The 57671-nt window shown below is 63.7% G+C and carries 47 protein-coding genes and 1 tRNA gene (1 of these 48 running past the window's edge); 25 read left to right on the top strand and 23 right to left on the bottom strand.

The features are described 5' to 3' along the window. The 5 genes from C8C93_RS00250 to C8C93_RS00230 form a co-directional block, all read right to left on the bottom strand. Positions 1 to 369, bottom strand: partial view of a dihydroorotase gene (locus C8C93_RS00250; RefSeq protein WP_121505517.1) — the beginning only. The gene continues 927 nt to the left of window position 1, outside the view; the window shows 369 of its 1296 coding nt (coding positions 1-369); it begins with the start codon at positions 367 to 369; the stop codon falls past the left edge of the window. A 79-nt stretch (positions 370 to 448) separates the two neighbouring features. Then, positions 449 to 1411 (bottom strand): aspartate carbamoyltransferase catalytic subunit, encoded by a 963-nt coding sequence (locus tag C8C93_RS00245; RefSeq protein WP_008903259.1) that lies wholly within the window; start codon positions 1409 to 1411, stop codon positions 449 to 451. A gap of 2 nt (positions 1412 to 1413) precedes the next feature. Beyond that, on the bottom strand, positions 1414 to 1935 hold the full coding sequence (gene pyrR, locus C8C93_RS00240) for a bifunctional pyr operon transcriptional regulator/uracil phosphoribosyltransferase PyrR (protein ID WP_055393349.1): 522 nt from the start codon (positions 1933 to 1935) through the stop codon (positions 1414 to 1416). Further along, positions 1932 to 2351: a Holliday junction resolvase RuvX gene (gene ruvX, locus C8C93_RS00235; RefSeq protein ID WP_121505516.1), complete on the bottom strand. Its 420-nt coding sequence runs from the start codon at positions 2349 to 2351 to the stop codon at positions 1932 to 1934. Before ruvX ends, pyrR begins: the two co-directional genes overlap by 4 nt. After that, positions 2348 to 2947 (bottom strand): YqgE/AlgH family protein, encoded by a 600-nt coding sequence (locus C8C93_RS00230; protein ID WP_055393353.1) that lies wholly within the window; start codon positions 2945 to 2947, stop codon positions 2348 to 2350. The genes ruvX and C8C93_RS00230 overlap by 4 nt, the downstream gene beginning before the upstream one ends. A gap of 21 nt (positions 2948 to 2968) precedes the next feature. Here C8C93_RS00230 and C8C93_RS00225 point away from each other — a divergent pair, with 21 nt between their 5' ends. Then, entirely contained in the window at positions 2969 to 4453 is a 1485-nt protein-coding gene (locus C8C93_RS00225) for a deoxyribodipyrimidine photo-lyase (RefSeq protein WP_199726959.1), read from the top strand. 9 nt (positions 4454 to 4462) lie between these two features. Here the strand turns inward: C8C93_RS00225 and C8C93_RS00220 are convergent, their stop codons facing one another. From C8C93_RS00220 to C8C93_RS00190, 7 genes are all read right to left on the bottom strand, one after another. Next, positions 4463 to 5641: a PilT/PilU family type 4a pilus ATPase gene (locus C8C93_RS00220; protein WP_121505514.1), complete on the bottom strand. Its 1179-nt coding sequence runs from the start codon at positions 5639 to 5641 to the stop codon at positions 4463 to 4465. A gap of 112 nt (positions 5642 to 5753) precedes the next feature. Then, on the bottom strand, positions 5754 to 11930 hold the full coding sequence (locus C8C93_RS00215; protein WP_121505513.1) for an Hpt domain-containing protein: 6177 nt from the start codon (positions 11928 to 11930) through the stop codon (positions 5754 to 5756). A 47-nt stretch (positions 11931 to 11977) separates the two neighbouring features. Beyond that, on the bottom strand, positions 11978 to 14266 hold the full coding sequence (locus C8C93_RS00210) for a methyl-accepting chemotaxis protein (protein ID WP_055393361.1): 2289 nt from the start codon (positions 14264 to 14266) through the stop codon (positions 11978 to 11980). A gap of 21 nt (positions 14267 to 14287) precedes the next feature. Further along, positions 14288 to 14815: a chemotaxis protein CheW gene (locus C8C93_RS00205; RefSeq protein WP_055393363.1), complete on the bottom strand. Its 528-nt coding sequence runs from the start codon at positions 14813 to 14815 to the stop codon at positions 14288 to 14290. Positions 14816 to 14830: 15 nt separating this feature from the next. Further along, the gene (locus C8C93_RS00200) at positions 14831 to 15196 is read right to left on the bottom strand and encodes a PleD family two-component system response regulator (protein ID WP_010459520.1); all 366 of its coding nucleotides are present in this window, start codon (positions 15194 to 15196) and stop codon (positions 14831 to 14833) included. Then, positions 15196 to 15594, bottom strand: a complete 399-nt coding sequence (locus tag C8C93_RS00195; RefSeq protein WP_034692846.1) for a PleD family two-component system response regulator — start codon at positions 15592 to 15594, stop codon at positions 15196 to 15198. The genes C8C93_RS00200 and C8C93_RS00195 overlap by 1 nt, the downstream gene beginning before the upstream one ends. Before the next feature lie 58 nt (positions 15595 to 15652). Then, positions 15653 to 15826 carry a rubredoxin gene (locus C8C93_RS00190; RefSeq protein WP_008903269.1) on the bottom strand — a complete coding sequence of 58 codons (174 nt, stop codon included), beginning with the start codon at positions 15824 to 15826 and terminating at the stop codon, positions 15653 to 15655. 94 nt (positions 15827 to 15920) lie between these two features. Here C8C93_RS00190 and C8C93_RS00185 point away from each other — a divergent pair, with 94 nt between their 5' ends. From C8C93_RS00185 to C8C93_RS00175, 3 genes are all read left to right on the top strand, one after another. Then, the gene (locus C8C93_RS00185) at positions 15921 to 16880 is read left to right on the top strand and encodes a bifunctional hydroxymethylpyrimidine kinase/phosphomethylpyrimidine kinase (RefSeq protein WP_055393365.1); all 960 of its coding nucleotides are present in this window, start codon (positions 15921 to 15923) and stop codon (positions 16878 to 16880) included. Continuing rightward, complete coding sequence (gene hemL, locus C8C93_RS00180; protein WP_121505512.1) at positions 16864 to 18174, top strand: glutamate-1-semialdehyde 2,1-aminomutase; 1311 nt, start codon at positions 16864 to 16866, stop codon at positions 18172 to 18174. The genes C8C93_RS00185 and hemL overlap by 17 nt, the downstream gene beginning before the upstream one ends. Positions 18175 to 18316: 142 nt before the next feature. Then, entirely contained in the window at positions 18317 to 20068 is a 1752-nt protein-coding gene (locus C8C93_RS00175; RefSeq protein ID WP_121505511.1) for an alkaline phosphatase, read from the top strand. Between the two features lie 8 nt (positions 20069 to 20076). Here the strand turns inward: C8C93_RS00175 and C8C93_RS00170 are convergent, their stop codons facing one another. After that, complete coding sequence (locus tag C8C93_RS00170) at positions 20077 to 20856, bottom strand: IclR family transcriptional regulator C-terminal domain-containing protein (protein ID WP_121505510.1); 780 nt, start codon at positions 20854 to 20856, stop codon at positions 20077 to 20079. 201 nt (positions 20857 to 21057) lie between these two features. On the opposite strand from C8C93_RS00170, the gene pobA reads away from it, so the two are divergent. After that, a complete protein-coding gene (pobA, locus tag C8C93_RS00165; RefSeq protein WP_121505509.1) occupies positions 21058 to 22242 on the top strand; it encodes a 4-hydroxybenzoate 3-monooxygenase in 1185 nt (394 codons plus the stop codon). Positions 22243 to 22322: 80 nt separating this feature from the next. On the opposite strand, the gene purH is transcribed toward pobA, so the two are convergent. The 4 genes from purH to C8C93_RS00145 form a co-directional block, all read right to left on the bottom strand. Next, entirely contained in the window at positions 22323 to 23924 is a 1602-nt protein-coding gene (gene purH / locus C8C93_RS00160) for a bifunctional phosphoribosylaminoimidazolecarboxamide formyltransferase/IMP cyclohydrolase (protein WP_121505508.1), read from the bottom strand. Positions 23925 to 24019: 95 nt separating this feature from the next. Next, complete coding sequence (locus tag C8C93_RS00155) at positions 24020 to 24253, bottom strand: Fis family transcriptional regulator (RefSeq protein WP_015015597.1); 234 nt, start codon at positions 24251 to 24253, stop codon at positions 24020 to 24022. Further along, positions 24250 to 25296 carry a tRNA dihydrouridine synthase DusB gene (gene dusB / locus C8C93_RS00150; RefSeq protein ID WP_121505507.1) on the bottom strand — a complete coding sequence of 349 codons (1047 nt, stop codon included), beginning with the start codon at positions 25294 to 25296 and terminating at the stop codon, positions 24250 to 24252. Before dusB ends, C8C93_RS00155 begins: the two co-directional genes overlap by 4 nt. 161 nt (positions 25297 to 25457) lie before the next feature. Beyond that, on the bottom strand, positions 25458 to 26021 hold the full coding sequence (locus C8C93_RS00145) for a M15 family metallopeptidase (RefSeq protein WP_121505506.1): 564 nt from the start codon (positions 26019 to 26021) through the stop codon (positions 25458 to 25460). A gap of 165 nt (positions 26022 to 26186) precedes the next feature. On the opposite strand from C8C93_RS00145, the gene C8C93_RS00140 reads away from it, so the two are divergent. Continuing rightward, on the top strand, positions 26187 to 26657 hold the full coding sequence (locus tag C8C93_RS00140; RefSeq protein ID WP_176886973.1) for a YqaA family protein: 471 nt from the start codon (positions 26187 to 26189) through the stop codon (positions 26655 to 26657). Between the two features lie 22 nt (positions 26658 to 26679). On the opposite strand, the gene C8C93_RS00135 is transcribed toward C8C93_RS00140, so the two are convergent. The 5 genes from C8C93_RS00135 to C8C93_RS00115 form a co-directional block, all read right to left on the bottom strand. Beyond that, positions 26680 to 28317 (bottom strand): bifunctional aminoglycoside phosphotransferase/ATP-binding protein, encoded by a 1638-nt coding sequence (locus C8C93_RS00135; RefSeq protein ID WP_121508600.1) that lies wholly within the window; start codon positions 28315 to 28317, stop codon positions 26680 to 26682. A gap of 140 nt (positions 28318 to 28457) precedes the next feature. Continuing rightward, entirely contained in the window at positions 28458 to 29699 is a 1242-nt protein-coding gene (locus tag C8C93_RS00130; protein ID WP_055393383.1) for a diguanylate cyclase, read from the bottom strand. 247 nt (positions 29700 to 29946) lie between these two features. Then, the gene (gene rarD, locus C8C93_RS00125; RefSeq protein WP_121505505.1) at positions 29947 to 30825 is read right to left on the bottom strand and encodes an EamA family transporter RarD; all 879 of its coding nucleotides are present in this window, start codon (positions 30823 to 30825) and stop codon (positions 29947 to 29949) included. A gap of 127 nt (positions 30826 to 30952) precedes the next feature. Continuing rightward, positions 30953 to 32047: a redox-regulated ATPase YchF gene (gene ychF / locus C8C93_RS00120; RefSeq protein WP_121421105.1), complete on the bottom strand. Its 1095-nt coding sequence runs from the start codon at positions 32045 to 32047 to the stop codon at positions 30953 to 30955. Between the two features lie 83 nt (positions 32048 to 32130). Then, a complete protein-coding gene (locus C8C93_RS00115) occupies positions 32131 to 33000 on the bottom strand; it encodes an MOSC domain-containing protein (RefSeq protein ID WP_121505504.1) in 870 nt (289 codons plus the stop codon). Positions 33001 to 33090: 90 nt separating this feature from the next. Between C8C93_RS00115 and C8C93_RS00110 the strand changes: the two genes are divergently transcribed. The 13 genes from C8C93_RS00110 (at position 33091) to C8C93_RS00040 (ending at position 48446) form a co-directional block, all read left to right on the top strand. Next, entirely contained in the window at positions 33091 to 34224 is a 1134-nt protein-coding gene (locus C8C93_RS00110; protein ID WP_121508599.1) for an FAD-dependent monooxygenase, read from the top strand. A 53-nt stretch (positions 34225 to 34277) separates the two neighbouring features. Next, positions 34278 to 35006, top strand: a complete 729-nt coding sequence (locus C8C93_RS00105; RefSeq protein WP_055393390.1) for a DsbC family protein — start codon at positions 34278 to 34280, stop codon at positions 35004 to 35006. Positions 35007 to 35084: 78 nt separating this feature from the next. Continuing rightward, positions 35085 to 36890 (top strand): M61 family metallopeptidase, encoded by a 1806-nt coding sequence (locus tag C8C93_RS00100; RefSeq protein WP_121505503.1) that lies wholly within the window; start codon positions 35085 to 35087, stop codon positions 36888 to 36890. Between the two features lie 115 nt (positions 36891 to 37005). After that, positions 37006 to 37785, top strand: coding sequence for an enoyl-CoA hydratase (locus C8C93_RS00095; RefSeq protein ID WP_121505502.1), 780 nt, complete (start codon positions 37006 to 37008; stop codon positions 37783 to 37785). A 25-nt stretch (positions 37786 to 37810) separates the two neighbouring features. Continuing rightward, positions 37811 to 37887 (top strand) — tRNA-Met (locus C8C93_RS00090). 206 nt (positions 37888 to 38093) lie between these two features. After that, positions 38094 to 38546 (top strand): hypothetical protein, encoded by a 453-nt coding sequence (locus C8C93_RS00080; RefSeq protein WP_233559212.1) that lies wholly within the window; start codon positions 38094 to 38096, stop codon positions 38544 to 38546. A 106-nt stretch (positions 38547 to 38652) separates the two neighbouring features. Then, positions 38653 to 39996 (top strand): tRNA (N6-isopentenyl adenosine(37)-C2)-methylthiotransferase MiaB, encoded by a 1344-nt coding sequence (gene miaB / locus C8C93_RS00075; RefSeq protein ID WP_121505499.1) that lies wholly within the window; start codon positions 38653 to 38655, stop codon positions 39994 to 39996. Between the two features lie 22 nt (positions 39997 to 40018). After that, positions 40019 to 41482 (top strand): ATP-binding protein, encoded by a 1464-nt coding sequence (locus C8C93_RS00070; RefSeq protein ID WP_121505498.1) that lies wholly within the window; start codon positions 40019 to 40021, stop codon positions 41480 to 41482. A 25-nt stretch (positions 41483 to 41507) separates the two neighbouring features. After that, positions 41508 to 42158 carry a hypothetical protein gene (locus tag C8C93_RS00065; protein ID WP_233559211.1) on the top strand — a complete coding sequence of 217 codons (651 nt, stop codon included), beginning with the start codon at positions 41508 to 41510 and terminating at the stop codon, positions 42156 to 42158. 30 nt (positions 42159 to 42188) lie between these two features. Beyond that, positions 42189 to 43604 carry a sigma 54-interacting transcriptional regulator gene (locus C8C93_RS00060; RefSeq protein ID WP_121505497.1) on the top strand — a complete coding sequence of 472 codons (1416 nt, stop codon included), beginning with the start codon at positions 42189 to 42191 and terminating at the stop codon, positions 43602 to 43604. Between the two features lie 181 nt (positions 43605 to 43785). Continuing rightward, complete coding sequence (locus tag C8C93_RS00055; protein WP_233559210.1) at positions 43786 to 45357, top strand: glucan biosynthesis protein G; 1572 nt, start codon at positions 43786 to 43788, stop codon at positions 45355 to 45357. Beyond that, complete coding sequence (gene mdoH / locus C8C93_RS00050; RefSeq protein ID WP_121505496.1) at positions 45330 to 47339, top strand: glucans biosynthesis glucosyltransferase MdoH; 2010 nt, start codon at positions 45330 to 45332, stop codon at positions 47337 to 47339. The genes C8C93_RS00055 and mdoH overlap by 28 nt, the downstream gene beginning before the upstream one ends. A 444-nt stretch (positions 47340 to 47783) precedes the next feature. Next, a complete protein-coding gene (locus C8C93_RS00040) occupies positions 47784 to 48446 on the top strand; it encodes a C13 family peptidase (RefSeq protein ID WP_121505494.1) in 663 nt (220 codons plus the stop codon). Positions 48447 to 48536: 90 nt separating this feature from the next. On the opposite strand, the gene ffh is transcribed toward C8C93_RS00040, so the two are convergent. Continuing rightward, entirely contained in the window at positions 48537 to 49916 is a 1380-nt protein-coding gene (ffh, locus tag C8C93_RS00035; protein ID WP_055395017.1) for a signal recognition particle protein, read from the bottom strand. 69 nt (positions 49917 to 49985) lie between these two features. Between ffh and C8C93_RS00030 the strand changes: the two genes are divergently transcribed. The 6 genes from C8C93_RS00030 to C8C93_RS00005 form a co-directional block, all read left to right on the top strand. Then, positions 49986 to 50783 carry an inner membrane protein YpjD gene (locus C8C93_RS00030; protein ID WP_055395019.1) on the top strand — a complete coding sequence of 266 codons (798 nt, stop codon included), beginning with the start codon at positions 49986 to 49988 and terminating at the stop codon, positions 50781 to 50783. Continuing rightward, on the top strand, positions 50780 to 51007 hold the full coding sequence (locus C8C93_RS00025) for a PP0621 family protein (protein WP_121505493.1): 228 nt from the start codon (positions 50780 to 50782) through the stop codon (positions 51005 to 51007). Before C8C93_RS00030 ends, C8C93_RS00025 begins: the two co-directional genes overlap by 4 nt. A gap of 8 nt (positions 51008 to 51015) precedes the next feature. Then, positions 51016 to 52719: a nitrogen regulation protein NR(II) gene (locus C8C93_RS00020; RefSeq protein ID WP_121505492.1), complete on the top strand. Its 1704-nt coding sequence runs from the start codon at positions 51016 to 51018 to the stop codon at positions 52717 to 52719. 11 nt (positions 52720 to 52730) lie between these two features. After that, a complete protein-coding gene (locus C8C93_RS00015) occupies positions 52731 to 54248 on the top strand; it encodes a sigma-54 dependent transcriptional regulator (RefSeq protein WP_121421117.1) in 1518 nt (505 codons plus the stop codon). Continuing rightward, on the top strand, positions 54232 to 54861 hold the full coding sequence (gene ampD / locus C8C93_RS00010) for a 1,6-anhydro-N-acetylmuramyl-L-alanine amidase AmpD (RefSeq protein WP_121505491.1): 630 nt from the start codon (positions 54232 to 54234) through the stop codon (positions 54859 to 54861). Before C8C93_RS00015 ends, ampD begins: the two co-directional genes overlap by 17 nt. Before the next feature lie 369 nt (positions 54862 to 55230). Then, positions 55231 to 57671, top strand: a 2441-nt coding sequence (locus C8C93_RS00005; protein WP_121508597.1) for a ribonucleoside-diphosphate reductase subunit alpha, incomplete at its 3' end; no start/stop codon positions are given.

Raw genomic sequence — 57671 nt, 5'->3', positions numbered from 1 at the left:
AGGGAACAGGCGCGCCTGGTGCAACTTCTCGGCGCGGAACTTGAGCATCTCCACCAAGCCCGGCTCGTCGAGCACGGGGTCGGTGTCGGGCGGGCAGACCAGGCTGGTCACGCCACCGGCCACGGCGGCGGCCATTTCGGATTCGAGCATGCCTTCGTGTTCGTGGCCGGGCTCGCGCAGGCGCGCCGCCAGGTCCACCAGGCCGGGCAACACGATGCAGCCAGCAGCATTGATGGTGCGGTTGGGCGCAAAGTCGGGGGGCACGCGGTTGACGCTCACGATGCGGCCTGCCGCCAGCGCGATGTCGCAGGTCTGGTCAAGCCCCGAAGCGGGATCGATCACACGGCCGTTCTGGATCAGTATCTTCATGATTTCAAGCCAAATTGGCTGCTAGCGCTTATTGGATAAACGCTATCAGCTATGAAAACAGGAGTATTCATTCCAAGCGTCATGCTTCGTTACCAGCAACGATGGACATGACAGCCATACGGACCGCAATACCGAAAGTCACCTGAGGCAGGATCACGCTTTGTTTGCCATCGACCACGGCGGAGTCGATTTCCACACCGCGGTTGATGGGGCCGGGGTGCATGACGATGGCGTCGGGCTTGGCCAGCTGCAGCTTTTCCTGCGTGAGGCCGAAGCTCTTGAAATACTCCTGGCTCGACGGCAAGAGCGCACCGCTCATGCGCTCGTTCTGCAGGCGCAGCATGATGACCACGTCGGCATCCTTGATGCCTTCTTCGAGCGTGTGGCACACGCGCACGCCCATCTGCGCCATGTCGGACGGCACCAGGGTGCGCGGGCCCACCACACGCACTTCGGCGCAGCCCAATGTGGTCAGGCCGTGGATGTCGGAGCGCGCCACGCGCGAGTGCAGCACGTCGCCCACGATGGCCACGGTGAGGTTGCTGAAGTCCTTCTTGTAGTGGCGGATGGTGTACATGTCCAGCAGCCCCTGCGTGGGGTGGGCATGCCGGCCGTCGCCCGCATTGATCACATGCACATGGGGCGCCACATGCTGCGCAATCAGGTAGGGCGCACCGGATTCGCTGTGCCGCACCACGAACAGGTCGGCCGCCATCGCGCTCAGGTTGGCGATGGTGTCGAGCAGCGACTCGCCCTTGCTGGCCGAGCTGCGCGCGATGTCGAGGTTGAGCACGTCGGCCGACAGGCGCTTGGCCGCGATCTCGAACGTGGTGCGGGTGCGCGTGCTGTTCTCGAAGAACAGGTTGAACACGCTCTTGCCACGCAAGAGGGGCACCTTCTTCACTTCGCGGTCGTTCACGCTCACGAAGTTGGCCGCCGTGTCGAGGATGTGCGTGACGATGTCGCGCGGCAGCCCTTCGATGGACAGCAGGTGGATAAGTTCGCCGTTGCCGTTGAGTTGGGGATTGCGCTTGTGCAGCACGGTCAGGCCTCTTTGACTTGGAATTGGAAGATGCCGCTGTCGTCGCGCGCCAGGGCCAGCGACTGGGCGGCAGGCAGGGCCACGCGGGCGGCGGCAAAGTCGGCCTGCACGGGCAGCTCGCGCCCGCCCCGGTCCACCAGCACGGCCAGGCGCACGCTGGCAGGGCGGCCGTAGTCGAACAGCTCGTTGAGCACGGCACGGATGGTGCGGCCGGTGTAGAGCACGTCGTCGAGCACCAGCACGTCGGCACCGTTCACATCGAACGGCAGCGCGGTCTGCGCGCTGGCCGACAGGCCGCGCTGGGCGAAGTCGTCGCGGTGCATCACCGACGAGAGCACACCGGCGGGGCCTTCGAGGCCCAGGTCTTTTTGCAGGCGCTCGGCCAGCCAGGCGCCGCCCGAGGCAATGCCCGCCAGGCGCGTGGTGGGGGTCAGCATGCTGCGCACGCCGCGCAGCAGTTCGCGGTACAGCGCCTCGGCATCAAGCACCAGGCTGCCGGACACTCCGGGGGAGGGGGTGGTCATGGGAGATTCCTCAAAAACTGTTCCAGGATGATGCAGGCCGAAGCGGCGTCGGCATCCTTGGCGCCACCTGCAATGGCTTCGGTGGTGCTGTAACGCTCGTCCACCTCGAACACCTGCAAACCAAAGCGGCCGCGCAGCTGGCGGCCGAACTTGAGCGCGCGTTCAGTGTTCTCATGGCTCGCGCCGTCAGGGTGGTAGGGCACGCCGATCACGAGGGCGTCGGGCTGCCACTCCTTGATGCGCTGCGCCACCTGCACAAAACGGGCATCGCCCTCGGCCTTGATGGTGGCCTGCGGCGTGGCGCTGCGCAACATGCGGTTGCCCGTGGCGACCCCCGTGCGCTTGAGGCCAAAATCGAAAGCAAGAAAGGTCTGGAAATGCGCAGGAACGGCGGGCTGAACGGGCAGGCCGGTCATGCGTGCCCCGCCTCGGGCGACAACATCCAGGCCTTGAGGCCCAGCAGCGAAAGGGCCCGGTCGTAGCGCTCGGGCACAGGGGTGTCGAAGATCACGGACAGATCGGCCGCCACGGTGAGCCAGGCGTTCTCGGCCAGCTCCGATTCAAGCTGGCCCTCACCCCAGGACGAATACCCCAGCGTGATGAGCACGCGGCGCGGGCCTGCGCCCGTGGACAGCGCTTCGAGCACGTCCTTGGAGGTGGTCATCTCCAGCCCGCCGGGGATGGTCATGGTGGAGGCATATGCCGATTCATCGGTTTCTGCCTTGTCCATGAGCATGGGCTCATGCAACACAAAACCGCGCTCGGTCTGCACCGGGCCGCCTTGGAAAACAGGTTCCTGGGTGAGATCTTCGCGCCGCAGGGACAGGTCCACCTTGTCAAAAAGGCCTTTGAGGGTGATGTCAGAAGGCTTGTTGATGATGAGGCCGAGTGCACCGCGTTCGCTGTGCTCGCACAGGTAAACGACGCTGCGCGAGAAAGACTCATCTTCCAGACCGGGCATCGCAATCAGGAAGTGATGCGTCAGGTTGATGGGCGCAGAATCGAAAGACATTCGGCAATTTTAACGGTGAACATGGCCCCCTCCTCCGAGCCCTCGTACCCCAGCGGTCTGGTCTGGTTCCGCCGCGACCTGCGCGCGAACGATCAGGCCGCTCTTTACCGCGCACTGACTCAATGCCAGGAGGTGCACTGCGCCTTTGTTTTTGACCGCGAAATCATCGACGCCCTGCCCCGGGCTGACCGGCGGGTGGAGTTCATCCGCGAGTCGCTCGTGGAGCTGGATGAAACGCTGCGAACGCTTTCCGGGCATGAACAGGGTGGCCTCATCGTGCTGCATGCAGTGGCCAGTGATGCCATTCCAGAACTGGCCAAAGCCCTGGGCGTGCAGGCCGTGTTTGCCAACCACGATGACGAGCCCCAGGCCCTGGAACGCGACCGACTGGTGCGCACACGGTTGGCCGCTGCCGGAAGGGCATTTCACACCTTCAAGGACCACACCATTCTGGAACGCAGCGAGGTGCTGACGCAGACCGGCAATCCGTACAGCGTGTTCACACCGTACAAGAACGCCTGGCTCAAGAAGGTGGATGCGTTTCAACTCACCGGCTACCCCGTGGAGCGCCATGCACACCGGTTGGCACCGCGCCCGCAGGCGCACTGCCAGGCGGTGCCCACCCTGGCACGCCTGGGTTTTGAGGCCACAGCCCTATCGCAGCTCAATCTGCCCACGGGCGCCAGCGGCGCGCAGCGGCTGTTCAACGACTTCCTGGGCCGCATCGAGCGGTACGAGGACACGCGCAACTTTCCAGCTGTCAAAGGGCCCAGCTACCTCAGCGTGCACCTGCGTTTTGGCACCATCTCGCCGCGCCTGCTGGCCCGCACCGCGCACGGGCTGATGCTGCAAGGCAACCCAGGCGCCGCCACCTGGCTCAGCGAGCTGATCTGGCGGGACTTCTACTTTCAGATCCTGCACCACCATCCCCATGTGGTGGGCCACAGTTTCAAGCCCGCGTATGACGCGATCCAGTGGGAATCAGGCCCCGAGGCCAACACCCTGTTTGCCGCCTGGTGTGAGGGGCGCACGGGCTACCCGCTGGTGGATGCGGCCATGGCGCAGATCAACCAGACGGGCTACATGCACAACCGCTTGCGCATGGTGGTGGCGAGCTTCCTGGTCAAGGATCTGGGCATCGACTGGCGCTGGGGCGAAGCCTATTTCGCCACACACCTCAATGACTTCGATCTGGCCGCCAACAACGGTGGCTGGCAGTGGGCCAGCTCCAGCGGGTGCAATGCCCAGCCCTATTTCCGCATCTTCAACCCCGTGAGCCAGAGTGAAAAGTTCGACCCCGAGGGCAAGTTCATCCGCCGCTATCTGCCGCAGCTGGCGAGTTTGCCTACCAAGGCGTTGCACGCGCCCTGGCTGGCGCGCCCGTTGGAGTTGCAGGATGCGGGAGTGCGGCTGGGGGATACCTACCCGCTGCCGGTGGTGGAGCACGACGCAGCGCGGCACCGCACCCTGGAGCGGTATGCGGTCGTAAAGTCTGCTGCGGCCTGATCCCCGCACTCACCGGCGGGTGGCAGGCGGTGGAACGCTGTCGGGCCCAGCGGGCTCATCCGGGCTCATCTGCATGCCCTCACCACCCAGCGGCGCCCCCGCCGCCAGCCGAAGGCGCAGCCGCACATCGGTGCGGTTATCGGCATTGGCAATCGCTTCTTCGGGCGATATGGCACCGGACTCGACCATGGCCAGCAAGGATTGGTCGAAGCTCCACATGCCTTGCTCTGCGCTGCGGGTAATGGCGGTCTTGAGTTCGTCGATCTGCCCCTTCTGGATCAGCTCGGCCACATAGGGCGTGAGCAGCATGATCTCGGTGGCAGGCACCAGGCCACCCGCCAGCCCCGCCACCAGGCGCTGCGCTACGATAGCGCGCAGGTTGAGGGACAGGTCCATGAGCAATTGGCGGTGGGCGTCTTCGGGGAAGAAATTCACAATGCGCTGCACCGCCTGGTTCGCATTGTTGGCATGCAGTGTGGAAACACACAGGTGGCCGGACTCGGCATAGTGCAGCGCGTGCTGCATGGTGGCCCGGTCGCGGATTTCACCAATCATGATCACGTTCGGCGCTTCCCGCATCGCGCGACGCAGGGCCTCGTCATAGGACAGCGTATCGAGCCCCACCTCGCGCTGTGTCACGAGTGACTTCTTGTGGGTGTGAAGGTATTCGATGGGGTCTTCCACCGTCAGGATATGCCCGCCCGTGTGGGCATTGCGGTGGTCCAGCAGCGCGGCCAATGTGGTGGTCTTGCCAGAACCCGCCGACCCTACCGTGAGTACCAGCCCCCCTTTGAGAAACGCCAGTTGCTGGAGCACGGGCGGAAGGCCGAGCGCCGCCAGGCTGGGGATCTGGGCAATAACATGGCGGATCACCATGCCTACCTGCCCACGCTGCCGGTGCACATTCACACGAAACCGCTCGCCCTCCGGGGTCTGCAAGGACAGGTCGCACTCCATGGTGGCATCGAACTCCTGCCGCTGCGTTTCGCGGAGGATGGAATACGCCATCTGCTTGACATCGTCGGCGGACAGCTGCTGCTGCCCCATGGCCACAAACACGCCCTGCCGCTTGAGCGTGGGTGGTGCACCCGCCATGATGAATAGATCAGAGGCCCTTTCCCGCACCACCACAGCCAGACAAGCCAGGAGGCGAGGGTCCGGAGAAGGAACAGTTGCCGTCGGCTCCATCAGAACAGCCTCCAAAGGGAAGCTGCCGTGGCCGTGGCCCGCACCAACAGGAATATTGGCAGGCCACAGGCCCGCCGGTTCAAGGCAGACCTGTGGTGCACATGCATGCTGGCTAGGCCTCTGCGGTTGCCGCGATGCGGGCGTAGTGCTGAATGAGGCTCAGCAGCTCTTCGTCGGAGTAAGGCTTGCCCAGGTAATGGTTAACGCCCAGCTCCATCGCATGCTCGCGGTGCTTTTCAGCGATGCGCGACGTGATCATGATGATGGGCAGGTCGCGCAGGGCACCGTCTGCACGGATGTTCCGCGCCAAGTCGAACCCGTCCATGCGTGGCATTTCGATGTCGGACAGCACAACGGTGGGGCGCTCTTCCTGCAGACGCTCCAGCGCTTGCAAGCCATCGGCCGCGAGCGCCACACGATAGCCTTCGCGCTGCAGCAAACGCTGCGTAACCCGGCGCACCGTGATCGAATCGTCCACCACCAGAACCAGGGGCACCTGGCTGGGGCCCGCCAATTGGGGCGAGACGACCGACTTGCCCGCACCCGAAGAGCCATCGGCCTCCAGCACTGAAGGCAGACCGGCACTGGCGGCACGCACCTGGTCGCCATACACCGTCGCCAGCGCCACGGGGTTGTAGATCAGCACCACAGCACCCGATGCCAGCACCGACATGCCGGCCAAGCCAGGCAAACGGGACAGCTGCGGACCCAGGTTCTTCACCACGACTTCCTGATTGCCCAGAACTTCGTCCACGTGCATGGCGATGCGCTGCGATGCGCTGCGGAAGATCACCACAGGGCGCGTCTTTCCAGCAGGCTCGTTGCTGCGGGAAGAAGCCTGCAGGAGCGCTCCAGCCCAGAAGAAAGGCAGTTGCTCCATGCCGTCATCAAAATGGCCCGTGCGGTATGCGACCTCCAGGTCTGCCGCAGACGTGCGCCGAACGATCTCGACCACGTTGGCCGGCACGCCGATCGCGAGGTCACCCGCGCGCAGCATCACCACCTGCGTCACCGCCGTGGTCAAGGGAAGGACCATGCGGAAGGCCGCGCCCTTGCCAGCTTCTGTCGAGGTCTCGATCCGACCGCCCAGTGCATTGATCTCGGCACGCACCACGTCCATGCCAATACCACGCCCTGCCAAGCCGGTCACCTCGGAAGCCGTGGAGAACCCGGGCATGAAAATCAGGTTGGCAGCTTCGGCATCGCTCAACTCGGTATCGGGCGCCACAATGCCCTGCGCCAACGCCTTTTCACGGATACGGGGCAGGTTCAGTCCGGCACCGTCATCCCGGAACTCCACCGACACGTCGTTGCCTTCGTGGTGCAACTCCACAGTGATCGTGCCCGATGCAGGCTTGCCTGCGGCCGTGCGCACCTGCGGATCTTCAATGCCATGGGCCACGCAGTTGCGCAACAGATGCTCGAACGCGGGGGTCATGCGGTCCAGCACACCACGGTCCATCTCAATGGAGCCGCCGGTGATGTCGAGCTTGATCTGCTTGTTGGTTTCCTTGGAGGCCTGGCGCACCACGGCATACAGACGTTCAGCAATGCCTTCGAACTCCACCATGCGGGTGCGCAGCAAGTCGCGCTGCAGCTCCCGCGCCTGGCGGCCTTGGGCAATCAGGTCGTCTTCTGCACCTTCCATGGCACGCTGCAGGTTGCGCTGCACGGTGGCCACGTCGTTCACCGACTCGGCCATCATGCGTGTGAGCTCCTGCACACGGGTAAAGCGGTCAAACTCCAGCGGATCAAAGCCCGCCGCCGAGTCCTTCGACAGGGCCAGGCGCGACTGCATCTGCGACTCAGCTTGCAGCTCGATGTCCCGCAATTGCTGGCGCAGACGGTCCAAATTGCCCGACAGGTCAGTCAGCGAGCTGCGGAACTGACCCAGCCGCACATCCAGGCGCGAGCGGCTGATCATCACCTCACCCGCCTGATTGACCAACCGGTCCAGCAACTGGGCACGCACCCGCACCGACTGGTTAGCAGCAACACGCAAAGGCGCGAGCTGCGAAGGACCAGGCAGGCGCACCGCTGGAGCAGAGGACACGGCAGACGCGGGCGCTGCTGCTGGCACTGGAGCTGATGGGGCCTCGGAGGCTTCAGGCTGGCTGCGCGGTGTTTCAACGGGCAGAGAAACCACCGTATCGGCGGGCCCCTGGCCAATCGCACGCAGCGCATCAAAGTTCGCCTGGATGCCGTCAAAACTACCCTGCAAAGGCTCGATTTGATCGGATGTCACCGTCTCAGCGTCAAGCTGCTCGATGGCGGATTCCAGCCGGTGGGCCATCTCACCCAGGCGCATGGCACCTGCCAAGCGCGAACTTCCCTTGAGGGTGTGCAACGCACGCAGCACTTCACTGCGGGCACCAAGGTTGTCGGGACGCGAGGCCCATTGGCGCAGCGCACCACCAAGCTGTGGCAACAGCTCGGCAGCCTCTTCCTCAAAGATCGGGAACAGATCCGGGTCGATAACGTCAATCGCATCGATATCGTCGTCCACATCCGAGCCAAGCGCCACAGCATGGGCGATCGCATCATCAATACGCTGATCGTGGTCGTGGATGACGGCCGACAAAGCAGGGGCCACATGCCCTTTGGGGCCCACAACAGCCGCAGGCTCCGGCATGGCTTGCAGGTCCGGCTCGGGTTCGACAAGTGGCAGTGGCTGCGCCACTTCTGCTTCCACCGGAGCAGTCTGATCCTGCACCGACAACAACTCGTCTGCAGCCTCCTCTTCAGGCGGTGACAAGGTGTTGTCCACTTCGGTTTGCAGGATCTGGCGCAGCTGCTCCAGCACCTCCTGACTTGGTTCCTTGAGGAAACCTGCCGCAAACTGGTGCAGCAAACGACGGATGTCTTCCGCCGCTGCCATGAAGGCCTGGGCCTGCTCCTGTGTGCCGCCAGACTGCAGCGTCACGTGCTGAAGCGCGTGTTCGAGCACCCTGGCCATCTCTGACAGGGCATTGAACCCCACCGTGGCCGAGCTGCCCGCCAACGAGTGCGCCAATGCCACGGCCATATCGGGCAGAGGTTCGTGCAGCTCCAGCGACCATTCCTGCAGGCAGGTCACCAATCGGCGCGACCACTCGTCGGCCTCGTTCAGATAAACGTTATAGAGCGGGATGCCAATGCGCAGGGTGTCAATGACCTTCACCGCTTCATCGCTGGCGCTGTCTTCCGGCTCCTGCGGCACGGCTTCGATGGCCTGCGGCACTTCAGAGGCAGTCTCAAAGGCCACGGCCTCTGCGGCTTCTATGACTTCGGCGGGTACATCCTGACCCACAGATTCCGACCCATCGGCACCCGACAGCTGATGCTCGGGCTCTGTCTCGCTCGGCACTTCATGGGATTCGATGTCATCGAGCGACTCGACAGGCAGAACAAAGGCCTCATCCACTGCAGGTTCGTCGGGCACTACGGGTGCCTGCGAAAGAGCCTCCACCTCGGGAGCGGTCGCGACAGGTTCCAGGTCTGGGAGTTCGAGATCCAGAACAAAGTCGACACTGGAGGGGGCGATAGCTTCAGGAGCAGCAGGCGCTTCATTGAGCGCAGCGGCGAACACGGAGAAATCGATCTCCTCGGCCACCTCGGGGGCTGGAGCGATCGCCTCTGCCGGCAGTTCGGGCACATGGTCGAAAATTTCGGTGGCTTCGAAGTCCGGCATCGCCAGCTCTTCTTCCACGACCTTCGGAACTTCTGCAACCGTTGGCGCGGGCACCTCAGGAGGCAGGTCATCCAGCACAGCCACCTCAGGCTCAAGTGCCACTTCAGCCAGGACCGGGGCTTCTCCGTCGGCAGACGGCACCACCAGCGGCAACAGGGTTCCATCCAGGCGCATGGCATCCGCAGATTGCCGGAACGCGTCCGGTTGCCAGCCAGAGGCTTGGCCCGCCGCAATGTCGTCCGCCCAGCGGCTGAAGGCCCGCAACGCGTCGGAAGAAAGCTGCAGCAAACCAGGGTGCATGGGCTTTTGCTCAGCCAGCCAGGCATTGAGCAACTGCTCCATCGACCAGGCGGCCTCACCAAAATCGTTCAGCCCCACCATCCGCGAACTGCCCTTGAGCGTGTGAAAGGCACGCCGCAGTGTCGTCTGCTCACTCAGGTTGCCCGGATCGTCCTTCAGCACCTCGATCGCAGCCAGACCATTGACTACCACCTCGCGCGCCTCTTCCAGGAAGACCTCCAGCAATTCGTCCTCGACCTCAGGCACCTGCACAGGGGCTGGTGCGGGCGCTGCCACAGCCAGGGGCAAGGGCGCCGGCTCGCTGCCCGCCACAGCGGGCAGATCGAACGAAATATCAGGGGCCAGCGAATCCGCCTCTACGGGAGCCAATGGCTCAGCGGTGGTCGCTGCGGGCATGTCCGGCAACGAAGGCAGCGAACCGAAATCGGTCGGCTCGCTGAGTGGTTCCTGCACAGGAAAACGCGGCACCACGTCAGGCAGGGGAACGGCCGACCGCTCCTCCAGCTTGGCAGGAGTCTCTTCCAAAGCATCCGAGGCACGCGGCCGACTCTTGCCCGTGAGAATGCGCAACTCGCCCAGTTCCTCGTCATACACAAACAGCTTGCGCGCCATGGTGCGCTGGTAGCTGAGCATGTCGATCAGGAAGCCCAGGGCGCCCAAGCTGTTGCCCAGTTTCTCGAACACGCCCTGGCGGTCCGACTCGGGGACTTCATTGATGAGCAAACGCTCCACCATGTCGCGCATGCGAACCACGGCGAGCGATGCCTGGTCCAGCCCCAGCACCGACAGCACGCCGCGCATTTGGGCAAGATGCCCCGGTACGGTTGCCAGGACTGCAGTGTCCTGCGGGCTGCGGAAGAACTGGTCCAGCGCCTTTTCCGCCTCGCCGAGCGTGGAGCGCAATTCGTCCACCACACTGCCCATGGTCTGGTTGTCGCTGACCCTGCGGTACAGCTCTTCCATCCACTGCTCGAGAGGTTCTGGCTCAGCGCCCGCCCCCACCGCATCCAGGCGCTCTGCCAGTCGGCCCGCGCGGATTTCCATCTGATTGCCGTCCGCATCCAGCTCTTCAAAGGCTGCTTGCAGATACAAGACCGAGGTGGCTACTTCCATGGCCAGCGCGGCCGAAGGAGGTTCACCCGAGCGGGTGGTGGATTCCAGCGCGCGGGTCAGCGCCTGAGCGAGACTTTCGCTACCGGGGTGCAGCTTGCGCAGCGAGTCGCAGACCAGACTGAATTGGTCCGCCGCTGGCTTGAGCTTGTTGCGGTCGCCGCCCGCCAGGGCAGACCAGGTTTCCGTGGCAGCAGCTATTCGCTTGCGTGCCTGCGCCAGCATGGCAGGATCAAACCTGCCAAAACGGGCTGCTTCATAGTCCACCGGCTTGAACCGATCAAGGGCAAAAGCCTGCCGGACCGCCTGCAAAGACGGAGCAGCACTGTCATTGGATTCGGCTGGCTTGGCCTGCGAACAGAAGAACAGCAGATCCTGAACCAAGCGGTCTGCAATCGTCGTGTCACCCTTGGCAAGGGTGGAGTACTGCATCAGCACGCGGGATGCCACACGCTTGACGTAGACGTCTGCAGGCAAAAGGCCGGAGCCGAAAGCCTCAAAAAAGCCTGCGCATATCTTCCAGAAAGCGCGGGACTGGCGGTCTTGCTGGGATGCCACAAATCCCAGGCAGGTATCCCGCAAACTCAACGAAGCCCTGAGATCGCCGGATTTGACGATTCTTAGAACTGCCGCATCCAGGCGAGCACGCGCCTCAGGCCCGTAGGGCAGCGGCGTGGCTGCAACAGCCCCCTCAGGCTCGCGAAACCTGCGCTCCACGGGCCAGAGATCGGCCGGATGGACACGGTCTGCACCTGCCAGGGCCTGGGCATCGCGATACTGGGGAAACAACGCGACAGGCGACGCTGCCTTGCCAGCCAGAACGGTTTCCAGGTATTCGATCAGCGCAAAGCTCGCACGCTCAATCACTGCGGCAGCATCGTCGCTGCAGGTCTCAGGCCGTTGAACGAACTTCTGGACTGCCGACTCCATGGCGCGCAGGACCAAAGCTGGAGGGCCCATGCCCACCATTTCCAGCGCACCACACGCTTGGTGCAACTGCTGGCGAGCGATGCGCAGTGGGCCTGCGTCCAGCGCTGCAAGATCCGACTCGCGTGCGGCTTCTGCATCTCGCACAAAACGGCGCATGGCCTTGACAGCGCCATCCAGAGATTTGCGCAGTTCGTCAAGCACCCATGCCAAAGGACCCAGGTCCTGATCCCCCTGGGTCCCATCCGCGGCCGGTGCATTGTTGACATCAATAGATGACATGGATTCGTCCCCGGCTGCTATGAGCCAGCTGGTTGATGACTACAGCGTCAGGCAATCTTGAACCGTGCCACCGATTGGCGCAGTTCCTCAGCCATGTGCGACAGCTCGCGCACCTGCTGCGCTGTGGTACGGGTACCTTCACCCGTCTGCTCGGTCACCGCAAAAATGTGCTGGATGTTGTCGGCCACTTCGTTGGCCAAAACGGCTTCCCGCGAAGTTGAAGACGAAATCTGCTCAATCAGTTCGGCGAGGCGACGCGACACGCGGTCAATCTCGGTCAGCGCGGTACCGGCGCTGTCAGACAGGCGGGCCCCTTCCACCACACCCTGCGTGGAGCGCTCCATAGCGGCCACGGCATCCTGGGTGTCGGTCTGAATGGCCTTCACCAGCGCAGAAATCTGGCGCGTCGCATCAGCGGAACGTTCGGCCAGCCGCTGCACTTCTTCCGCCACCACCGAGAAGCCACGACCGGCTTCACCAGCGGATGCAGCCTGAATGGCTGCGTTCAGAGCCAGCACGTTCGTCTGTTCGGTAATGTCAGAGATCAGCTCCGTGATTTCACCGATCTCCTGCGACGATTCGCCCAGTCGCTTGATGCGCTTGGATGTGTCCTGGATCTGGTCACGGATGGAGTTCATACCGCCGATGGCGTTTTGCACGGCCTGCAGACCGGAGTCAGCCGCTTGCAGCGACTGGCGGGCCACCGTGGCGGATTCTTGCGCCTGTGTGGACACCTCGTTAATGCGGGTCGCCATGTCGAGCACCGAGCGGCCGGTTTCGCGAATTTCGCGCAGTTGCTCGGTCGATGCTGCCAGCAGTTCGGTGGAGGTGTTGTCCACCTGAGCCGTCGTTTGTGCCACGCGGGTGGCCGTGTTCTGCACGCTGCCCACCAGTTGGCGCAGCTCTTCCACCGTGTAGTTCACCGAGTCAGCAATGGCGCCCGTGATGTCTTCCGTCACCGTGGCTTCTTGCGTTAAATCACCCTCAGCGACCGATTGCAGTTCGTTCATCAAACGCAAAATGGCAGCCTGGTTGGCGTCGTTGACGCGCTTGGCTTCTTGCTCCTGGCGCTTGGCGTCCTTCTGCTGCATTTCAGCAGCCGCCTGGCGGCCACGGCTGTCGAGCAACTGAACACGAGAGATGCCCACACCGCAAAAGATCACAAACAAACCAGCAAGCGCAAGAGCTGCCAGTTGGCCGCCGCCCACACCCGTCTGGGCCGACAGTTTGGTTTGCAGTCCTTCGAGCTGACGGCGCAGAGGCTCACTGTCAGCAATGATGGCGGACTGCGCTTCACGGGCCGACACCAGACCTTGCAGGTTGCCCAGAATGGCGCTGGCCTGGGTGCGGGTCTGCTCATAGAGCTTCACCAGAGCTTCCAGCTGTTCGCGGGTCTGGGCATCCTTGGTGGCGGCCAGGCGCAGTTCCGGGCTGCCGTCCAGCAGGCCCTGGGCAATTTCCTTGAACGAATTCAAGTCCTTGCCCAGCAGGAACACGGCCTCAGGGCTCACACCTTCCATGGTCTGGAATTCGTTGGCGGACTTGCCGATACGCTGGGTCAACATCACCAGCTGGCCAGCAGCAGAAATTTCAGCGGCCGGGGCGTTCTGCTGCAGCTTCAGGGAAGACACAGTTTCTGCGATTTCGAGCAGGTCCGAGGACTGGCGGTTGATGGTGCGCAGAGCGTCGCCCACCTGGGTCAGGATCTTCTGCTGTCCCATCACCACGCTGGCATTGCGCTCGGCACGTTCCATGAGCGGGTTCACGGCGTCCAGATCGGGCTTGTAGGGCTCGCCCAGGGATTCCACGCCAAGTTCGCCATCACCCGCGTTGAGGGCACGCACATTGCGCGCCAGCACGCCGGAGCTTTCCACCACATCCGGGAAGGCCTGGGGACTACCCACCAGGGCCTGAGATACGGACTTGGCGAGACGCTGTGATTGCATCAGGGATTGGCCGGTAGCCGCAAGCTGCTGAGCTGATCGGTCTGCCTGCTGCAGCACCCAGAAGGCAATCAACGCGAGAACAGCCACACCGATACCAAGGAGCGCGAGCAATCGCCGCTGGTGAGCGGCGGCCGTGGCACGCCCCAGCACCGGCAGCGCGATCAGGTCTTCCTCTGCGTCCGATGCGGCCAGTTCCGGCGAATAACCATCTGGATCGCCCTGCACGCTGTTCATCGCTTCAGCCTGGTAGGTGTCGCGCAGCTGCGCACCATCCAGCGAACCCGTGGCAAGAAGATCCTGCCCGTCGTCGGCGGCGCCGGCAGTCGCGCCGGTTTCCGGCGTGGCAGGTTTCCGGTTGAACAGTTTTCCAAATTGATTGACGACGGACATGGTGCAGCCTTACAGAAAAACTCAAGCACTGATGCTCAGGAAAGCGGGATGTTGGGACAGGATCTGCAAGTTCAGCTCCTGCCAGCGTGTGCCGCTGGAATCGATATAGGTGGTGCCAAAGAACGCGGGCGAATCCTCGGCGGGCGGCTCAGAAGACACAAATGCATCGGTCCCACGCAGGCCTGCAAGGCGATCCACCAGCAACGCTGCATTGACCTCCAGGGCTGCATTGAAGGCCAGCAGGCTGGCTTCGGACAAGGCCTGCTCCGTTCGCGGAGCGGCTGAACCCAGAAGGCCTGCCAGATCCACCACGCCGACCAGCCCGCCGCGCAGGTTGGCCACACCCAGAAACCACCGCTGGGTGTAGGGCACCGCCTGGATCGAGACCCAGGGAAAGATCTCCCCCGACTGACCCAGTGGCAGCAAGTAAAAACTCCCGGCCGACTCGACAGCCAGCCAGGATGAAACAGAGGACCCTTCGGTTCTTGCAGCCTGAAGGCGGCTAGCAAGTCGGGTCTGGAGCTCTCGCAGGGCTTCGCGGTTGGCCATGAACGCGCCGCAGCCTTAGTTCAGAGCGTCAATTTTGGCCTGCAGTTCAGCGGGATCCACGGGCTTGGTGATATAGCCGCGCGCACCCTGCCGCATCCCCCAGACGCGATCCGTTTCCTGGTTCTTGCTGGTGCACATGATGATGGGCACATCGGCGTACAGCGGGTCGCGGGTGATGGCACGTGTGAGCTGGAAGCCGTTTTGGCCGGGCATGACAACGTCCATGAGGATCAAGTCGGGCTTTTCCTCCGCCAGACGGCGGAAAGCCTCATCGGCATTTTCTGCGGTGCGTACCTGCATGCCTTTTTTCTGAAGCAGGTCGGTCAAAAACATCAACTCGGTCTTCGAGTCGTCGACGACCAATACTTTCTGGATGGGCATTACATCGCTCCTTGTTGGGCATTGCCAAATTGCTGCACGGCTTGCAGCAACTGGTCTTTGGTAAACGGTTTGGTGAGATATTCCTGGCAGCCGACCATGCGCCCGCGCGCTTTGTCGAATACACCATCCTTGGAGGACAGCATCACCACCGGAGTATCTGCAAAACGGGCATTGCGCTTGATGATGGCGCAGGTCTGGTACCCGTCGAGCTTGGGCATGAGGATGTCGCAGAAAATCAGCTGAGGCTGGTAATCATTGACTTTGGCCAAAGCATCAAAGCCGTCGTCGGCCAACAAGACTTCGTGCCCCCCCTGCTTGAGAAAAATCTCGGCGCTTCGACGGATGGTGTTGCTGTCATCCACCACGAGCACTTTGAAAGATGCGCCTGTTGTAGTCAATTGTTACTGCTCCTGATGGAGAAAAAAACAACGCAGCAGCACATGATGCTGGTGCGCCTCAAATCTGAACCATCTCGAAGTCTTCCTTGCGGGCCCCACACTCGGGGCAGGTCCAGTTCATCGGAACCTGATCCCATGGTGTATTGGGTGCAATGCCGTGCTCAGGTGAACCCTCTGCTTCGTCATAAATCCAACCGCAAATCAAACACATCCAAGTTTTAGAGTCGATCACAGCTTAAAGGGCCTTCACATAGAATGCAACGATTGTATCTAGTCATCTCCGTGGGCTGCGGCTTCGGTGCCACCCCTCAAGCAGGATCTGGTCCATGACCATCAAAGCATCCCCTCCCCCCCCCGAAAGCATAGATATTGAAGATGACGGTTTGGAGGACGCAAGCCCTGCATGCGTGCTCGTCTTCAATGCCAGCGACCCCAGCGGCGCTGGCGGACTGACAGCCGACATCACCACCATTGCCTCCGTGGGCGGGCATCCGATTGCCGTGGTCACAGGCGCCTATGCCCGCGACACGGCGCAGATTTTCGACCACTTCAGCTTTGACGACGAGGCGGTGGCCGAGCAGGCCCGGGCCGTGCTGGAAGACCTGCCGGTCCAGGCCATCAAGGTCGGTTTCGTGGGCAGTCCGGAGAACATCAGCACCATCGCCGAGATAACCACAGACTATGATGAAGTCCCGGTGATAGCGTACATGCCCAACCTGTCCTGGTGGCGCGACGAGCTGATCGACGAGTACCTGGATGCCTTCCGCGAATTGTTGTTACCGCAGACCTCGGTGTTGGTTGGAAACCACAGCACCTTGTGGCGTTGGCTGCTGCCCGACTGGACCAGCGACCGCAGTCCCACTGCCCGCGACATTGCCCGGGCCGCCTCCGAGATGGGCGTGCCTTACACCCTGGTTACCGGCATTCCGCTGCCCGAGCAGTTTGTCGAGAACGTGCTGGCCTCCCCCCAGACCGTGCTGGGCAGTGGCAAGTTCGAACTGTTCGACGCCACTTTCTCCGGCGCGGGCGATACCTTGTCGGCCGCCCTCACAGCCCTGGTGGCCAGCGGCAACGACCTGGGCGAAGCCACCAGCGAAGCTCTGGGCTACCTCGACCGCTGCCTGGATGCCGGCTTTCGCCCCGGCATGGGGCACATCGTGCCCGACCGCATGTTCTGGGCCCAACCCGACGATGACGAGGCCGATGGTGACGAAGAAGAACCCCCAATTGACGAAGCACAGGCCCTAGAAGGCTTTGTGATGCCCCCCCATGACACGAAGCACTGATCTCAACATCCCCCTGTTCGAACGCGCCAAGGCGCTGATCCCCGGCGGCGTGAATTCGCCCGTGCGGGCCTTCAAGGCCGTGGGCGGCACGCCGCGGTTTGTGAAGCGTGCAAAAGGCGCCTACTTCTGGGACGCCAACGACCAGCGTTTCATCGACTACATCGGCTCCTGGGGCCCGATGATCCTGGGCCACGGCCACCCCGCTGTGCTCGAAGCCGTGCAGAGCGCAGCGCTCGAAGGCTTCAGCTTTGGCGCACCGACCGAACGCGAGGTGGAGCTGGCCGAGGAAATTCTGAGCCTCGTACCGTCGATGGAAATGATCCGCCTCGTCAGCTCGGGTACCGAAGCGGGCATGAGCGCGATCCGCCTGGCCCGTGGCGCCACAGGCCGCAGCAAGTTCATCAAGTTCGAAGGCTGCTACCACGGCCATGCCGATTCGCTGCTGGTCAAGGCCGGATCGGGCCTGGCCACCTTCGGCAATGCCACCAGCGCGGGCGTGCCGCCCGAGGTGGTGCAGCACACCCTGGTGCTCGAGTACAACAATGTCGCTCAGCTCGAAGAGGCCTTTGCCCTGCACGGCAAGGAACTGGCCTGCGTGATGATCGAGCCCATCGCGGGCAATATGAACCTGGTGCGCGCCAGCGTGCCGTTCATGAAGCGCTGCCGCGAGCTGTGCACCGAATACGGCGCGCTGCTGGTGCTGGATGAGGTGATGACGGGCTTCCGTGTGGCCCTGGGCAGCGCGCAGAGCGTCTATGCCAAGAGCATCCCCGGCTTCAAACCCGACATCACGGTGCTGGGCAAGGTCATTGGCGGTGGTATGCCGCTGGCAGCCTTTGGTGGCCCGCGCGCCATCATGGAAAACCTCGCACCGTTGGGCGCCGTGTACCAAGCAGGCACGCTGTCGGGCAACCCTGTGGCCACGGCCTGCGGGCTGGCCACGCTGCGCGAGATCAAGAAGCCGGGCTTCTTCGACGCACTGTCGGCCACCACACGCTCCCTGGTTGATGGCCTCGCCGCTGCGGCGGCGGCTGAAGGCGTGCCCTTCAGCACCGACAGCGAAGGCGGCATGTTCGGCTTCTTCCTGATGCCCGAGCTACCCCAGAACTACGCCCAGGTGCTCAAGACCGACAGCGCGCGTTTCAACCAGCTGTTCCACGGCCTGCTTGATCGCGGTATCTATATTGCACCTGCGCTGTACGAGGCCGGTTTTGTCAGCGCCGCCCACACACCCGAAGACATTGCCGCCACCGTGGCTGCCGCGCGCGCAGTGTTCAAAGAGCTATCAAAATAATAGCTATCAGCGCTTTACCACCAAGCGCTAGAGGCTTTTTTTATTGATATTTTTTTGTAGCAGGGGGCGCAGCGCCCTCGCTTCACGCGGCCGTCATGCAATGCGGGCAGGCTCGGGTGTTTTACCCCACACCACCCGCGCCATGGCACACAAACCCCTCGTCTCTACCTCCCACCCTTTCCGCGACGCTGCGCAGGCCGATGCCGGGCGGCGGCGCTTCGTGCGCCAGCTCGGCATCGCTGCAGCCGCGCTGGGCACCCTGCCGCTGGCGGCCTGCGGCGGCGGCGATGACGATGCGCCTGCCGTGCAGTTTGCACACGGCATCGCCAGCGGCGACCCGCTGGCCGACCGCGTGATGCTGTGGACACGGGTGACCCCACCCGCTGGCCACACCAGCGATATCCCTGTCGAATGGGAACTTGCCACAGACAGCAACTTCACCTCCATCACCGCCCAAGGCAAGACCACGGCGCTGGCCAGCAAGGACTTCACCGTCAAGGTCGATGCCACCGGGCTCAAGGCGGCCACTGCGTACTACTACCGCTTTCGTGCGTACGCTGCCCACACCGCCACCGGCCGCACGCGCACCCTGCCCACCGGCAGCGTGGCGCAGGTCAAGCTGGCCGTGTTTTCGTGCGCCAACTACCCCGCCGGCTACTTCAATGTGTATGCCGACGCGGCCCGCCGCAATGATCTGGATGCCACCGTCCACCTGGGCGACTACGTCTATGAATATGCCCGGGGTGGATATGCGTCAGCCAACGCAGGCGCGTTGGGGCGCCTGTCGCAGCCTGCACACGAGATCCTGAGCCTTGCCGACTACCGCCAGCGCCACGCCCAATACAAAACCGACTCCGACCTGCAGGACCTGCACGCAGCCGCCCCCATGATCGCCGTGTGGGACGACCACGAGATCACCAACGACACCTGGAGCAACGGCGCAGAAAACCACCAGAGCGCCACCGAAGGCAGTTTCAGCGCGCGCAAAGCCGCGGCCATGCAGGCGTACCACGAGTGGATGCCCACCCGCAACGCGCAGCCCGAGCTGATCTACCGCAGCTTTGCTTTTGGCAACCTGGTGGCGCTGCACATGCTCGACACCCGCGTGGTGGCACGTGATCAGCAGCTCGACTACGGCCAGTTTTTCACTGCCACCGGCTTTGACGCCGCCGCATTCACCGCCGCCGTGGGCAGCACCAGTCGCCAGCTGCTGGGCACCACGCAGACACAGTGGCTTCAGCAGCAGATGGCCACATCCAGCGCTACCTGGCAGGTGCTGGGGCAGCAGGTACTGATGGGTCGCATGAACATTCCAGCGCCCATCCTGATGGAAACGCTGCAACCCGGCGCAGGCGTCACCGTCAGCCAGTACGCGGCCCTGGTGGGACGCGCGCAGACAGACCCCGCCAGCCTCACACCGGCCGAGCAGGCCATCCTGGCACAGCCCTCCATTCCCTACAACCTAGACGCCTGGGACGGCTACCAGGTGGCACGCGAGACGGTGCTGGCCACCTCGCGCAGCCTGGGCAAGAACCTGGTGGTGCTGTCGGGCGACACCCACAACGCCTGGGCCAACGAGCTGCGGGACATGAGCGGCAATGCCGTGGGTGTGGAATTTGCCACCTCGTCCGTCACCTCGCCGGGGTTTGAGGAATACCTGCCGAACGAAAACCCCGCCCCACTGGCCGGTGCGCTGCAGCAGCTCATCGCGCCGCTGAAGTACTGCGATACCTCGCGCCGTGGCTACATGGTGTTGACTGCCACCGCCACTGAGTGCCGCGCCGACTGGGTGTACGTGAGCACCATCACCAGTCGCAACTACACGGCCAGCACCGACAAATCTCTGAAGGTGCTGGCGGGCGCGGCGGGCACGGGGCGCATTGTCGCTGCATAAGCTCAGGCTTACAGCAGCCCCCGCAACTCGCGCGCGGCCTCCTGCAGCAGCGGCAGCATGTCGCGCTGCAGGCTGCTTTCATCCACCTGCTTGGGTGACGCCACCACATTGAGCGCCGCCACCGTGTCGCCCTGCAAGTTGCGCAGGGGCACGGCCAGCGCGTGCACGCCCAGTTCGTGCTCTTCCACCGCCAGGCAATAGTCATCGCGCCGCACCTTGGCAACCACCTGCCGCAGCGGGCCGACCTGGGTGATGGTGTGGGGCGTGAGGCGGTGCAGTGAGCAGGCCTTGAGCCACGCAGTGAGCTGCGCAGGAGGCAATGCCGCCAGCAGCACGCGCCCCGTGGACGTGGGGTGCGCCGGCAGCCGCGCCCCCAGGTGCAGGCCATAGGCCAGCACGCGCGACGGCGCGCCGTACACCCCGCTGCGCGCCACGATCACCACCTCGCTGCCATCCAGCACCACGGCCGAAAACGACTGCTGCGTCTGGGCCGCCAGCCGGTTCAGCGTGGGCTGCAGCACACGCGGCAGCCGGGCTGAGGCCAAGTAGCTGCCTGAAAACCGCAGCACCTTGGGCGCCAGCCAGAAGTAGCTGCCATCCGTCTCCAGATACCCCAGGTGCGCCAGCGTCAGCAGGTGCCGCCGCGCTGCCGCGCGCGTGAGACCCGTGCGCTGCGCGGCCAGTGTGGCATTGAGCCGCTGGCGCTCGGTGTCAAAACTCTCCAGCACCGCCATGCCCTTGGCCATGCCTTCGATGAAATCTGCCTTGGCGATGGGAACGGTGGTCATGGTTTGCCTGGGGCGCTTGGGGTCGGTCGCCCGGTCGAAGACTGGAGGTGAGCCGAGGCTATGGAAGATTGCGCGATGATCGCACATCAGATCCATCAATCGCACGATAGCGGCGCGGGCCGGGCTTCAATTGACATGGATCAACCTACGCTTGGCCCTGTTCCTTTACCGCTTTCTAACGCCTTTGTGAGGTTGTCCACCATGCGTACCCAGGTTGCCATCATCGGCGCAGGCCCCGCCGGTCTGCTGCTCGGCCAGTTGCTCTACAAATCCGGCATTGACGCCGTCATCATCGAACAGCGCAGCCCCGACTACGTGCTGGGCCGCATCCGTGCCGGCGTGCTGGAGCAGGTCAGCATGGACCTGCTGGCCCAGGCCGGTGTCGGGGCCCGTGCCCATGCCGAAGGGCTGCCCCACGACGGCATCGAGCTGCTGTTCAAGGGGCAGCGCCACCGCATCGACCTGCATGCGCTGACCGGCGGCAGCCGCGTGACGGTGTATGGCCAGACCGAAGTGACTCGCGACCTGATGGACGCACGCGCTGCAGAAGGCTTGACCACCGTGTACGACGCGCAGAACGTACAAGTGCACGACTTCGAAGGCCAAAGCCCCCGCGTGACCTACCAGAAGGACGGCCAGACGCACGAGCTGGCCTGTGACTTCATCGCAGGCTGCGACGGTTACCACGGCGTGTGTCGCGCCAGCGCCCCGGCCGACCTGCTCAAGACTTACGAACGCGTCTACCCCTTTGGCTGGCTGGGTGTGCTGGCCGATGTGCCGCCGGTCTCGCACGAACTGATTTACGCCAACACCGAGCGCGGCTTTGCGCTGTGCAGCATGCGCAGCGCCACCCGCAGCCGCTACTACGTGCAGGTGCCCAACACCGACAAGATCGAGAACTGGACCATCGACCAGTTCTGGGCCGAGCTGGGCAACCGCCTGGACCCTGAGGCACGTGCCAATCTGGTCACCGGCCCGGCGCTGGAGATGAGCATTGCCCCGCTGCGCAGCTTTGTGGCCGAGCCCATGCGGTTTGGCCGCATGTTCCTGGCGGGCGACGCGGCCCACATCGTGCCGCCCACGGGCGCCAAGGGCCTGAACCTGGCGGCCAGCGACGTGGGTTACCTGTGGACTGCGCTCACCGAGTTCTACACAGAGAAATCCGCCCTGGGCATCGACACCTACTCCGACCGCTGCCTGCGCCGCGTGTGGCGGGCAGAGCGCTTCTCGTGGTGGTTCACCTCGCTGATGCACCGCTTCCCCGAGACCGGCGAGTTCGGTCAGAAGATCCAGGAGGCCGAGCTGGACTACCTGGTGAACTCGCGCGCCGCCTCGGTCTCGCTGGCGGAGAACTATGTGGGGCTGCCGATGAACTTCGGCGCTTGAACCTCGCCTTCATCCTGACAACGGGCATAAAAAAGCGGCTTCCTTGGAAGCCGCTTTTTGTTGGGTGCCCGCCGGTCGAATCAATGGCGGAAATGGCGCACGCCGCTGAAGACCATCGCCACGCCGCGCTCGTTGGCGGCGTCGATCACTTCGTTGTCGCGCATGGAGCCACCGGGCTGGATCACGCAGGTGGCGCCTGCATCCACCACCACGTCGAGGCCGTCGCGGAAGGGGAAGAAAGCGTCGCTCGCCACCACCGTGCCCTGCAGGCTCAGGTTGGCGTGGCCGGCCTTGATGCTGGCGATGCGGGCCGAGTCCAGGCGGCTCATCTGGCCGGCACCCACGCCCATGGTCATGCCGCCCTTGCAGAAGACGATGGCGTTGCTCTTGACGTACTTGGCGACCTTCCAGGCGAACAGCAGGTCTTCCATTTCTTCCAGCGTGGGCTGCTTCTGGGTCACGACCTTGAGGTCGATGAGCGACAGCTCGTGGTTGTCGGCCGTCTGCAGCAGCAGGCCCGAGCCGATGCGCTTGGCATCCATGGCGTTGCGGCCGCGTTCCCAGTCCGTCTTGCCACCGTGTGTTGGCAGTGCGATCTTGAGCAGGCGCACATTGGCCTTGGCCTTGAAGATTTCCAGCGCCTCGGCGGTGAAGTCGGGGGCCATCAGCACTTCGACAAACTGCTTGCTGACCTGGGCTGCGGCCTGCCCGTCCACCACGCGGTTGAAGGCGATGATGCCGCCGAAGGCGCTGGTGGGGTCGGTCTGGAAGGCCTTGCTGTAGGCGCTCAGCGCATCCAGGCCCACGGCCACGCCGCAGGGGTTGGCGTGCTTGACGATCACACAGGCGGCGGCGTCAAAGCTCTTCACACATTCCCAGGCGGCATCGGCATCGGCGATGTTGTTGTAGCTCAGCTCCTTGCCCTGCAGCTGCACGCCGGTGACCAGCGAGCCGGGCGCGGGGTGCAGGTCACGGTACAGCGCGGCCTGCTGGTGGCTGTTTTCACCGTAGCGCAGGTCCTGCACCTTGGTGAAGATGCCGTTGCTCTGGCCCGGGAACTGAGCGCGTGTGGGCACATAGGTTTCCGACAGTTTTTCTTCTTCGAACGTGACGGAGGAGAGGTAGTCGCTGATCGCGCCGTCGTACTGGGCGATGCGGTTGAATGCGGCCACCGACAGTGCAAAGCGCAGCTTGTCGCTCAACTTGCCACCGGCCTTGAGTTCAGCCAGCACAGCGTCGTATTGGTCGGCCGAGGTGATCACGCCCACATCCTTCCAGTTCTTGGCGGCGCTGCGCACCATGGCGGGGCCGCCGATGTCGATGTTCTCGATGGCGTCGGCCAGCGAGCAACCGGCCTTGGCCACGGTGGCTTCAAAGGGGTAGAGGTTGACCACCAGCAGGTCGATGGTGTCGATGCCATGTTCCTTCAGGGCCGCCATGTGAGCAGGCACATCGCGGCGGGCCAGCAGACCGCCATGCACCTTGGGGTGCAGCGTCTTCACGCGGCCGTCGAGCATTTCGGGGAACTGGGTGACCTCGGCCACTTCGGTGACGGGCAGGCCCTTGTCGGCCAGCAGCTTGGCGGTGCCGCCGGTGGACAGCAGCTGGATGCCCAGCGCGTGCAGCGCTTGCGCGAATTCGACGATGCCGGTCTTGTCGGAAACGGAGAGAAGTGCGTTCATGGTGTGGGAAGGGAGAGTTTGAATAAAAACAGGCTCTAGCGCTTATCCATCAAGCGCAATCAGCTACAAATTAAATAGCAAATAACACAATGACGTCAGAGCAGCTTGTGCTCGACGAGCTTTTTGCGCAGCGTGTTGCGGTTCAAGCCCAGCCATTCGGCCGCGCGGGACTGGTTGTTGTCGGCTTGCTGCATCACGACTTCCAGCAGCGGCCTTTCGACCACACGCACCAGCATGTCGTACATGCCATCGGGCGTCTCGCCGCCCAGGTCGCGAAAGTAGCCCTGCAGGCTCTCGCGCACGCATTCTTCTATGTGTTTCTTGCTCATGCAGCCAATCCCTCTTGTTCTTCTGGTTCTGCGTCCAAGCCCGTGGCGGCAGGCAGCCGGTCCATCTGTTGCCCGAGGGCGTCCAGGTGGTCGGCCACGGCCTGCCACTGCGTGGTGCAGTCTTCGATCGTGTTGATGTGTTGCCTGAAGGCCTCGCCGCCCGGCAGCGCGCGCAGGTACCAGGCAATGTGCTTGCGCGCACTGCGCACGCCGGTCAGCTCGCCATACAGGCGGTAGTGGTCTTGCAGGTGGTCCAGCAGCAGACGCCGCACCTCGGCCACCAGCGGTGGTGCCAGGTGTTCGCCCGTGGCCAGAAAGTGGCCGATCTCGCGGAAGATCCATGGTCGGCCCTGTGCGGCGCGGCCGATCATGATCGCGTCGGCCCCGGTGGCGGCCAGCACATCGCGCGCCTTCTCGGGCGAAGTGATGTCGCCATTGGCCACCACGGGCACCTTCACCGCCGCCTTGACGGCTGCGATGGTGTCGTATTCCGCGTGGCCCTTGTAGCCCTGCTCACGCGTTCGGCCATGCACGGTCAGCATCTGGATGCCGACGGCCTCGAACTGCCGCGCGAGTTGCACGGCGTTCTTGTGCTCCTGGCACCAGCCGGTGCGCATCTTCAGCGTGACGGGCACGTTGAAGGGCGCGCAGGCCTCGACCACGGCAGCGGCAATTTCCACCGCGAGTGCTTCGTTCTGCATCAGCGCAGAACCCGCCCATTTGTTGCAGACCTTCTTGGCCGGACAACCCATGTTGATGTCGATGATCTGCGCGCCGCGTTCCACGTTGTAGACCGCAGCCTCAGCCATCATCGGCGCATCGGTGCCGGCGATCTGCACGGCAATGGGGCCCGGCTCCCCTTCATGGTTGGCCCGGCGCGAGGTCTTGAGACTGTTCCACAAGTCCTTGCGCGAGGTCACCATCTCGCTCACCGCATAGCCCGCACCCAGCGCCTTGCACAGCTGGCGGAACGGCCGGTCGGTGACGCCCGCCATCGGGGCGACGAACAACCGGTTCGCCAAAGGAATGTGGCCGATGTGCATGGGCGGGGTGGGATAGGGAGGCAGCAGCAGATGCTGAAAAAGGAGGCAGGATTGTACCTGCTCAAAATTTCAGCAAATGAAATATCTCGACCGCTGAAAATCGGACGGCTTTGTCACCCTCACGCGCAGCCGGGGCGAGTACCACCCCGCAGGGAGCAAGGTCATCGCGCGGCGAGGTCAGCGTCCGCGGTGTGCACCGGTGCAGCGCCGCGCAGCGCAAAGTGCCACCAAGCATCGGGGGTGTTTTCAAACTGGTGGCGGGCCATCGTCGCACGCAGCCAGGCGCGGTTGTGCAACACATCGGGCGAGAAGCCCTGGGCGGCCGACTCTGCACCTGCCAGCGCCGCACCCGCAGGCGTTCCCATGTCCACGTCGTGCCCGTCGGCCAGCGGCCCGCGCACCACCTTGCTGGCCTTCATACCATCCACCACACGCACCTGCACCACCCAGCCGCCACCAGTGGCCGGGCAGGTGGCTTGCAACACCATGCCCTGGGCCTGCAATTCCTGGCCCACCCGCTGCAAGGCGGCACGCGCAGAAGGAGTTTCGCTGCAAGGGCTGGCGACATGCACCTCAGCGGGTTGCAGTTCAGGCACCGCTGCCTGTGGGCTGTGCACACAGGCAGCCATCAGCAGCGCCAGGGCCAGCGGCAGCCAGCGAGAGCCAACAGGCGCGCCAGCCAGAGGGGTGGTGCTGGGGAAGACGTGGGGTTCAAAACGTTGCATGCTGCCTCCTCCTTGGGAATTTTTCGGGGGACGGTGTGGTTACCACGATAAGAAAGGAGCCCCTTGCAAGCCATGCGCAGATGGCGCAGCCCGGCGTAGGACAGCGCCCCCTGGCACCAAAGCACCGGCTGCGCAGCCCTACACTTGGCCCCTATGGAAATCTGGATGCACCAGCTGCTGGAATGGCTTGCGCTGCCGCAGTTCGGCCTGAGCACGGTCTTTGTGGTGGCGTTCATCTCCGCCACGCTGCTGCCTTTAGGCTCGGAGCCTGCGGTGTTCGGCTTGATCAAGATCAACCCTGAACTCTTCTGGCCCGCCATCCTGGTGGCCACGGTTGGCAACACGCTGGGCGGTGGTGTGAGCTGGTGGATGGGCCTGGGCGCTCACAAGGTGGTGGACAAGGCCCGTGGCAATGCCACTGAAGTTCGCGCGCTGAACTGGCTTCGGCGCTTTGGCGCCCCCGCCTGCCTGATGAGCTGGCTGCCCGTGGTGGGCGACCCGCTGTGTGCTGTGGCAGGCTGGCTCAAGCTGCCGTTCTGGCCTTGCCTGGCTTATATGGCTGTGGGGAAATTCTTCCGCTACCTGGTTATGACGAGCGTGTTGCTGTACTTCATGCCAGGGCATCTGGCGATGTAGTGGCCCGCCGAAGCCACCGGGATCAGGGCGGCAATAGACGGTCCCAGTTCACGGGCACCGTGGTGTCCACGTGCAGCGTGATCGCCTCTTCGTGGGACTGCAGCGGGTGGGCGCGGGCCCACCGGGCGTCCAGCACGGCCACGTCCGCCTCTGACGCACCGGCTCCGGCCAGCGCGCGCTGGCGCACACGCTCGCGCAGCACCGGCAAGGGGGCCTCGAACGACAGGATGTGGCAGGGCACTTGCACAGAATCGGCCAGGGCCAGGAAAAGCGCGCGGGCATCGCGGTCCAGCAAGGTGGCATCCACGATCACGGAGTAGCCTGCCACCAGCACCTCGCGTGCCACTTGCGCCAACCGCTGGTGCGTGCGGAATGTAGCCTCGGCGGTGTAGATGCCGCCAGGCACGCCGTCGCTGGAAGCATTAGGCGCCAGGCCGAACAGGCGCTTGCGCTCCACATCCGCCCGCACGCGCACCAATCCACGCTGGCACGCCAGGGTCAGCGCATGGGTGCTCTTGCCCGCCCCCGAAAAGCCATGGGCCAGCCACAACGCAGCAGGGCGCGCCACCGGCCAGCGCGCAGGCCGTTGCCCCGCAAAACCCGCCGCCAGTTCCAGATATTCCTCCAGGGCTTGAACAGCCTGCGCACTGCCATCACCGCAGGTTGGATTCAGCCGCAGGGCAGCAACCCGCGCCCGCACCAACGCGCGGTAGGCTCCGTAGTACCGCAAAACGGACAGGCCCGCGTAGTCTCCCGTGTGCTCCAGCCACCGGTTCAAAAACCGCCAGGCCAGATCGGCCCGGCCATGGGCCGCGAGGTCCATCACCACAAAGGCGATATCGGCCACACAGTCGATCCAGCGCAAGGCGGGGTTGAACTCGATGGCATCGAACAGCTGGGCCTCGCCATCGATGAGTGCAATGTTGGTCAGATGCAAATCGCCATGGCATTCGCGCACCCGACCGGCTGCCCGCCGTGCCTCGAATGTGGTGGCCAGGGTCCGCCCCTGGTGCCGGCACCAGCCGACCACCTGCGCTAGCAGGGGGCCCTGACCGGGCAACGCGCTTGCCACGGGTGCGCGCAGAGCCGCCACACAGTCATCCACTGGCGCTTGCGCCGCTGCCGCCGTGCCCCAGCTGTCGGTGCTTGCAGCGATGGCGGCTGCGTCGTGGAACTGCGCCACATGGCACGCCAGCTGGTCGATCTGCGCAGGCAACACGCGATGCGCATCCAGTGCAGTGGCGAGTAGTGCGTCCTGGGCAAAACGTCGCATCCACACGACGGGTTCGGCGCCTGGCAGAGCGTCTATCCACGGCACGACCTGAAGCGTGGTGGGGGCGCCATCCGCCCCAGCAGTCACCTGACCCACCAAACCGACAAGGCCCAAGTACAGGCCCGGCGCCGTGCGGCGATTGATGCGCAGCTCTTCCTCGCAGGCGGCGTGCCGCAGGGCATGGGTACTGAAGTCCAGAAAGTCCAGCTGCAAGGGTTTCTTGAGCTTGTAGGCAAAGTCACCCGCAAGCAGCACCCAGGAGATGTGGGTCTCGATACATTCCACGCGCTCTACAGGGTGGGGAAAAGCCTGCGGTTGTTGCTGCAGCAGACGCACACGCTGCAGGGCGGTGGCGAATTCGGCCGACAGGTCGGTGGATGAGGGCATGGAACGGACGCGGGGGAAAGGCACCAACGCACAAGCGCGAAAGGCAGCCATGCCACCCAACGTGGGGGATGGAAACAGGCGTTCAGTGTGAACACCGAAGGCCGCTTGTCAACCCGGCCAGCACAAACAACGGCCAGCAGCTACAGGAAAGCGTTGCTGCTGGAGATCGACAAGTCCGACAGCTGCGAATCGCCTTTGGCAACGGGCTCCTCGACCACCACCTGGTTGCGCCCGCCTTCCTTGGCCATGTACATGGCGGTATCGGCCCGCGAGAAGAACTCCAGCACCGACTCGCCCAACACATACTGCGTCACCCCGACCGATACCGTCACCCGGCCCTTGAGCAATCCGGTCCAGGCATGGGTTTCCACCTGCGCGCGAATGCGCTCACAGGTATTGAGCGCAGGCAGCAACGAAGTGCCAGGGAAGATGAGCAGAAACTCTTCACCCCCATACCGGCCAAACACGTCGCCCCCGCGAACGCCCTGCTGCGCGATGCGCGCAAAGGTGCGCAGCACCTCGTCGCCCCCCAGATGCCCCAGCTCATCGTTGATGCGCTTGAAGTGGTCAATGTCCAGCACGGCCAGGCACAACGGGATGCCACTTTCGTCGGCCAGCTGTTTTTGCTCTTCCAGCGCGGCCAACACGTAGCGGCGGTTGAAGCATCCCACCAGCGGATCGCGCTGGGCGTCTTCCTGGATGTTCTTGATCTTGCGGCTTGCATGGTAGAGGCTGCGGTACAGGCGCTGCACGCGGCCCATGAGGGCAATGAAGGCGGGCAAAGAGACCGCCAGAGCCACCCAATGCAATGCCTCCAGACGCAGCAGGGCGTTGTTCTGCTGCTCCAGGTAGTGCAGCCCCACCACCCCGGCATAGAGGCACAACATGCAGGCCGCCAGTGCCAGCAGGGTGGGCCGTGGCACAGTGAAAATGCCATAGGCCACGGCCACAAAGGTGAATGGCGCCAACAGGATTTGCGTAACGGGCGCCAGGTAGACAATGCCGAGCATGCACGCGAGCGCTGTAGCCACCATGGCCAGCTTCAGGTGCCGATGCCGCACATTTTTGTGCAAGCCCGTGTTGAAAATGCCCCAGAAGGTCGCGCAGACCACCGCCACCAGCACGCCCAACACGGCGAGCACCTGAAGGTCCACCATGCCCAGCGCACAAAACCCCAGCATCGCCAGCGCATAGAGCCCCATCAGCCCTGCGGCCAGCAACCATTTTTCGCGCGCACTGCGCCCACTGCGGGGCCCCATTCCATCCAGCGCGCGGCGGGCCGGGCGCACCATGGCTGAAGACGAGTCATCGAACTCCATGACAGCGTCGGACAGGGGAAAGGCGTCCGTCGCCGAAAACGGATTCTTGCGACCAAAAAACATGTGGAGGCAGGCCTGAGCCCGGGTTCGTTCGGGTGATGCTTCACCGAAATGCGCAGGCTGCAGGCACCAACACCCGGCAGACGAGCCCGCGCATCTTACGCAGAACTGACACCGTCGCGCTCCGTGTTTTCCAGTAGCGCCACCAGCGGCGCAGCAAATCTGTGCAATGAATGCGACGCGAGCCCATCGAAAAGACTCCCAGCCCCGGTTCCACGCATGCGGTGCGGGGAGAACACGGCCCTTCTTCTCAGACCACTACAACCCGCCGGCGCGTCCACCAGCCTTCCATGCTGTAGACCAGCAGCGCCGCCCAGATCAAGACAAACCCCACCAGGCGCGCTGGCTCGAACGGTTCATGGAACAACCACACGCCCAGCGCAAACTGCAGGCTGGGCGAGATGTACTGCAGGATGCCCAAGGTGGACATGGGGATCAGGCGCGCACCCGCCGCAAACAGCAGCAGCGGAACTGCCGTCATGGGGCCCGCAAGCAGCAACCAGCCGACGGTGGCGGGCGTGCCCTGCACCAGCGCACCCTGGCCTTGCCACGCCCACCAGCCCAGCACGACGGCGGCCACCGGCGCGAGCACCAGCGTCTCCAGCGCGAGACCCTCCAGTGCGCCCAGCACAGCAACCTTGCGCAACAACCCATAAAAGCCAAAACTCAAGGCCAGCACCAGTGCAATCCAGGGCAGGCGCCCAGCCTGCACCGCCAGCCACAGCACGCCAGCGGCCGCCACGGCCACCGCCATCCATTGGCCCGAGCGAGGCCGCTCACGCAGAAATACAAAGCCCAGCGCGACGTTGACCAGCGGAAGGATGAAATAGCCCAGGCTGGCGTCTACCACGTGCTGGTTTTGCACCGCCCACACATAGGTAAGCCAGTTGCCCGACAGCAGCATCGCAGACAGCACAAATGCCGCCAGCACCTTGGGCTGGCGCAGCACGGTCCCCATCCACGACCATTGCCTGCGCACCATCAGTACGCCAAATACAAACACCAGCGACCACAGTGTGCGGTGCATCACCACTTCGAGCGAGGGCACGTCTGCCACCTGCTTGAAATACAGGGGGAACAGGCCCCAGGCGATGTAAGCCAGGGCGGCGTAGAGGATTCCAGTGTTCATAGAAATCGATGCTCAGGGGGATGCGTGGCCCCCCCTGCCAAACGGTCGTAAAAAATCCCTGCATGCCAGGGGCCCTGCAGGGATTGCGGGCCACCGGGCCATAACCCGATGGCGTTTTCAGTGATTTTTAGACGTTGAACAGGAAGTTCAGCACGTCGCCGTCCTTGACCACGTATTCCTTGCCTTCGGCGCGCATCTTGCCAGCATCCTTGGCGCCCTGCTCACCCTTGTAGGCGATGAAATCGTCAAAGGCAATCGTCTGCGCACGGATGAAGCCGCGCTCGAAGTCACCGTGGATCACGCCGGCCGCCTGAGGTGCCGTGTCACCAATGTGGATGGTCCACGCGCGCACCTCCTTCACACCCGCAGTGAAATAGGTCTGCAGGCCCAGCAGCTTGAAGGCGCCCCGGATCAGGCGCGCGAGGCCGGGTTCGGTCTGGCCCATTTCGGCCAGGAACATGTCACGGTCTTCGTCGCTCATTTCAGCCATCTCGGCTTCCATCTTGGCGCAGATGGCCACCACGGGGGCGTTCTGGCTGGCAGCGTAGTCCTTGAGGCGGTCGAGGAAAGGGTTGTTCTCAAAGCCGTCTTCGCTCACGTTGCCCACGAACATCGCGGGCTTGGCTGTGATCAGGCACAAGGACTTGAGCAGCGGCTGCTCTTCCTTGGTGATCTCGACCGAGCGGGCGGGCTTGCCTTCATTGAGCGCAGCCTGGATGCGCGTGAGCAGCGCCACCAGCTTGGCGGCATCCTTGTCGTTGCCCGACTTGGCAGCCTTGGTGTAGCGATTGAGCGCCTTTTCGACGGTGCCCATGTCGGCCAGGCACAGCTCGGTCTGGATCACCTCGATGTCCGAGATCGGGTCCACACGGCCAGCCACGTGGATCACGTTGTCGTCTTCAAAGCAGCGCACCACGTTCACGATGGCGTCGGTTTCTCGGATGTGGGCCAGGAACTGGTTGCCCAGGCCTTCACCCTGGCTGGCACCGGCCACCAAACCAGCGATGTCCACAAACTCGACAATGGCGGGCACGATGCGCTCGGGCGAGATGATCTGGGCGAGCTGCTGCAGGCGGGGGTCAGGCACTTCCACCACGCCCACGTTGGGCTCAATGGTGCAGAACGGATAGTTTTCGGCGGCGATGCCGGCCTTGGTCAGCGCGTTGAAAAGGGTGGACTTGCCGACGTTGGGCAGGCCCACGATGCCGCATTGGAGGCTCATGGCAGGGCTTTCTGGATTTCGGAGACAAACCGCCGATTTTACGGGCCAGCCAGCTATCACCCTTTCACGCCATGTTCACACCGTCAGTCGAAGCGCAGATTGGCCGCCACCCGCTGACCCACGCGCAGCGTCTGGCCCGCCCCCTGGCGCACGATGGCATTCATTCCGAACGTGATGGCGCCATCGAGCCGTTGGTCCTTCCGATAGGTCCGCAGGGTGTCCCCCACCGATGGGTTGCTTTCGGCTGTCGCGGGGTCGATGTCAGGAATGGGGCACCGCGAACAGGGTTTGACGGGCTGAAGGTGGATTTCACCCTCTTGCGCATCCACACGCACCAGATCCACTCGGTCCTCGTCGTGTGCGTCCACCCCGGCCAGGACCACATTGGGCCGAAATCGCTCGATCCCCGCGGCGGCATGGCCTGCAGCCTGAAGTCGCACGTTCAGCTCATCCATCGATGCCTGGCTGGCGAGCAACAACGGAAAACCATCGGCAAACTGGTTCGGCGCCTCGACACCGCCCGTCCATTCCATGCTGGACAAGCGGCGGTATTCAGGATCAAAACGGACAAGGCGGCAGGGCTGACCGAGGAAGTCCGTAAACCACTGCGCCGCCACGGCACCCATGTCCCATGCGGGCACCGTGTCGCGCCACACGGTCACTGTGGCGGGCGCCTCGACCGCATCGATGGCCACATGCAAGGCCAGCATGCCAGGCGCACGCAGCACCATCTCATCGCCTTTGAGCTGCGGGCGAATCAGCGCCATGCGCGGCAGCGTGCGCTGGGTTACAAACATGCCCTCAGCGTCTACCACCATCCAGGCACGGTCCAGATCGAGCCCCGTATCGGTGAGCAAGGCCTGCTGCACTTCAATGCCGGCACACGACTTGACGGGATAGACAAACAGGCGCGCGATGGTGCCCGACAGATCGGAATCAGGGTAGAAACTCACGCGAAGGTGCTCCTCAAAAATGACCAGTTGGACAGCGAGCCCGATTTTGCACCGCGCCCAAGGGCCCAGGCCCGCTCCTACAATGCCGCCATGGCCCAAACCTTTGATATCTGTATTCGCGGCACCGGCATTGTGGGCAAGACGCTGGCACTGCTGCTGGCCCGCGAAAGGCTGAAAGTGGCCCTGCTACCTGCACCCGGCCCGAAGGCCCCCGCAACCGCCGATGTGCGGGCCTATGCGCTGAACGCAGCATCGCGCAAACTGCTGGATTCGCTTCGCAGCTGGCCCGATGCAGAGCACGCCACAGCCGTGCGATCCATGCAGGTACAGGGAGACCGGGATGGCGCCGTGCATTTTGATGCGGCCACCCAAGGGGTGGAAGCCCTGGCCTGGATCGTTGACGTGCCCGCCCTGGAGGCCCGCCTCGCCGAAGCTCTGCGCTACCAGCCCCAGGTGGAAATGGTCGATGCCCCCGTGCCAGCGGCCCTGACCGTGGTGTGCGAGGGCCGCGCCAGCAGCACGCGCGAAGAGTTTGGTGTGGGTTTTCAGGTAACGCCGTATGGGCAACACGCCATCGCCACCCGATTGCAGTGTGAACGCGCCCACGAACAGGTGGCACGGCAATGGTTTTTGCCCGACGGCATTCTGGCTTTTTTGCCTTTGGGCGGGCCGCAGGGGAACTCCGTGGCGGTTGTCTGGTCCGTCTTGCAGGAACATGTCGCGCCGCTGATGGCCTTGTCCCCTGAAGAATTCGCGCAGAAGCTCCAGATGGCCAGCCGGGAATCCCTGGGGTCGCTGACGCTCAGTGCGGAACGAGCAGCCTGGCCTCTGCAGCTTGCAAAAGCAGACCGCTGGTGTGGCAGCTTGCCATCCACCGGAAAAAACCCGCGCAGCTGGGTGCTGGCTGGTGACGCGGCGCACAACGTGCATCCGCTCGCAGGCCAGGGGTTGAACCTGGGACTGGCAGACGCCCAAGCCCTGGCCAGCGCACTGCATGGGCGCGACTACTGGCGCAGTGTGGCTGATGTACGTTTGCTGCGGGGCTACGAGCGCGAGCGCAAGGCAGCCCTGCTGCCGATGGGATTGGCGACGGATGGCCTGCAACAACTCTTCTCCCGCCAGGAAGGGCCGCTGCAGGCGCTGCGCAACTGGGGAATGAAGGGCTTTGAACTGAGCGGCCCGCTGAAGCACTTCGTGGCCCGCCAGGCCATGGGAAATTACTGACCACACCGGTGGCCGCCCTCTGGAAGCCACCAGACCGTTTTAACGAGAACACCATGAAACTGATTCCCACCCTGCTCGCTGCCGCCGCGCTGGCCTCCGGCTTTGCCGCCACCGCACAAGAAGCGGACATCCGCAAGGCGCTCGCCGAACGCATTCCCCAAATGGACAAGATTGACGAGGTGCGCCCCACCCCCATGAAAGGCCTCTACGAGGTACGCATCGGGACGGACCTTTTCTACACGGACGCCAAGGGCAACTATGTGATCCAGGGTGAACTGATCGATACGAAAGTGCGCCGAAATCTGACCGAAGACCGCATTGCAAAGCTCACAGCCGTCGAGTTCTCGGCACTGCCCCTCAAAGACGCCTTCACCATTGTGCGCGGCGACGGGAAACGCAAGTTGGCCGTGTTTGAGGACCCCAACTGCGGCTACTGCAAGCGTTTTGAACGCGACCTGCAGAACGTGGACAACGTGACGGTGTACCTGTTCCTGTACCCCATCCTCAGCCCCGACTCTGCGGAAAAATCGCGCAACATCTGGTGCTCCAAAGACCAGGTGACGGCCTGGCAGGATCTCATGGTGCGGGACAAGCCTGTGCCTGCAGCGAGCTGCGATACCAGCGCCTTGCAGCGCAACCTGGCATTTGGCCGCAAGCACAAGATCACAGGAACGCCTACGCTGATTTTTGCCAACGGCGCCCGCGTGCCGGGAGCCATCGGTGCCAAGGAAGTGGAAAAGCGCCTGGCCGAGGCCAGCAGCGAAACCCCTGCCGCCAACTAATACGCGTTTTGCATGCGCGCAGGCCCCGCTCCCACGGGCCGCGCCATCTGACCACAAGGCCCGAACCTGCAGTTGCCCATGCCCTCAACCCGCAAGCCAGAATCCGCCGCCATTCACTACCACGTTGAGCCAGCGGACCTGCACGGTCATCTGTTTCGCATTGCACTGACGATTCCCCACCCTTCGGCGCAGCAAGAGGTCTCGCTGCCGATCTGGATTCCGGGGAGCTATCTGGTGCGGGAGTTCTCCAAAAATCTGCAAGAGCTCAAAGCCCACCAGGGCACGCGGGAAGTGAAGCTCACGCAACTGGACAAGCATCGGTGGCAAGCTGAATGCAGCCCCAACAAGCCCCTTGTGCTGTCCTACGCCGTCTGCGCCTACGACACCTCGGTGCGCACGGCCTGGCTGGACGCATCGCGCGGGTTTTTCAACGGCACCAGCCTGTGCCTGCGCGTGCAGGGCCAGGAAACGCAGCGCCACACGCTCGATATTGCCAGCACGCCTGCTACGGCCACCTGGTCAGTGGCCACCGGCTTGTCCCCCGTCAAGACAGACAAGAAGGGTTTTGGTCTCTACGCTGCGGCGAACTACGACGAGCTGGTTGACTGCCCGGTGGAAATGGGCGTGTTCTGGACCGGCCGCTTCACGGCCTGCGGCGTTCCGCACCGCTTTGTGGTGGCCGGTGCAGCGCCCTCTTTTGACGGCAAGCGCCTGCTGGCAGACACCCAGAAGATCTGCGAGACCGCGATCCGCTTCTGGCATGGCGAAGGCAAGGCGCCTTTCAAGAGCTACCTGTTCATGCTCAACGCCGTGGGCGACGGCTACGGAGGGCTGGAGCACCGCAACTCCACCGCGCTCATCTGTGGCCGGCGCGACCTGCCACGGGTCGATGAGGGCCGCACTGGTGATGGATACACCACACTGCTGGGCCTGATCAGCCACGAGTACTTCCACGCGTGGAACGTCAAGCGGCTGCGCCCCGCCGATTTTGCCCAATACGACTACACCCGCGAAAACTACACGGAGCTACTGTGGTTCTTCGAGGGCTTTACCAGTTACTACGACGATTTGCTGCTACGCCGTGCAGGGTTGATTGACGACGCTGCGTACCTAAAGCTCATCACCAAAACCATCAACCAGGTGCTTCAGACACCAGGCAGGGCCGTGCAGACCGTGGCGCAAGCCAGCTTTGACGCCTGGGTCAAGTACTACCGCCAGGACGAAAACACCCCCAACGCGACGGTCAGCTACTACACCAAGGGCTCGCTGGTGGCCCTGTGCCTGGACCTGACCCTGCGCCGCGAAGGCAAGACCAGCCTGGATGAGGTCATGCGCACGCTGTGGCTGCGGTGCCAGGGCGGCCCGATGTCGCAAGACGATTTGCTGGCAGTATTGAAAGAACTGTCCGACCGGCCCTTCGATACAGAACTGGCGCGGTGGGTGCACAGCACCGCAGAACTGCCGCTGGCAGAATTGCTGGAAGCCAACGGCGTTTTGCTCAAGGCGGAGCCCCCCCAATGGGCGCAGCGGCTGGGGCTGCGGGTGGGAGAAAACCACAGCGTGCAAATCAAGACCGTGCTGCGAGGCGGCCCTGCGGAAAAGGCGGGCATGGCGGCTGGCGATGAGTGGCTGGGCATCGATGTGAAAGGCCAGGGGTGGCGCATCAGCAAGCTGGAAGATGTGGCGTTCTATGCTGGCACCGAGACATCCCTGACGGCCCTGGTGGCGCGGGACGGCCGACTGCTGCGATTGCCGCTCGAACTGTCGGCCCGCAGTGCGTCCACGCCCCCCAAGAAGACATCCCGCACCACCGCCGCCACGGTGCCAGATACGGTGAGCCTGTCGATTGCCAACGCTGCCACCCTGGGGCGCTGGTTGAATTGAGCCAGGGACATGACACCGGATTGGTACGGTGTTCTACCTACCAGCGCATAGGTTCGGGCATGCTTGGGTATATTCGTTCGTGCTTTCATAACTACCTATAAACCCAGGAGATTTCATGTCTTACGAAACTATCGAGGTTCGCATCGAGGCGGACAAGGTTGGTATCGTCACGCTCAACCGGCCCAAGCAGCTCAACGCGCTGAACGACCAGCTCATGGATGAGCTGGGCGCGGCACTGAAGGCCTTTGATGCAGACGAAAAAATCGGCTGCATCATCGTCACAGGCAGTGAAAAGGCGTTTGCCGCAGGCGCCGACATTGGCGCCATGGCGAAATACAGCTTCGCAGACACTTACAAGGGCGACTACATCACCCGCAACTGGGAAGTGATCCGCTCCATCCGCAAGCCCGTCATTGCCGCTGTCAGCGGTTTTGCGCTGGGCGGTGGCTGCGAGTTGGCCATGATGTGCGATTTCATCATCGCCGCTGAAAACGCCAAATTCGGCCAACCCGAAATCAAACTGGGCGTGATCCCCGGCGCAGGCGGTACGCAGCGTCTGCCGCGCGCAGTGGGCAAATCCAAGGCGATGGACATGGCCCTGACCGGTCGCATGATGGACGCGGTGGAAGCCGAACGTTCCGGCCTGGTCAGCCGCGTGGTGCCCTACGACAAGCTCATGGACGAAGCACTGGGTGCCGCCATCATCATTGCAGGCTTCTCCCAGATCGCCGTGATGGCGGCCAAGGAGTCGGTCAACCGCGCCTTCGAAGGCAGCTTGTCGGACGGTGTGATGTTCGAGCGCCGCCTCTTCCACGCCCTGTTCTCCACCCAGGACCAAAAGGAAGGCATGGACGCTTTCATGAACAAGCGCACCGCGAACTTCACACACCAATAATTTTTGTTCTATAATCTTGGACTGCGGTCGTATAGCTCAGTTGGTTAGAGCGCAGCATTCATAATGCTGATGTCGGTGGTTCAAGTCCACCTACGACCACCAAATCCAACCCACAGTGCATGCGCACTGTGGGTTTTTTATTGGGCAGCCGCACGCAAAAATCATAGCTGCCGACGCTTGGTACCATTGGTTTTTAATGGGAAACCGCTGGAAATCCTTTAAAACCAAGCGCGAGCAGCTATTATTTTTGAGAACTGCGGGATTGGCCCCGCTTTTAGAATCGCTGTTTCAGCCCCTGGATGTAAACCATGAACCGCTGCACCACGACTTCCTCGCCTGCTTCCTCCCTCACTTCGCCGACGGCACCCGCGCGAAAGCTCATCGCGGCTGTGGCCTGCGCCCTACTCTGCGGCACCCTGCCGGTGTCCGCCCAGGTACAGCCCGGGCTTGGCGGCATGCGGACCTTTCCCGATGCGGCCCAGCGCGGCACCCTGACCCTCAACACAGCATCAGAGGCCACGCTCAATGGCCGCACCATCCGCCTGGCGCCTGGCATGCGCCTGCTAAGCCCTCAGAACACGCTGGTCATGATGCACACGGTGCTGGGGCAGAGCTACAAGGTGAACTACGTGATCGAAAACAGCACCGGCATGCTGATCACCGCCTGGATCCTGACCCAGGGCGAAGCCGAGCAGCCCCGCAAGGGCAGCGACACGGTCGAGCGCAACTACCGCACCGAGTACGACGTCATCCGCAAGTGATGCGTTGACCCATCAGCCGCGCCCTGTGTCCCGGCGCGGCCATTGAATATTTGCGGCGCGCTGCGGTGCTCCGCCCTTTTTCTTTCTGATTGCAAGAGAGCCTGCCATGGCCAAAAAAGTCTTCATCAAAACCTTCGGCTGCCAGATGAACGAGTACGACTCGGACAAGATGGCCGACGTGCTCCACGCTGCCCAGGGCTACGAGCCCACGCAGAACGTGGACGAAGCCGACCTCATCCTCTTCAACACCTGCTCGGTGCGCGAAAAGGCGCAAGAGAAAGTCTTCAGCGACCTGGGCCGCATCAAGCACCTGAAGGCGCGCGGCGTGAAGATTGGCGTGGGTGGCTGCGTGGCCAGCCAGGAAGGCGCAGAGATCATCAAGCGCGCCCCCTATGTGGACGTGGTGTTTGGACCCCAAACCCTGCACCGCCTGCCCGAGATGCTGAACCAGCGCGAGCGCCTGGACAAGCCGCAAGTGGACATCAGCTTTCCTGAGATCGAGAAGTTCGACCACTTGCCGCCCGCGCGCGTGGAGGGCGCCTCGGCCTTTGTGTCGATCATGGAAGGCTGCAGCAAATACTGCAGCTACTGCGTGGTTCCCTACACCCGGGGCGAAGAGGTGAGCCGCCCGTTTGACGACGTGCTGGTGGAAGTGGCAGGGCTGGCCGACCAGGGCGTGAAGGAAATCACCCTTTTGGGCCAGAACGTGAACGCCTACCTGGGCAAGATGGGTGGCACGGCCGAGATTGCCGACTTTGCCCTGCTGCTCGAATACGTGTCCGACATCCCGGGCATCGAGCGCATCCGCTACACCACCAGCCACCCCAATGAGTTCACGCCCCGACTGATCGAGGCCTATGCCAAGCTGCCCAAGCTGGCCAGCCACTTGCACCTGCCTGTGCAGCACGGCAGCGACCGCATCCTGATGGCCATGAAGCGCGGCTACACCGCCATGGAATACAAGAGCACGGTGCGCAAGCTGCGCGCCATCCGACCTGACCTGGCCATGAGCAGCGACTTCATCGTGGGCTTCCCCGGCGAGACCGAAGACGACTTCAACAAGATGATGAAGTTGATTGACGACATCCACTTTGACAACAGCTTCAGCTTCATCTTCAGCCCCCGCCCCGGCACCCCAGCGGCTGGCCTGCACGACGACACGCCGCACGACGCAAAGCTGCGCCGCCTGCAGCACCTGCAAGGCGTCATCAACGCCAACATCAAGTCCATCAGCGAAAGCCGCGTGGGCACGGTACAGCGCATCCTGGTAGAAGGCGCTTCCAAGCGCGATACCACCGAGCTGATGGGCCGTACCGAATGCAACCGCGTGGTGAACTTTGTGGGTCAGTCACGCCTGGTAGGCCAGATGGTGGATGTCACCATCACCGAAGCCAAGGCCTACACGCTGCGCGGCGAAGTGCTCACCCGCGAGGCGGCAGTCGCAGCCTGACGCGCACCCGGCGCCCGTGGCAATGACGGCAGACACCCCGCCAAGCGCGGATCTTCGCAAGTCCGACGGCCCGCTGCACGGCCTCTCGTTCCAGCAGCTTTTGCTGCTGGCCTTTCTGCTCATAGCGGGACTGCTGGGGGTGAGCTCGTTGCGGGCGCTGTACACCCTGGAACAGCTCATGGTGCAAAGTCGGCTTGGTGCCGCCGAGGCCACCACGCTGAGCACAGCGGCCCAGGCATTGAACCAGCGCGGGCAGGCCCTGGAACGCGCGGCACGCCAGTCCCTGGTTCTGCGGGATGCGCCGCTGCGGCGCAGCTTCAACGAAATGTCCGTAGAGGCACAAGCCGTTCTCGACCAGTTGCACCAGGGCGGCCTTCCCGAAGACCAGGCCAGCCAGTGGCGTGAGCATCTTGACGCCGTGAAGGCACTGCTGGATGCACCGCCGGAACGGGCCCTGGAAAACGAGCAACGGGTAGCGGAAGAATTTGTCACGCTTGAAGCGCTGCATACCGCCATCGTGCAATCGGTCCAGGAGATCAATGCACAACGTAACCGCGCGCTGCTAGACCGGGTGGAAGCGAGCCGCCGCAACGTGACGCACCAGGTGGTAGGGGTGATCGTCCTGGCGCTCGTCCTGGCCCTGGCGCTGGGCATCTGGCTTGCCCGTCCTTTCAAGCGGCTGGAAGGCACGATTCGGCGGTTGGGCGAGAACCAGCTTGAAGCGCCCGTGGTGATCTCCGGCCCCGACGACGTACGCCGCGTGGGGCAGCAGCTGGAATGGCTGCGCCTGAGGCTGCTGGAACTTGATTCGGACAAGGCCCGCTTCCTGCGCCATGTCTCGCACGAACTCAAGACGCCGCTGGCCGCGATGCGCGAGGGCGTGGCGCTGCTGCAGGACGGTGTGACCGGTGAACTCAATGCCGACCAGCGCGAAGTTACACAGATCCTTCACCACAACACATTGGTTTTGCAAGGTGAGATTGAAGCCTTGCTGCGCTTTAATGCTGCAGCCTTCGAGGCACGCCAGCTGCAGCGGCGCGACACCGATCTGCTCGCGCTGCTGGAAGCCCAGGTGGAAGCCCAGCGGCTGCAATGGCAAGCCCGGGGCCTGCGGGTGCTGGTGGAAGGATCCGCCATCTCTCTGCCCATTGACGCCGACAAAATCGCCTCGGCAATCAGCAACCTGCTGTCCAACGCCATTCGTTTTTCGCCCAAAGGGGGAACGGTGCGGCTGTCGCTCTCGCGCCATGCGGGCTGCGTGCGCGTGGACGTTTCGGACCAGGGCCCTGGCGTGGCCCAGGCAGACCGTGACCGCGTGTTCGAACCTTTTTACCGTGGCATCCGCCAGCCGGACGACGCAGTGCGCGGCACCGGCATCGGGCTTTCCATCGTCCAAGAGTACATCGTCGCCCACGGCGGCCAGGTGCGGTTGGTGGAAGATGGCGTCCACACCTTTTTTCGCATGGAACTACCGCATGCTGCCTAGTTGTCTTCCCGTCCACCCCACCAACATGCGCGCCCTGGACTTTCCGGTATGGGTGATGTTGCTGGCTGCAGCCATCACGTTGGCCGGATGCAATGCGACGGCGCCCCAAGCGGTTGCGGCGCCTGTTCCGCCCATGACCGCCCCCACGCCAGCCCCGGTGGCTACGGAATCCCCCAGCCCCAACCCGGCCGCCGCCACCAGCGCTCCTTCGGATGCCATCCCGGTCCTGCAGGTGCTGGCGCAAACGGACCGTACCCTGCGTATGGCCCCCGCAGAGCTGGCCAAAGAGATTGCCCGCCTGGGCGAGGCGGAAGATGCCTCGGTGGAGACCCCCCTACTTCTGGCAACAGCATTGGCCCAGACGCGCCAGCCCGTCGATACGGCCCGTGCCCTGGGCCTGGTGCAGCGGGTGATGAGCAACACCACGGCAGCGGCACAAGCCCTCCACCCCCTGGCGCGGCTGATGGAGTCGCGGCTTCTGCAGCAACGCAGGCTGGAAGACCAGCTGGAGCGGCAGGGCCAGCAACTGCGCGAGGCGCAGCGCCGCAACGACCAGCTCAACGAACGGCTGGAGGCCGTGCGCGCCATCGAACGCAGCCTGACCACGCGCCCGGCCCCGCTTCCTGCCGCCCCCGCCTCGCCCCCGGGCAGTAGCCCCCAGCGCCCCACGCCCTGATCGCTCAGGAAGGTGTCAAAGGAAACCGCCATGGCAGCTGCCCCCACCCCATCCCGCACAACGCCCCGCGCCCGCGTCCTTGTGGTGGACGACGATGCCGACATGCTGCGGCTGCTGTCGCTGCGCTTGCAGGCCGCCGGATACGACGTGGTCGCCGTGGGCTCGGCCGAGGCGGCCTTGGCGCAGTTGGACATGGCACGCCCACAGCTCGTGCTGAGCGATGTGCGCCTACCTGGGCGTGATGGCCTCGCGCTGTTCGACGAAGTGCGTGCGCGACACCCTTCGCTGCCGGTCATCCTGCTCACTGCCCACGGCACCATTCCCGACGCGGTGGAAGCCACTTCGCGCGGGGTGTTCACCTACCTCACCAAGCCCTACGACGGCAAGGAACTGCTGGAAAAGATTGCCCAGGCACTGGCCCTGAGCGCCCCAGCTGTCACACATGCCCACGCCCATGAAGCATGGCGTGCCGACATCGTGAGCCGTTCCAACCGCATGACCGACTTGCTGGCCGAGGCCTACATGGTGGCCCAGTCAGACGCGAGTGTGCTGCTGCTGGGCGATAGCGGCTCGGGCAAGGAGCTGCTGGCCCAGGCCATCCACCGCGCCAGCCCGCGCGCGCGCTACCCCTTTGTGGCGGTCAACTGCGGCGCTATCCCCGAGGCCCTGCTCGAATCCGAACTGTTCGGCCACGTCAAAGGAGCTTTTACCGATGCGGTGAGCAATCACAAGGGGCTGTTCCAGGCAGCGGAAGGCGGCACCTTGTTGCTCGACGAGATTGGCGACATGCCGCCCGCCCTGCAGGTCAAGCTGCTGCGGGTGCTGCAAGAGCGCGCGGTGCGCCCCGTGGGTGCCAGCCAGTCGATTCCCATCGACGTGCGCATCATCTCGGCCACCCACCGCGACCTGGAATCCGCCATGGCCACGGCCCAGTTCCGCGAAGACCTGTACTACCGGCTCAATGTGGTCACGCTGGCGCTGCCCACCCTGGGAGACCGGCGCGAAGACATCGCACTGCTGGCCAACCACTTTCTCGACAAGCTGGCGCGCAAGTACGACAAGCGCCTGTCAGGCTTTGCACCCGAGGCGCTCAAGGCACTGACCCTGGCCGCCTGGCCTGGCAACGTGCGCCAGCTCTACAACGTCGTCGAACAGGTGTGTGCCCTGTCCACCACGCCCCTGGTGCCCCTGACGCTGGTGCAGCGCGCGCTGCGCACGCCATCTACCCAGGTGCTGAGCTTTGCCGAGGCCCGGCAAAGGTTTGAGCGCGAGTACCTGGTGGGCCTGCTCAAGATGACGGATGGCAATGTAGCCGACGCGGCGCGCCTGGCACAGCGCAACCGCACGGAGTTCTACCGGCTGCTGCAAAAGCACGCATTGACCCCCGGAAACTTCAAGAACGACGCTGTGGACAACGAAGACGTCGCTGATGAGCGACACGACTAGGTCGTTGATTTGATTCAGTTTTTCTCTAGCGCCTTGCTCCGCTGTCGCCATTCGGCGACAAAAACACTGGATTTCCCCCCCAATCCGCGAGTCGCACAACTGCTTACATGCAATTGATGACTTAACCCATTGATTTAAAACAGTTTTTTGAAGCTGGCACAGGGTTTGCCCTAGTCTCAGCATGCAAGCTGTTTTTTCTCACTGTTCACGCTTCACCGGCCGCCTCCAACAGGCCGCGATAGCGCTGGCCGCCACCCTGTTGGCAGGCGCCGCACAGGCCCAGAGCTTCGATTTCGACAGCGTCACCCGCATCGCCCGGGAACGGGCGGAGAAGCCCTATCGCGCATCCAGCGACAAGCTCCCCGCCGACCTCGCCAAACTCAACTACGACCAGGTGCGCGACATCCGCTGGCGCCCCGATCGTGCCCTGTGGCGCGCCGAAAAGCTGCCGTTCGAGGCCATGTTCTTCCACCTGGGCCTGTACCAGAAGGAGCCGGTGCTGATCAACGAGGTGACACCGCAGGGCGCGCGCCACATCGGCTACAGCCGCGCGGACTTCGACTACGGCAAGAACCAGGTGCGGCCTGAGGCCTGGGGCGACCTCGGCTTTGCGGGCTTTCGTCTGCACAACCACCTCAACTCCAGCGCCTACAAGGATGAGCTGGTGGTCTTCCAGGGCGCGAGCTACTTCCGCGCACTGGGCAAGGGTCAGCAATACGGCCTGTCAGCGCGCGGGCTGGCCATCGACACCGTGGGTGGCAGTGGCGAAGAGTTCCCACGCTTCACCGAGTTCTGGCTGGTGCGGCCCGATCCCTTGTCCACACAGGTCACCGTGTATGCGCTGCTGGATTCGCCCCGTGCCACCGGCGCCTACCGCTTCGACATCCAGCCGGGGACGCAGACCACCACCACCGTGCGCAGCCGCATTTTTGTGCGGCCCAGCACGGGCAGCAAGCCCATCGCCACGCTGGGCATTGCGCCCTTGACCAGCATGTTTTTCTTTGGCGAGAACCAGCCCCGCAAAGAAGACTTCCGGCCCGAGGTCCATGACTCCGACGGGCTGATGATTGCCACGGGCGAGGGCGAATGGCTCTGGCGTCCGCTGCAAAACCCCAAGCAGACGCTGGTCACATCGTTTGCCACCAAAAATCCCAAAGGCTTTGGCCTGATGCAGCGCGACCGCCAATGGTCGAACTATGAGGACGTGGAGGCCCGCTATGAGCGCCGCCCAAGTGCCTGGGTGCGCCCCCTGCACGACTGGGGCGCTGGCCGCGTCGAACTGGTGCAGCTCAACACCCCCGACGAAACGCACGACAACATCGTGGCGTATTGGGTGCCCGCCCAGATGCCCGCCCCCGGCCAGCCCCTGGAATTCGCCTACGAGCTGAGCTGGCAAGGCGATGAACAGCAGCGGCCGCCCGGGGCCTGGGCCACGCAATCGCGCCGGGGCGTGGGCTACACCAAAGAGACCGCTGCAGCCTTGCGCCAGCAGGCGCAGTACGTGGTCGATTTCGACGGCCCCGCCCTCAAGGCTTTGCCCGCTGACGCCACCGTGAAAGCCGTGGTGACCAGCGATGCCAACGGCAAGGTGCTGGAAAACATCGTCTACCGCAATCCCGCCACCGAGCAGTGGCGCATGACCGTTCGCGTACAGCGCCAAAAGGCCGATCGACCGATCGAGCTGCGCGCTTTTCTTCAACACGACAACAACGCTGTGAGTGAAACATGGACGCACATCATTCTTCCCGAGTAAGCCCCCCGGTGCCCCATCACCCCCAACGCAGCACGCTGCGCGAGGAACGGCATCCCAATGCCGTCACCGCGCCGCCCGTCCACCGGGGTTCCATGGCACCCGTGCCCTGGCGCGGCTTCTGGAACAGCATGGGCACAGCCCTGCTTCTCAAGCTGACCGGTCGCACCGAAACCAGCCCTCCCGCATCGCCCGAAAACCGGCCAGCCCAGGAATGGGAGGGTGCTGCGCAGCGCCGCCGCTGGACCTTTGCGGTGCTGACGGTGCTGACCACGGCCCTGGCGAGTTTCCTGTTTGCCGGCGTGCAGCCTGAGTATGAGAACCCGTGGCTGGGCTATGGGCAGATCGCGCTGTTTGCCCTGCTGTCGGCCTGGGTGGTCACCGGCTTTCTCACCGGCTTGATGGGCTTTTGGGTCATGCTGCGCGGCGACAGGCATGCGCTGTCCGTGCGCAGTGTGGTGGAGCACGAACTGGCACCCGGCGCGCGCACGGCCATCATCATGCCGATCTGCAACGAGGACGTGGCCACCGTGTTTGCGGGGCTGCGGGCAACGTGCGAGTCGGTGGCATCGACCGGCCACGGGGCCACCTTCGACGTGTTTGTGCTGTCCGACAGCTATGACCCCGCCATCGCCCAGGCTGAACGCGCCGCCTGGGAGGAACTGCGCAGCGCCCTGGCGCAGCACAGTCAGCAACCCCAGGTGCAGGTGTACTACCGCCTGCGCGCACGCCGCACGCACCGCAAGGCCGGCAATGTGGCCGACTTCTGCCGCCGCTGGGGCAAGGACTACCGCTACATGGTGGTGCTGGACGCCGACAGCGTGATGAGCGGTGACTGCATCGTCTCGATGGCCAAGCTCATGGAAGCGAACCCCACGGCGGGCATCATCCAGACGGCAACCCAGGCCATCGGCCACGTCACGCTGCACGCCCGCGCGCAGCAGTTCGCCTCACGCGTCACCGGTCGCCTGTTTACGCTGGGCATGCAGTACTGGCAGCTGGGTGAATCCCACTACTGGGGCCACAACGCGATTATTCGCGTGGCACCCTTCATGGAACACTGCGCCCTCGCGCCCATCAAGGGCAATGGTGGCCTGGCGGGCGGCATCATGTCGCACGACTTTGTCGAAGCCGCGCTGATGCGCCGCGCTGGCTACCACGTGTGGCTGGTGTCGGACCTGATTGGCAGCTATGAACAGCAACCCCCCGACCTGCTGGCCGAACTGCAGCGCGACCGCCGCTGGTGCCAGGGCAACCTGCAAAACGCACGCTTGATGGCCGAGCCCGGCATCCACGCGGTGCACCGCTCGATGTTCATCACGGGTGCCATGGCCTACCTGTCGGCGCCGCTGTGGCTCGCCTTCCTGACACTGGGCACGGCGCTGTGGCTGTCGGGCGCCAAGCTCGTGGCCGACTGGCACATCCTGCCGGCCGAATTGCTGTCGCTGTGGGCCTGGACGCTGTGCATGCTGTTCCTGCCCCGCATCCTGGGTGTGGCCGCCGTGTTCATGCGCCGCGAGCAAAAGGAATACGGCGGTGCCGTCAGCCTGCTCAAGAGCGCCGCGCTGGAGAGCGTGCTGGCCATCCTGCAGGCCCCCATCCGCATGCTGGCGCATTCGCTGTTCGTGCTGATTGCGCTCACCGGCCTGAAGCTGGAATGGAAATCGCCTCCGCGCGAAGCCCATGCCGTGCCCTGGCGCCACGCCGTGCGCCAGCTGGCACCCATGAGCCTGGTGATTGCCCTGCTGGCAGTGGGTGTCGCCGTGATCGATAGCAGCGCCCTGCTGTGGCTCATGCCTGTGGGCCTGCCCCTGGCGCTGGCCATACCGCTGGCCGTGTTCACCAGCCAGATCGCGTTGGGCAAGGCCATGCGCGCACAACGCCTGTTGCTGATCCCCGAGGAGTCCTGGTCACCGCCGGTACTGCGCCGAGCCTGGCTGCATGCAAGCCGGCTGGCACGGCCAGCGCCGCTGACTGCGTTGTAGGCATGTGACAATTGCCCCACAAGCCACAAGCCGGTGCATGCACCGGCTTTTTTGCGATTGCTATTTTATTTATAGCAATAAAATGTTTACCAATAAGCGCTAGCACCGAAAAACAGCAAATTAACCAGCAGCGGGGTGGCGCCCCCCCCGTTGTTGGGGCACCGTTACGATACGCATCCCTTCCAACCGGCCCCTGTGCGTGAAACCGATTCATCGCGGTTTCTGCGGTGAGCGGCCCTGTCATCGATGCAATCGTCTCTGTTTTTAACTGCCGCCCGTCGGCGGCTGCGCCATGCCAGCGCACTCGCCCTGACCCTTGTCATCACTGGCTGCGCCGTGCCCACAGCACAGGCTCCTGTGGCAGCACCGGCCCCAGTCGCTGCCCCAGCGCCACCGGCTCCACCACCCGAGCCCCCTGGGCGCATCATCTTTGCGGGATTTGCGATGCATTCGCAATCCAAGGTTTTCCGCAACGACGTGCTTCTGGCCGAAAAGCTGGTTAAAGACATCGATCCGAATGCGCTGATGCTCAAGCTGGCCAACCCGGCACGCGATCAGAGCGCCGACTGGCCGCAGGCCACTCCCGAGAACTTCTCGCTGGTGATGTCCAAAATGGCCGAAGTGGCGCGCCCACGAGACCGCGTTCTGCTGCTCATTTCGACCCACAGCAACCCCGGTCTGCTCAACATCAACGCGGGCGGCAAACACCTGCCGCCGCTCAACCCCCAAATCCTTAGCAATGCGCTGGCCCCGCTCAACGATGTGCCAACGCTGGTGGTGCTTTCCGCCTGCTACAGCGGTGCGTTCATCGAGCCCCTGAAAGCTCCGAACCGCGTGCTGCTCACTGCCACGGACGCCCGCCGCACCACTTTCAATTGCCAGTACAAAGGCGACCACACACCGTTTGCCGAAGCGCTGTTTGGCCAGGCGGGCGCAGAAAACCGTTCTGTGATCGACTGGATGGGCGAGGCGCAGAAATCCATCGCAGCGCAGGAAAGGCGCCGCAAGGTCCCCGCATCCCAGCCGCGCATCTTTGTCGGTGACGAGGCCAAGGCCTGGACGAATCAACCTCTCAAGAACTGGTTGCAAGCACCGAAAGCGCCATAAGCCGGGCGCCACAAGCCCGTCTCCCCCGAATGCAAAAAACCCTGAAGAAGCCGTGCCTCTTCAGGGTTTTTGCATTTCAGCGCCGGGGGCTCAGAAAGGCATCTTGGGCATGCCGCCCCCGCCCATACCCTTCATCCCGCCCATCTTCTTCATCATCTTCATCAGGCCGCCGCCCTTCATCTTCTTCATCATGCCCTGCATCTGCTCAAACTCCTTGAGCAAGCGGTTGACCTCTTGCACATGCACACCCGCCCCGTTGGCGATGCGCTTCTTGCGCGTAGCCTTGATGAGTTCGGGCTTGCGGCGCTCCAGCGGCGTCATGCTCTGGATGATGCCCTCCTTGCGTTTGATGTCCTTCTCGGCCTTGTCCATGTCGAGTGCGCCTGCCTTGGCAGTCAGCTGAGACGGCAGCTTGTCCATCAGGCTGGAGAGCCCCCCCATCTGCTTCATCTGCTGGATCTGCGACAGGAAGTCGTTCAGATCGAACCCGTCGCCACTCTTGACCTTGGCCGCCAGCTTTTGCGCGGCCTCCATGTCCACCCCGGCGGTGACCTGCTCCACCAGGGCCACGATGTCGCCCATGCCCAGAATGCGGCCCGCGTGGCGCTCGGCATCGAACACCTCCAGGCCATCGAGCTTTTCAGACACACCCGCAAACTTGATGGGCGCGCCCGTGATCTGGCGCACGGACAGCGCAGCGCCGCCGCGCGAATCGCCGTCGAGCTTGGTGAGCACGATGCCAGTGAGCGGCAGCGCTTCCTTGAAGGCCTTGGCCGTGTTGATCGCGTCCTGGCCCTGCATGGCATCAACCACGAACAAGGTTTCGACCGGGTTCAGCGCGGCGTGCAGGTCCTTGATTTCCTTCATCAAGGCTTCATCGATGGCCAAGCGACCCGCCGTATCGACCAGCAGCACGTCAAAGTAGTGCTTCTTGGCGTAGTCCAGTGCGGCGTGGGCGATGTCGAGCGGCTTCTGGTCGGGCGTGCTGGGAAACCATTCGGCACCGGCCTGCTTGGTCACCGTCTTGAGCTGCTCGATAGCGGCCGGGCGGTACACGTCGCCCGACACGGTCAGCACCTTCTTCTTGCGCTTTTCGATCAGGTGCTTGGCCAGCTTGGCCGTGGTGGTGGTCTTGCCCGCGCCTTGCAGACCAGCCATCAGGATCACGGCGGGCGGCTGGGCGGCCAGGTTGATGTCAGCCACGCCTTCGCCCATGGTGGCGGCCAGTTCACGATTGACGATGCTGACCAGCGTCTGACCGGGCTTGAGCGAGCCCAGCACTTCCTGGCCCAGGGCCTTCTCTTTGACACGGGCGATGAAATCGCGCACCACCGGCAGGGCCACATCGGCTTCGAGCAGGGCCATGCGCACCTCGCGCAGCATGTCCTGCACGTTGGTTTCGGTGATACGGGCCTGGCCACGCATCTCCTTGACGAGGCGCGTGAGTTTGTCGGTAAGGGCGGAGGCCATAGGGGAGATGTCCGGTGTTGCCTGCGCGCCAGGGTGCTGGCGGTGGGGCGAAAGGCTAAACTGCGATCCATGATTTTACCCAGTGCTTCCCCTGCCAGCTGGCTCCTGGCCCTGGCCGCTGCCGTGGCATACGCCGTTCCGGCTGCCGCATCCTCGCGGCTGGGCGCTACAGCGGCGCGCAATGCACTGCTGGTGGCCTGGTTGCTGCATGGCGCCGTGCTGGTATGGGGCCTGTGGGGCGATTCCCCCCGATTTGGTTTTGCACCCGCCTTGTCGATGACCGCCTGGCTGGTGCTGACGGTGTACGCGGTAGAGCGGCAGCTGTTTCCGCAGATGCAGTCACGCTGGATACTGGCAGCGCTGGGGGCGGTTGCCATTGTGCTGGCGATGCTATTTCCGGGCCAGCCGCTGCATGTGACGGCTTCCGCCTGGCTGCCGCTGCACCTGGCGCTGGGCATTGCCTGCTATGGCTTGTTTGCCGCCGCCGTGGTGCACGCCTGGCTGATGACACGGGCAGAGCAACGCATCCGGCAGGCCGAAGATCCCCACAGCGGCATCCCCCTGCTCACGCTGGAGCGCCTGACCTTCCGGTTTGTGACGGCGGGCTTCATCCTGCTGACTGCCACGCTGCTGGCGGGCTGGCTGTTTGGTGACACGCTGTACGGCAGGGCCTGGCGGTGGGACCACAAGGCCGTGTTCTCGCTGCTGTCCTGGATCACGTTTGCCACGTTGCTGGTGGGCCGAGCACGCTTCGGGTGGCGGGGACGCAATGCCGTGCGCGTGCTCTACGCCGGATCAGCGCTGCTGTTGCTGGCCTATGTGGGCTCCCGCTTTGTCATGGAAGTCGTCCTGGGCCGCAGCGCATGAAATACCTGGTCTTGCTGGTGGTTCTGGCCATCGCCTTCGGTATCTGGCGCAGCCGACGCGCGCCAGATGCAAACGCTTCCAAAACGCCTGCACCTCCGCTGGCCCTCCCGCAGAACATGCTGGCCTGCGCCCACTGCGGCGTTCACATTCCGCAGGCAGACGCTCTGATGGTGGGCGAACAAGCCTACTGCTGCACAGAACACCGGCGCCTGGGCCCGGTCTGAAGCCGACCATGCCACCGCTGTCCGCAAGTACCTTTGCGTCCACCATGGATGCGCCATTTGTGCGCCTGTGGCGCGGTTTTCTGACAGGCCGCGTCATGGTCGCACTGGCCCTGCTGGTACTGCAAGGGGCCGGGCAGGCCATCAACCAGACCACCGAACCCGCCGTGCTGGCAGTGTGTGTGGCCTATCTGGTGGCCGCCGTCATGCTGCGCGTGCTCGGCAGGCACAGCCCGCCATCACCCAAGACCGGCCCCCAATGGCTCCCCTCCATTGGTGTTGACCTTGCTGCGATTGCCGCCCTGCAACTGCTGAACGCGGGCGCCATGAACTACACCCCCCTGTTTGGCTTGCCCATCCTGATGGCAGCCGTGCTGGGAACGCTGACCTTGGCACTGGGCACCACAGCAGGCGTCACGCTGCTGCTGCTGGGCTGGGCCTGGTGGCTCGGCTCGGGCACTGCGGGCGACGACGCACCGCGCTACCTGCAAAGCGCGCTGACTGGCACAGGCTATTTCATCGTGAGCTATCTTGTGCACCAACTGGCAACACGCCTGGCGCGCGAGCAGGAAGTGGCGCAGCAAAGCCAGGTTGCTGCCCGCGTGCAGACGCAGGTCAGCGCACTGGTCATCCAGAACCTGACCGATGGGGTGTTGGTCGTGGACGAAAGCGATGTTGTGCGCATTGCAAACCCCGCAGGGCTGCAGTTGCTCGGGGGCACCTCGCTGCCCGAGCTGCCATTCATCCTGGCATCCGAGACACCCTGGAATCCGCTCGTGATCCTGGCTCGGCGCACCTTCCGCCAGGAACAGCCCCAGACCGCCGACGTAGACCTCCTGCACCCGGGACAAAGCCCCACCGGGTTGCATGTACGCACGTGGTTGACTTCGACGCGCGAGGCAGCGCGGCAGACGCAGACCGAGCGCCTGTGCGTGATGTTCCTGCACGACCTGCGCGAGATGGAGGCCCGCCTGCGCACGGAAAAGCTGGCGGCCATGGGCCGCATGTCTGCCGCCGTGGCCCATGAGATCCGCAACCCGCTGGCCGCCATCGTACAGGCCAATGCCTTGCTCGAAGAAGACCTGCACGACCCGGCACACAAGCGCCTGGCCCACATGGTGCAGCAGAACGCCGACCGCCTCGCGCGCATTGCCGAGGAGGTACTGGACATCGCCCGCGTGCAGCACCAGATCAGCCATGCGCCCGCGTCCACCTTGCCCCTGGACGAAACGGTGTCGCAAATATGGAATGACTGGCAGGCCCAGGACCCCGTGCAGCGCCGGGCAGTAGTGATGCTGGAAGCGGGCAATCCGCAGGTGGAATTCGACACCGAACACCTGCGCCGCGTGCTCGTGAACCTGCTGGACAATGCCCTGCGCTATGTGGGACAGGAGCCTGACTCCCTCACGGTGACCACCCGCACCTTGCCCTCCGGCCAGACCAGCCTGCAAGTCTGGAGCGACGGTGCCCCCATGGACAAGTCCGTGGAGCGTCACCTGTTCGAACCGTTTTTTTCCTCCGAAAGCCGCTCCAGCGGCCTGGGCCTCTATATTTGCCGCGAGTTGTGCCAGCGCCATGGAGCGTCCATCAGCTACCAGCGGCTGACCCGCACCACCTTGCGGGGCGAGGTGGGCGGCAACGCCTTTACCGTCGGCTTTCGCCGCACCACACGCCCTGCCGATGCTGCCACGCTGTTTGACACCATCGTGGTCTGAAACGCCCTGCCATGAACGCACCTACCGCTTCCATCCTCGTCGTGGACGACGAACCCGACCTGCGCACCTTGTACGAACTGACCTTGCTGCGCGAAGGCTACCGGGTGGAGACCGCATCCAGCGTCCAGGAGGCGCGCGAACAGCTCAAGGCCCACCGCTTTGACGCCGTCATCACCGACATGCGCCTGCCCGACGGTTTCGGCATGGAACTGCTGCAGGATCTGCGCGACCAGCAGCGCCGCGAGCGCTGCGTGGTCATGACAGCGTATGGCTCCGCCGAGAACGCCGTGGAAGCCCTGCGCTCTGGTGCCTTCGACTATCTAACCAAACCCGTGGATCTGAAGCAGTTCCGCTCGGTCGTCGCATCGGCCGTGCAAGGCACCGGGGGTGTCCCCGCGCCCCGGGCCGCACGCACCGGCGGCGTACAGGGTCGGCAGGGGGCGTTCAGCGCAGACCCCTTGGCGGCGGGCACCGCACTGGACCGGCTGGTGGGCACCTCAGAGGCCATTCGCAACGTCAAGCAGCGCGTGGCCAAGGTGGCACGGGGCATGGCGCCCGTGCTGATTCATGGGGAATCCGGCACGGGCAAGGAACTGGTTGCGCAAGCGCTGCATGCCAGCAGCCAGCGTGCCGATGGTCCCCTGGTTGCCGTGAACTGCGGCGCCATCCCAGAAAACCTGCTGGAGGCAGAATTTTTTGGTGCCCGGAAAGGCTCTTACACCGGTGCCACCCAGGATCGGGACGGCTACTTTCAGGCAGCCCGTGGCGGCACGCTGTTTCTGGACGAAATCGGTGACCTTCCCTTGGCCATGCAGTCCAAATTGCTGCGCGCCATCCAGGAGCGCAGCGTACGGCCTCTTGGCTCCACCCAGGAGGAGACCGTGGATGTGCGCATCGTGAGCGCCACACACCGCGACCTGGCTGCCGACGTGCAATCGGGCCGCTTCCGCCAGGATCTCTATTACCGGCTCAACGTGATCGAAATCGTGATCCCCCCGTTGCGCGAGCGGCGCGAAGATCTGCCTGTGCTGTGTGCCGCACTTCTGGCGCGCATCGCCCAGGAATCCGGCATGCCAGTGCCTTCTCTGACAGAGCATGCGCTCCAAGCCATTGCCGCACACCCCCTGACCGGCAACGTCCGCGAACTGGAAAACCTGTTGCACCGGGCCGTGGCACTCAGCGACGGAGACGAGCTGCATGTGGACTGGCCCTCTGGCACCCCCATCCCATTGGGGGCGCGGACGCTACCAACCCCTACCCTCCCCAACCACACCGAGGCGCAGCCTGCCCATCAACCACCACAGCCTGCAGCCAGCACGGGCTGCTCGGTCCCTCTGCCCAATGACCTTCAGGCCTGGCTGGACCAGCAGGAGCGGGACATTCTGATACGAGCCTTGCGCGAAGCGGGTTTCAACAGAACCGCCACCGCAGCCCGGCTGGGCATCAGCCTGCGCCAGATACGCTACCGCATCGCCCGGCTGAACATCGCCGTCCCCAATGACCAGGACCCGCATGACGAGATCGGCTGACGCGGCACCAGGCAGATCAACGCCTTGGGACGGTGGATGGCACCGTGCAGCAACCAGGCTGGAATCCCCCAACCATGGTGTGCGCCCTGCCCCGGCAAGTACCTCCATCGACCTGATCGTGGTGCATTCCATCAGTTTGCCGCCAGGCAAATATGGCGGAAATGCGGTGCAACAGCTATTCACCAACTCGCTGGACTGGGATGCACACCCCTACTACCAGAGCATCCGTGGTTTGGCCGTTTCGTCGCATTTCTTCATTGACCGCACCGGCGCCCTTTGGCAGTTTGTGGACTGTGATCTTCGGGCCTGGCATGCTGGCCAGTCGGCCTACCGTGGCCGCAGCCAGTGCAACGATGACTCGATTGGCATTGAACTGGAAGGCCTTGAAGGGCTTGAGTTCGAACCCGCGCAGTACCAGACACTGACAACGCTCTGCCAGGACATCGAACAGCGCTACCCCATTGAACACATCGCAGGGCATGAGCACATCGCGCCCGGGCGCAAGCAGGACCCAGGCTCCGGCTTCGATTGGGCGCAGGTACAAAAAGCACTGGACTGGCCCGTGCAACGTTTTCCGGCAGCCACCTGGCCTGACATTCAAGCCGCCCGCTGAGGGCGCTGCGGCAGCGCCACATTCAGCGACTTTTTTCTATGTGCACTTGCACATCGTCGCGTCCCCAGACACCACGCGGCCTCGCGCAGAAAATCCGCTCGAAACGCTTGTCTTTGCGAGGTTTTCGTCCTGCTTTTCCGCAGGGGCAACGGGTTCCGACGGGGTCAGCAGAAGGCCCTGCGGCGCCGCTGACATGCTGTTTCGTTTTTCTGAGGGCAATACGACGGTACACTACCGGTAGTGTCTTGAATGCATGTGACACACCATATATAGTGTGCGCCAGACAGTAGTCCGCCGCACCACTCACACGCTGCGACGGCATCCAGGCCGCGCACCACACCCCAGACAGCCCACAGAAGAGGACCCCCCATGCAAGCTGCTTTGAACACGCCTTCCACGCCCCATGCCGCCTCCCCCGAGGCCCCAACCCCCCAGTCCGCACCAGCAGCGGCGGGTAACTCGCTGGCGCACTATCAGATCATTCGCCGCAACGGAGCAGTCGTGCCCTTTGAGCCGCAAAAAATTGCGGTGGCGATGATGAAGGCATTTCTGGCAGTGCACGGCACGCAGGGCGCCGCCTCCGCCAGCGTGCGCGAGGTGGTGGACACGCTCACCCAGAATGTGGTCCGCGCCCTCATGCGCTCGCGTCCCGGTGGCGGCACCTTCCATATTGAAGACGTGCAGGATCAGGTTGAACTGGGCCTGATGCGCGGCGAACACCACGAAGTCGCCCGGGCCTATGTTCTGTACCGCGAGCGCCGCACACAAGAGCGTGCCCACCACCAGGAACAGCTCGCGCCCGCAACCCCCATGTTGAACGTGATCGACAACGGCCAACGCGTGCAGTTGGACATCCTGCGCCTGCACGGGCTCATCGAATCGGCCTGCGCCAACCTCGGCGCCGACATCCAGGCCGCGCCCATCGTCGCCGAGACCATGCGCAACCTGTATGACGGCGTTCCCATGGACGAGGTCTACAAGGCGTCCATCCTCGCTGCCCGCACCCTGATCGAAAAAGACCCCGACTACACCTATGCCACGGCCCGCCTGCTGCTGCATACCATCGTGCGCGAGGTGCTGGGACGCGAGGTCGCCCAGAGCGACATGGGCCAGGCCTACAGGGACTATTTCCCCGCCTTCATCCAGAAGGGGGTGGACAACGAGCTGTTGGACGAGCGCCTGCTCAAGCAATATGACCTGAACCGCCTGGGCGCCGCGCTCAAGGCCGAGCGCGACCTGCAGTTCGACTACCTCGGCCTGCAGACCCTGTATGACCGCTACTTCCTGCACGTCAAGAAAACCCGCATCGAACTGCCCCAGGCGTTCTTCATGCGCGTGGCCATGGGCCTGGCACTCAATGAAACCGACCGCGAGGCCCGCGCCATCGAGTTCTACGAAGTGCTGTCGTCCTTCGACTTCATGTCGTCCACCCCCACGCTGTTCAACAGCGGCACCCTGCGCTCGCAGCTGTCCAGCTGCTACCTGACCACGGTGCCCGACGACCTGGATGGCATTTACGAATCGATCAAGGAAAACGCCCTGCTGTCCAAGTTTGCTGGCGGCCTGGGCAATGACTGGACCCGCGTGCGCGCCCTGGGCTCCCACATCAAGGGCACGAACGGCGAATCGCAAGGCGTGGTGCCCTTCCTCAAGGTGGTCAACGACACCGCTGTGGCGGTGAACCAGGGCGGCAAGCGCAAAGGCGCCGTCTGCACCTACCTGGAAACCTGGCACCTGGATATCGAAGAGTTCCTGGAACTGCGCAAGAACACCGGCGACGACCGCCGCCGCACGCACGACATGAACACGGCCAACTGGATCCCTGACCTGTTCATGCGCCGCGTGATGGAAAAGGGAACCTGGACATTGTTCTCGCCCTCCAACGTGCCCGACCTGCACGATCTGTTCGGCGCCGACTTCGAGAAGGCCTATGTGGCCTACGAAGAGAAGGCCGCGCGTGGCGAGATCAAACCCGCCAAGACGGTGCAGGCCACCGACATGTGGCGCAAGATGCTGACCATGCTGTTCGAGACCGGCCATCCTTGGATCACCTTCAAGGATGCCTGCAACGTGCGTTCACCCCAGCAGCACGCTGGTGTGGTGCACTCGTCCAACCTGTGCACTGAGATCACACTCAACACCAGCGACACCGAAACCGCCGTCTGCAATCTCGGTTCGGTCAACCTGCTGCAGCACATCAAGGACGGCCAGATCGACCACGAGAAGCTCAAGAAGACAATCACGGTTGCCATGCGCATGCTCGACAACGTGATCGACATCAACTATTACGCCGTCAAGAAGGCCCGCGACTCCAATCTGCGCCACCGCCCCGTGGGCCTGGGCGTCATGGCGTTCCAAGACAGCCTGTACGAACTGCGCATTCCCTACGCCTCGCAGGAGGCCGTGGAATTCGCCGACAAGTCGATGGAGGCCATCTGCTACTACGCCTACTGGGCGTCCACCGAATTGGCCCGGGAACGCGGCCAGTACTCCAGCTACAAGGGCTCGCTGTGGGATCGCGGCATCCTGCCTTTCGACACGCTGGACATGCTCTCGCAGGCCCGTGGCGGATATGTGGAAGTGGATCGCTCGTCCACCCTGGACTGGGATGCCCTGCGCAAGAAAATTGCACAGGACGGCATGCGCAACTCCAACTGCGTCGCCATTGCCCCCACGGCCACCATCTCCAACATCATCGGCGTTGATGCCTCGATCGAGCCTTCGTTCGGCAACCTGTCGGTCAAGTCCAACCTGTCGGGTGAATTCACGGTCATCAACGGTGGGCTGGTGCGCGACCTCAAGCGCCTGGG

The sequence above is a fragment of the Acidovorax sp. 93 genome, from assembly GCF_003633835.1.
Lineage (GTDB): Bacteria > Pseudomonadota > Gammaproteobacteria > Burkholderiales > Burkholderiaceae_C > Acidovorax > Acidovorax facilis.
Note: the sequence above shows the minus strand (reverse complement) of the source record. Positions and strands in the feature narration are given on the sequence as shown.

Coding starts and splice junctions, on each gene's coding strand:
- rarD (WP_121505505.1), bottom strand. CDS start 30,825: ATGAACACTGGAATCCTCTACGCCGCCCTGGCTTACATCGCCTGGGGC.
- ffh (WP_055395017.1), bottom strand. CDS start 49,916: ATGGCCTCCGCCCTTACCGACAAACTCACGCGCCTCGTCAAGGAGATG.
- C8C93_RS00215 (WP_121505513.1), bottom strand. CDS start 11,930: ATGTCATCTATTGATGTCAACAATGCACCGGCCGCGGATGGGACCCAG.
- C8C93_RS00220 (WP_121505514.1), bottom strand. CDS start 5,641: ATGGAGCCGACGGCAACTGTTCCTTCTCCGGACCCTCGCCTCCTGGCT.
- C8C93_RS00140 (WP_176886973.1), top strand. CDS start 26,187: ATGCACCAGCTGCTGGAATGGCTTGCGCTGCCGCAGTTCGGCCTGAGC.
- C8C93_RS00205 (WP_055393363.1), bottom strand. CDS start 14,815: ATGGCCAACCGCGAAGCCCTGCGAGAGCTCCAGACCCGACTTGCTAGC.
- C8C93_RS00060 (WP_121505497.1), top strand. CDS start 42,189: ATGGCAGCTGCCCCCACCCCATCCCGCACAACGCCCCGCGCCCGCGTC.
- C8C93_RS00015 (WP_121421117.1), top strand. CDS start 52,731: ATGAACGCACCTACCGCTTCCATCCTCGTCGTGGACGACGAACCCGAC.
- C8C93_RS00175 (WP_121505511.1), top strand. CDS start 18,317: ATGGCACACAAACCCCTCGTCTCTACCTCCCACCCTTTCCGCGACGCT.
- dusB (WP_121505507.1), bottom strand. CDS start 25,296: ATGCACATCGGCCACATTCCTTTGGCGAACCGGTTGTTCGTCGCCCCG.
- C8C93_RS00070 (WP_121505498.1), top strand. CDS start 40,019: ATGACGGCAGACACCCCGCCAAGCGCGGATCTTCGCAAGTCCGACGGC.
- C8C93_RS00145 (WP_121505506.1), bottom strand. CDS start 26,021: ATGCAACGTTTTGAACCCCACGTCTTCCCCAGCACCACCCCTCTGGCT.
- C8C93_RS00025 (WP_121505493.1), top strand. CDS start 50,780: ATGAAATACCTGGTCTTGCTGGTGGTTCTGGCCATCGCCTTCGGTATC.
- C8C93_RS00055 (WP_233559210.1), top strand. CDS start 43,786: ATGCAAGCTGTTTTTTCTCACTGTTCACGCTTCACCGGCCGCCTCCAA.
- mdoH (WP_121505496.1), top strand. CDS start 45,330: ATGGACGCACATCATTCTTCCCGAGTAAGCCCCCCGGTGCCCCATCAC.
- pobA (WP_121505509.1), top strand. CDS start 21,058: ATGCGTACCCAGGTTGCCATCATCGGCGCAGGCCCCGCCGGTCTGCTG.
- C8C93_RS00110 (WP_121508599.1), top strand. CDS start 33,091: ATGGCCCAAACCTTTGATATCTGTATTCGCGGCACCGGCATTGTGGGC.
- C8C93_RS00130 (WP_055393383.1), bottom strand. CDS start 29,699: ATGTTTTTTGGTCGCAAGAATCCGTTTTCGGCGACGGACGCCTTTCCC.
- ychF (WP_121421105.1), bottom strand. CDS start 32,047: ATGAGCCTCCAATGCGGCATCGTGGGCCTGCCCAACGTCGGCAAGTCC.
- C8C93_RS00080 (WP_233559212.1), top strand. CDS start 38,094: ATGAACCGCTGCACCACGACTTCCTCGCCTGCTTCCTCCCTCACTTCG.
- ruvX (WP_121505516.1), bottom strand. CDS start 2,351: ATGACCGGCCTGCCCGTTCAGCCCGCCGTTCCTGCGCATTTCCAGACC.
- C8C93_RS00210 (WP_055393361.1), bottom strand. CDS start 14,266: ATGTCCGTCGTCAATCAATTTGGAAAACTGTTCAACCGGAAACCTGCC.
- C8C93_RS00040 (WP_121505494.1), top strand. CDS start 47,784: ATGCATTCGCAATCCAAGGTTTTCCGCAACGACGTGCTTCTGGCCGAA.
- C8C93_RS00030 (WP_055395019.1), top strand. CDS start 49,986: ATGATTTTACCCAGTGCTTCCCCTGCCAGCTGGCTCCTGGCCCTGGCC.
- C8C93_RS00185 (WP_055393365.1), top strand. CDS start 15,921: ATGACCATCAAAGCATCCCCTCCCCCCCCCGAAAGCATAGATATTGAA.
- hemL (WP_121505512.1), top strand. CDS start 16,864: ATGACACGAAGCACTGATCTCAACATCCCCCTGTTCGAACGCGCCAAG.
- C8C93_RS00230 (WP_055393353.1), bottom strand. CDS start 2,947: ATGTCTTTCGATTCTGCGCCCATCAACCTGACGCATCACTTCCTGATT.
- C8C93_RS00225 (WP_199726959.1), top strand. CDS start 2,969: ATGGCCCCCTCCTCCGAGCCCTCGTACCCCAGCGGTCTGGTCTGGTTC.
- C8C93_RS00095 (WP_121505502.1), top strand. CDS start 37,006: ATGTCTTACGAAACTATCGAGGTTCGCATCGAGGCGGACAAGGTTGGT.
- C8C93_RS00020 (WP_121505492.1), top strand. CDS start 51,016: ATGCCACCGCTGTCCGCAAGTACCTTTGCGTCCACCATGGATGCGCCA.
- ampD (WP_121505491.1), top strand. CDS start 54,232: ATGACGAGATCGGCTGACGCGGCACCAGGCAGATCAACGCCTTGGGAC.
- purH (WP_121505508.1), bottom strand. CDS start 23,924: ATGAACGCACTTCTCTCCGTTTCCGACAAGACCGGCATCGTCGAATTC.
- C8C93_RS00135 (WP_121508600.1), bottom strand. CDS start 28,317: ATGCCCTCATCCACCGACCTGTCGGCCGAATTCGCCACCGCCCTGCAG.
- C8C93_RS00170 (WP_121505510.1), bottom strand. CDS start 20,856: ATGACCACCGTTCCCATCGCCAAGGCAGATTTCATCGAAGGCATGGCC.
- C8C93_RS00155 (WP_015015597.1), bottom strand. CDS start 24,253: ATGAGCAAGAAACACATAGAAGAATGCGTGCGCGAGAGCCTGCAGGGC.
- miaB (WP_121505499.1), top strand. CDS start 38,653: ATGGCCAAAAAAGTCTTCATCAAAACCTTCGGCTGCCAGATGAACGAG.
- pyrR (WP_055393349.1), bottom strand. CDS start 1,935: ATGACCACCCCCTCCCCCGGAGTGTCCGGCAGCCTGGTGCTTGATGCC.
- C8C93_RS00100 (WP_121505503.1), top strand. CDS start 35,085: ATGCCCTCAACCCGCAAGCCAGAATCCGCCGCCATTCACTACCACGTT.
- C8C93_RS00065 (WP_233559211.1), top strand. CDS start 41,508: ATGCGCGCCCTGGACTTTCCGGTATGGGTGATGTTGCTGGCTGCAGCC.
- C8C93_RS00105 (WP_055393390.1), top strand. CDS start 34,278: ATGAAACTGATTCCCACCCTGCTCGCTGCCGCCGCGCTGGCCTCCGGC.
- C8C93_RS00200 (WP_010459520.1), bottom strand. CDS start 15,196: ATGCCCATCCAGAAAGTATTGGTCGTCGACGACTCGAAGACCGAGTTG.